44 protein-coding genes and 3 pseudogenes (1 of these 47 running past the window's edge) are annotated in these 52,744 nt (G+C 31.8%); 30 read left to right on the top strand and 17 right to left on the bottom strand.

From position 1 onward, the window contains the following. The 5 genes from ITB9_RS05590 to ITB9_RS05610 all read left to right on the top strand — a co-directional run. Nucleotides 1-1,065, top strand: partial view of a long-chain fatty acid--CoA ligase gene (locus tag ITB9_RS05590; protein WP_054851475.1) — the 3' portion only. 705 nt of this gene lie to the left of the window's left edge; 1,065 of the gene's 1,770 nt are visible here — the last part of the coding sequence; its start codon lies off the left edge, out of view; it ends in the stop codon at nt 1,063-1,065. Nucleotides 1,066-1,247: 182 nt separating this feature from the next. After that, on the top strand, nt 1,248-1,703 hold the full coding sequence (locus ITB9_RS05595) for a MarR family winged helix-turn-helix transcriptional regulator (RefSeq protein ID WP_028291275.1): 456 nt from the start codon (nt 1,248-1,250) through the stop codon (nt 1,701-1,703). Nucleotides 1,704-1,705: 2 nt separating this feature from the next. Further along, nucleotides 1,706-4,114, top strand: coding sequence for a 3-hydroxyacyl-CoA dehydrogenase/enoyl-CoA hydratase family protein (locus ITB9_RS05600; RefSeq protein WP_054851476.1), 2,409 nt, complete (start codon nt 1,706-1,708; stop codon nt 4,112-4,114). A gap of 5 nt (nt 4,115-4,119) precedes the next feature. Then, nucleotides 4,120-5,310 (top strand): acetyl-CoA C-acyltransferase, encoded by a 1,191-nt coding sequence (locus ITB9_RS05605; RefSeq protein WP_054851477.1) that lies wholly within the window; start codon nt 4,120-4,122, stop codon nt 5,308-5,310. A 27-nt stretch (nt 5,311-5,337) separates the two neighbouring features. Then, nucleotides 5,338-7,146, top strand: a complete 1,809-nt coding sequence (locus tag ITB9_RS05610; protein ID WP_054851478.1) for an acyl-CoA dehydrogenase family protein — start codon at nt 5,338-5,340, stop codon at nt 7,144-7,146. A gap of 62 nt (nt 7,147-7,208) precedes the next feature. Here the strand turns inward: ITB9_RS05610 and ITB9_RS05615 are convergent, their stop codons facing one another. Both ITB9_RS05615 and ITB9_RS05620 read right to left on the bottom strand, forming a co-directional pair. After that, the gene (locus ITB9_RS05615) at nt 7,209-8,429 is read right to left on the bottom strand and encodes a M56/M15 family metallopeptidase (protein WP_187294255.1); all 1,221 of its coding nucleotides are present in this window, start codon (nt 8,427-8,429) and stop codon (nt 7,209-7,211) included. A 193-nt stretch (nt 8,430-8,622) separates the two neighbouring features. After that, nucleotides 8,623-9,009 (bottom strand): BlaI/MecI/CopY family transcriptional regulator, encoded by a 387-nt coding sequence (locus ITB9_RS05620; protein ID WP_082396079.1) that lies wholly within the window; start codon nt 9,007-9,009, stop codon nt 8,623-8,625. Nucleotides 9,010-9,168: 159 nt separating this feature from the next. Between ITB9_RS05620 and ITB9_RS05625 the strand changes: the two genes are divergently transcribed. After that, nucleotides 9,169-9,393: a hypothetical protein gene (locus ITB9_RS05625; protein WP_054851480.1), complete on the top strand. Its 225-nt coding sequence runs from the start codon at nt 9,169-9,171 to the stop codon at nt 9,391-9,393. A gap of 80 nt (nt 9,394-9,473) precedes the next feature. After that, nucleotides 9,474-10,805, top strand: coding sequence for a M28 family peptidase (locus tag ITB9_RS05630; protein ID WP_054851481.1), 1,332 nt, complete (start codon nt 9,474-9,476; stop codon nt 10,803-10,805). A gap of 84 nt (nt 10,806-10,889) precedes the next feature. On the opposite strand, the gene ITB9_RS05635 is transcribed toward ITB9_RS05630, so the two are convergent. Next, nucleotides 10,890-12,689 (bottom strand): glycoside hydrolase family 15 protein, encoded by a 1,800-nt coding sequence (locus tag ITB9_RS05635; protein ID WP_054851482.1) that lies wholly within the window; start codon nt 12,687-12,689, stop codon nt 10,890-10,892. A gap of 81 nt (nt 12,690-12,770) precedes the next feature. Here ITB9_RS05635 and ITB9_RS05640 point away from each other — a divergent pair, with 81 nt between their 5' ends. The 5 genes from ITB9_RS05640 (at nt 12,771) to ITB9_RS05660 (ending at nt 19,156) form a co-directional block, all read left to right on the top strand. Continuing rightward, the gene (locus ITB9_RS05640) at nt 12,771-14,969 is read left to right on the top strand and encodes a bifunctional alpha,alpha-trehalose-phosphate synthase (UDP-forming)/trehalose-phosphatase (protein WP_054851483.1); all 2,199 of its coding nucleotides are present in this window, start codon (nt 12,771-12,773) and stop codon (nt 14,967-14,969) included. A 54-nt stretch (nt 14,970-15,023) separates the two neighbouring features. Next, nucleotides 15,024-16,673, top strand: a complete 1,650-nt coding sequence (locus ITB9_RS05645) for a M1 family metallopeptidase (protein ID WP_054851484.1) — start codon at nt 15,024-15,026, stop codon at nt 16,671-16,673. A gap of 1 nt (nt 16,674) precedes the next feature. After that, nucleotides 16,675-17,247, top strand: a complete 573-nt coding sequence (locus ITB9_RS05650) for a YdeI family protein (protein ID WP_054851485.1) — start codon at nt 16,675-16,677, stop codon at nt 17,245-17,247. A 56-nt stretch (nt 17,248-17,303) separates the two neighbouring features. Further along, the gene (locus ITB9_RS05655) at nt 17,304-18,515 is read left to right on the top strand and encodes a bifunctional alpha/beta hydrolase/OsmC family protein (RefSeq protein ID WP_054851486.1); all 1,212 of its coding nucleotides are present in this window, start codon (nt 17,304-17,306) and stop codon (nt 18,513-18,515) included. 89 nt (nt 18,516-18,604) lie between these two features. Continuing rightward, nucleotides 18,605-19,156: a PepSY-associated TM helix domain-containing protein gene (locus ITB9_RS05660; RefSeq protein WP_028606498.1), complete on the top strand. Its 552-nt coding sequence runs from the start codon at nt 18,605-18,607 to the stop codon at nt 19,154-19,156. 24 nt (nt 19,157-19,180) lie between these two features. Here ITB9_RS05660 and ITB9_RS05665 read toward each other — a convergent pair whose 3' ends face one another. The 3 genes and pseudogenes from ITB9_RS05665 to ITB9_RS05675 all read right to left on the bottom strand — a co-directional run bounded on the left by ITB9_RS05665 (nt 19,181) and on the right by ITB9_RS05675 (nt 23,305). Continuing rightward, nucleotides 19,181-20,575: a glycosyl hydrolase family 8 gene (locus ITB9_RS05665; RefSeq protein WP_054851487.1), complete on the bottom strand. Its 1,395-nt coding sequence runs from the start codon at nt 20,573-20,575 to the stop codon at nt 19,181-19,183. A gap of 137 nt (nt 20,576-20,712) precedes the next feature. Next, nucleotides 20,713-22,178, bottom strand: a pseudogene (locus ITB9_RS05670) (magnesium chelatase). Continuing rightward, nucleotides 22,178-23,305 carry a VWA domain-containing protein gene (locus ITB9_RS05675; protein WP_054851488.1) on the bottom strand — a complete coding sequence of 376 codons (1,128 nt, stop codon included), beginning with the start codon at nt 23,303-23,305 and terminating at the stop codon, nt 22,178-22,180. Before ITB9_RS05675 ends, ITB9_RS05670 begins: the two are co-directional and overlap by 1 nt. A 97-nt stretch (nt 23,306-23,402) precedes the next feature. Between ITB9_RS05675 and ITB9_RS05680 the strand changes: the two genes are divergently transcribed. The 4 genes from ITB9_RS05680 to ITB9_RS05695 all read left to right on the top strand — a co-directional run bounded on the left by ITB9_RS05680 (nt 23,403) and on the right by ITB9_RS05695 (nt 28,721). Further along, nucleotides 23,403-26,612, top strand: a complete 3,210-nt coding sequence (locus ITB9_RS05680; RefSeq protein ID WP_054851515.1) for a hypothetical protein — start codon at nt 23,403-23,405, stop codon at nt 26,610-26,612. A 70-nt stretch (nt 26,613-26,682) separates the two neighbouring features. After that, the gene (locus ITB9_RS05685) at nt 26,683-27,315 is read left to right on the top strand and encodes a YceI family protein (RefSeq protein ID WP_054851489.1); all 633 of its coding nucleotides are present in this window, start codon (nt 26,683-26,685) and stop codon (nt 27,313-27,315) included. A 79-nt stretch (nt 27,316-27,394) separates the two neighbouring features. Next, on the top strand, nt 27,395-27,922 hold the full coding sequence (locus ITB9_RS05690; protein WP_028291290.1) for an RNA polymerase sigma factor: 528 nt from the start codon (nt 27,395-27,397) through the stop codon (nt 27,920-27,922). Between the two features lies 1 nt (nt 27,923). Then, entirely contained in the window at nt 27,924-28,721 is a 798-nt protein-coding gene (locus ITB9_RS05695) for an anti-sigma factor domain-containing protein (protein WP_054851490.1), read from the top strand. Between the two features lie 303 nt (nt 28,722-29,024). Here ITB9_RS05695 and ITB9_RS05700 read toward each other — a convergent pair whose 3' ends face one another. The 4 genes and pseudogenes from ITB9_RS05700 to ITB9_RS15835 form a co-directional block, all read right to left on the bottom strand. Further along, nucleotides 29,025-31,253, bottom strand: a complete 2,229-nt coding sequence (locus ITB9_RS05700; protein ID WP_054851491.1) for a TonB-dependent receptor domain-containing protein — start codon at nt 31,251-31,253, stop codon at nt 29,025-29,027. An 11-nt stretch (nt 31,254-31,264) separates the two neighbouring features. Then, a complete protein-coding gene (locus ITB9_RS05705) occupies nt 31,265-32,548 on the bottom strand; it encodes a lipopolysaccharide assembly protein LapB (RefSeq protein WP_054851492.1) in 1,284 nt (427 codons plus the stop codon). Between the two features lie 101 nt (nt 32,549-32,649). After that, nucleotides 32,650-33,579: pseudogene (locus ITB9_RS15830) on the bottom strand (DUF4331 family protein). A 33-nt stretch (nt 33,580-33,612) separates the two neighbouring features. Further along, a pseudogene (locus tag ITB9_RS15835) lies at nt 33,613-33,885 on the bottom strand (DUF4331 family protein); the annotation flags it as partial. A 156-nt stretch (nt 33,886-34,041) separates the two neighbouring features. On the opposite strand from ITB9_RS15835, the gene ITB9_RS05720 reads away from it, so the two are divergent. Next, nucleotides 34,042-35,223 (top strand): LETM1-related biofilm-associated protein, encoded by a 1,182-nt coding sequence (locus ITB9_RS05720; protein WP_054851494.1) that lies wholly within the window; start codon nt 34,042-34,044, stop codon nt 35,221-35,223. Between the two features lie 3 nt (nt 35,224-35,226). On the opposite strand, the gene ITB9_RS05725 is transcribed toward ITB9_RS05720, so the two are convergent. Genes ITB9_RS05725 through ITB9_RS05740 form a run of 4 tightly spaced genes read right to left on the bottom strand, consistent with a single transcriptional unit; the run spans nt 35,227 to nt 38,398 of the window. Then, nucleotides 35,227-35,982: a LytTR family DNA-binding domain-containing protein gene (locus tag ITB9_RS05725; RefSeq protein WP_054851495.1), complete on the bottom strand. Its 756-nt coding sequence runs from the start codon at nt 35,980-35,982 to the stop codon at nt 35,227-35,229. Between the two features lie 59 nt (nt 35,983-36,041). Beyond that, a complete protein-coding gene (locus ITB9_RS05730) occupies nt 36,042-36,389 on the bottom strand; it encodes a 2TM domain-containing protein (RefSeq protein ID WP_054851496.1) in 348 nt (115 codons plus the stop codon). A gap of 11 nt (nt 36,390-36,400) precedes the next feature. Continuing rightward, the gene (locus tag ITB9_RS05735; protein WP_054851497.1) at nt 36,401-37,741 is read right to left on the bottom strand and encodes a 2TM domain-containing protein; all 1,341 of its coding nucleotides are present in this window, start codon (nt 37,739-37,741) and stop codon (nt 36,401-36,403) included. Nucleotides 37,742-37,771: 30 nt separating this feature from the next. Next, nucleotides 37,772-38,398, bottom strand: coding sequence for a hypothetical protein (locus tag ITB9_RS05740; RefSeq protein ID WP_054851498.1), 627 nt, complete (start codon nt 38,396-38,398; stop codon nt 37,772-37,774). A gap of 178 nt (nt 38,399-38,576) precedes the next feature. On the opposite strand from ITB9_RS05740, the gene ITB9_RS05745 reads away from it, so the two are divergent. The 3 genes from ITB9_RS05745 to ITB9_RS05755 all read left to right on the top strand — a co-directional run bounded on the left by ITB9_RS05745 (nt 38,577) and on the right by ITB9_RS05755 (nt 39,927). Continuing rightward, nucleotides 38,577-38,990: a hypothetical protein gene (locus ITB9_RS05745; RefSeq protein WP_028606510.1), complete on the top strand. Its 414-nt coding sequence runs from the start codon at nt 38,577-38,579 to the stop codon at nt 38,988-38,990. 4 nt (nt 38,991-38,994) lie between these two features. Further along, complete coding sequence (locus tag ITB9_RS05750) at nt 38,995-39,429, top strand: hypothetical protein (protein ID WP_028291302.1); 435 nt, start codon at nt 38,995-38,997, stop codon at nt 39,427-39,429. Between the two features lie 207 nt (nt 39,430-39,636). Next, nucleotides 39,637-39,927 carry a GIY-YIG nuclease family protein gene (locus ITB9_RS05755; RefSeq protein WP_054851499.1) on the top strand — a complete coding sequence of 97 codons (291 nt, stop codon included), beginning with the start codon at nt 39,637-39,639 and terminating at the stop codon, nt 39,925-39,927. A 477-nt stretch (nt 39,928-40,404) separates the two neighbouring features. On the opposite strand, the gene ITB9_RS05760 is transcribed toward ITB9_RS05755, so the two are convergent. Further along, complete coding sequence (locus tag ITB9_RS05760) at nt 40,405-42,558, bottom strand: TonB-dependent receptor (protein ID WP_054851500.1); 2,154 nt, start codon at nt 42,556-42,558, stop codon at nt 40,405-40,407. Nucleotides 42,559-42,823: 265 nt separating this feature from the next. Here ITB9_RS05760 and ITB9_RS05765 point away from each other — a divergent pair, with 265 nt between their 5' ends. Together ITB9_RS05765 and ITB9_RS05770 are read left to right on the top strand one after the other, a co-directional pair. Beyond that, entirely contained in the window at nt 42,824-43,318 is a 495-nt protein-coding gene (locus tag ITB9_RS05765) for an RNA polymerase sigma factor (RefSeq protein ID WP_028290700.1), read from the top strand. A 3-nt stretch (nt 43,319-43,321) separates the two neighbouring features. Further along, complete coding sequence (locus ITB9_RS05770; protein WP_054851501.1) at nt 43,322-43,954, top strand: hypothetical protein; 633 nt, start codon at nt 43,322-43,324, stop codon at nt 43,952-43,954. Nucleotides 43,955-44,025: 71 nt separating this feature from the next. Here ITB9_RS05770 and ITB9_RS05775 read toward each other — a convergent pair whose 3' ends face one another. Both ITB9_RS05775 and ITB9_RS05780 read right to left on the bottom strand, forming a co-directional pair. Next, a complete protein-coding gene (locus ITB9_RS05775; RefSeq protein WP_028607836.1) occupies nt 44,026-44,829 on the bottom strand; it encodes a 1-acyl-sn-glycerol-3-phosphate acyltransferase in 804 nt (267 codons plus the stop codon). Between the two features lie 47 nt (nt 44,830-44,876). Continuing rightward, nucleotides 44,877-45,518 (bottom strand): CoA pyrophosphatase, encoded by a 642-nt coding sequence (locus tag ITB9_RS05780; RefSeq protein WP_054851502.1) that lies wholly within the window; start codon nt 45,516-45,518, stop codon nt 44,877-44,879. Nucleotides 45,519-45,525: 7 nt separating this feature from the next. Between ITB9_RS05780 and ITB9_RS05785 the strand changes: the two genes are divergently transcribed. From ITB9_RS05785 to ITB9_RS05815, 8 genes are all read left to right on the top strand, one after another. Next, nucleotides 45,526-46,203, top strand: a complete 678-nt coding sequence (locus tag ITB9_RS05785) for a peptidylprolyl isomerase (protein WP_054851516.1) — start codon at nt 45,526-45,528, stop codon at nt 46,201-46,203. 82 nt (nt 46,204-46,285) lie between these two features. After that, nucleotides 46,286-48,442, top strand: coding sequence for a M3 family metallopeptidase (locus ITB9_RS05790; RefSeq protein ID WP_054851503.1), 2,157 nt, complete (start codon nt 46,286-46,288; stop codon nt 48,440-48,442). Nucleotides 48,443-48,563: 121 nt separating this feature from the next. Beyond that, a complete protein-coding gene (locus tag ITB9_RS05795; protein WP_054851504.1) occupies nt 48,564-49,271 on the top strand; it encodes a VOC family protein in 708 nt (235 codons plus the stop codon). 599 nt (nt 49,272-49,870) lie between these two features. Further along, nucleotides 49,871-50,362, top strand: coding sequence for a hypothetical protein (locus ITB9_RS05800; RefSeq protein ID WP_054851505.1), 492 nt, complete (start codon nt 49,871-49,873; stop codon nt 50,360-50,362). A 23-nt stretch (nt 50,363-50,385) separates the two neighbouring features. Further along, the gene (locus ITB9_RS15590; protein ID WP_187294256.1) at nt 50,386-50,541 is read left to right on the top strand and encodes a hypothetical protein; all 156 of its coding nucleotides are present in this window, start codon (nt 50,386-50,388) and stop codon (nt 50,539-50,541) included. A 151-nt stretch (nt 50,542-50,692) separates the two neighbouring features. Continuing rightward, nucleotides 50,693-51,577, top strand: a complete 885-nt coding sequence (locus ITB9_RS05805) for a hypothetical protein (protein ID WP_054851506.1) — start codon at nt 50,693-50,695, stop codon at nt 51,575-51,577. Between the two features lie 58 nt (nt 51,578-51,635). Continuing rightward, entirely contained in the window at nt 51,636-52,184 is a 549-nt protein-coding gene (locus tag ITB9_RS05810; RefSeq protein ID WP_054851507.1) for a hypothetical protein, read from the top strand. A 1-nt stretch (nt 52,185) separates the two neighbouring features. Further along, complete coding sequence (locus ITB9_RS05815; RefSeq protein ID WP_054851508.1) at nt 52,186-52,524, top strand: hypothetical protein; 339 nt, start codon at nt 52,186-52,188, stop codon at nt 52,522-52,524. Nucleotides 52,525-52,744: the final 220 nt, after the last annotated feature.

Consider the following 52,744-nt stretch of genomic DNA (forward strand, 5'->3'; position numbering starts at 1 on the left):
TACCAATATTGTGGTGCCTCAATACATTATGCACCTATTGATCAAATTAGCGAATATGCTCAAGAGGTAAAACCACAAGTGATGACTGCTGTACCTAGACTTTTGGAAAAAGTTTACGATAAAATTATTGCCAAAGGAACTGATTTAACAGGAATAAAGAAAAAATTATTTTTCTGGGCTGTAGAAGTTGGCTTAGATTATAAACCTTACGGAGAAAATGGCTGGTGGTATACTCAAAAATTAAACTTAGCTAATAAATTAATTTTCAGTAAATGGAAAGCTGCTTTAGGTGGTGAAGTTGCAGTAATGGCATCAGGTAGTGCTGCCTTACAACCTAGACTTGCTCGTGTATTTAACGCAGCAGGATTTGGTGTTATGGAAGGCTACGGACTAACCGAAACCTCTCCTGTTGTATCTGTTAATGATATGCGAGACGGAGGATTTAAAATTGGTACAGTAGGAAAACTACTGGATCGTACTGAAGTTAAGATAGCTGAAGATGGTGAAATTTGTGTAAAAGGCCCACAAGTCATGATGGGATATTACAAAGATGATGCAAAAACCGCAGAAGTAATTAAAGATGGCTTTTTCCATACAGGAGATATAGGTGTTATTGATAATGAAGGTTTCTTAAAAATTACAGATCGTAAAAAAGAAATGTTCAAAACCTCAGGTGGTAAATATGTTGCTCCACAACTTTTAGAAAACAGATGTAAGCAATCTAGATTTATAGATCAAATTATGGTCATTGGTGAAGGCGAAAAAATGCCAGCAGCATTTGTACAACCAGATTTTGATTTTATAAGAGATTGGGCTAAAATACACAACAAAACATTAGGTACTAATGAAGAAATTGTAACTAACCCTGAGGTTGTAGCTCGTTTTCAAGAAGAAATTGATGCTGCAAACGAAAACTTTGCTAAATGGGAAAAGATTAAACAATTTAGATTAACACCAGAAGCATGGACGGTTGAAGGAGGTCACCTTACACCTACTTTAAAATTACGTCGTAAAATTATTAAAGAACGTTATAAAGCATTGTACAATGACATTTATGGTCATTAGTAAAAAATAATCACCAACCAATTAATTGGTTAGCAATATTTTACAATTAAAAACATTGTTATTTTAAAAAAGCTATCTATCTTTAGGTAGCTTTTTTTTGTGCACATTTTTTTGAAATTTATTATGCATGCATAATAAATTTTTATTATCTTTGAAAGTAACAAACTAATTGAGTTTTCAATATGAAAGACAAAACCATTGATTACATGCTAAGAACCACTTGGTTAGCTGTCAACAAAATGTACAATGAAGAGGCTGCTAAATTTGGTACAACAATGGCAACTGGTTTTACTTTATTAAGCATAGATCAAGACGAAGGGACTCCTTCTACATCACTAGGACCAATTATGGGTATGGAAGCAACAAGTCTATCTCGTATACTTAAACGTATGGAAGAGTTAGATTTAATTATGCGTAAACCTAACCCTAACGATGGTCGTGGTGTTTTGATATATTTAACTCCTTACGGAAAAGAAAAAAGAAACGATGCAAGAGAACGCGTTCTTGTTTTTAATGAGGCTATAAAAAGTAAAATACCTCAGGATAAACTGAAACACTTTTTTGAAGTTTCTGAAACTATTAACGAAATGATTTCTAACAAAAAAATTTACAATCAAAAAGAACACACTTTAAAATAATCATGAGCAAACGTAGAATTAAAAAAGTAGCCATTATTGGTTCCGGAATTATGGGAAGCGGTATCGCTTGTCACTTCGCCAACATTGGTGTAGATGTACTATTATTAGACATCGTACCTAGAGAATTAAACGACAAAGAAAAAGCTAAAGGTCTAACTTTAGAAGACAAAGTCGTTAGAAACAGATTAGTAAACGATGCCTTAACTGCATCACTAAAATCTAAACCATCACCTATTTACAGTCAAGCTTTTGCAAGTCGCATTACCACAGGTAATTTAGAAGACGACATTGCTAAAGTAGCAGATGTAGATTGGATTATGGAAGTTGTAGTAGAAAGACTTGATATTAAACAACAAGTTTTTGAAAAACTAGAACAGTACAGAACACCAGGAACTTTAATTACCTCTAATACTTCTGGTATTCCAATTAAATTCATGAACGAAGGACGTAGTGAAGATTTCCAGAAACATTTCTGTGGAACACACTTTTTCAACCCAGCACGTTACTTAAAATTATTCGAAATCATTCCAGGACCAAATACAGATGCTTCTGTATTAGAGTTTTTAAATGAATATGGTGAAAAATTCTTAGGAAAAACTTCTGTTGTTGCTAAAGACACACCTGCTTTCATCGGAAACAGAGTTGGTATTTTCAGCATACAAAGTTTATTCCATGCAGTTAAAGATTTAGATTTAACTATTGAAGAAGTAGATAAATTATCAGGACCAGTAATTGGTCGTCCTAAATCTGCAACCTTCCGTACAGTAGATGTTGTTGGATTAGATACTTTAGTTCACGTGGCTAACGGAATTAGAGAAAACTGTCCTAATGACGAACGTTTAGAGTTATTTGAATTACCTGATTTCATCAACACCATGATGGAAAACAAATGGTTAGGAAGTAAAACTAAACAAGGATTTTATAAAAAGAGTGTTTCTGCTGAGGGCAAAAAAGAAATTTTAGCTTTAGACTTAAACACCTTAGAATATAGACCTTCTAAAAGAGCAAAATTTGCAACTTTAGAACTTACGAAAACGATTGATAAAGTTGTTGACCGTTTTAAAGTATTAGTAAAAGGAAAAGATAAAGCTGGTGAGTTTTATAGAAAAAGCTTCACTGCATTATTTGCTTACGTATCTAATCGTATTCCAGAAATTTCAGACGATGTTTATAAAATTGACGATGCTATGAAAGCTGGTTTTGGTTGGGAACACGGACCATTTCAAATTTGGGATGCTATTGGTGTAGAAAAAGGTATCGAATTAATGAAAGCCGAAGGATTAGAACCAGCTGCTTGGGTTAATGATATGATTGCTTCTGGAAGTACATCTTTTTATACAGTAAAAGAAGGTGCAACATATTTCTATGATATTCCTTCTAAAACACAAACAAAAATTCCTGGTCAAGATAGTTTCATCATCTTAGATAACATCAGAAAAACAAACGAGGTATTTAAAAATTCTGGCGTTGTTGTTGAAGATTTAGGTGACGGAATCCTTAACGTAGAATTCCAATCTAAAATGAATACTATTGGTGGAGACGTTCTTGCAGGTTTAAATAAAGCTATTGATTTAGCCGAAAAAGATTTTGCTGGATTAGTAGTTGGTAACCAAGCTGCAAACTTCTCGGTTGGTGCAAACATCGGAATGATTTTCATGATGGCTGCAGAGCAAGAATATGACGAGCTTAACATGGCTATCAAATATTTCCAAGACACAATGATGCGTATGCGATACTCTTCTATCCCAACTATCTCTGCGCCTCACGGAATGGCTTTAGGTGGTGGATGTGAATTATCACTACATGCAGACAAAGTAGTTGCAGCAGCTGAAACTTACATGGGACTTGTAGAGTTTGGTGTTGGTGTTATTCCTGGTGGTGGTGGTTCTAAAGAAATGGCTTTAAGAGCGCAAGATCTTTTCCAAAAAGGAGACGTACAACTTAACGTGTTACAAGAGCATTTCTTAACTATTGGTATGGCTAAAGTATCGACTTCAGCTTATGAAGCTTTCGATTTAAACCTACTTCAAAAAGGAAAAGATGTGGTGGTTGTAAATAAAGATCGTCAAATAGCAGTTGCAAAACAACACGCGATGTTAATGGCTAATTCTGGTTACACACAACCTGTAAAACGTACTGATGTAAAAGTATTGGGTAAACAAGCTTTAGGTATGTTCTTAGTAGGAACAGACTCTATGCAGGACTCTAACTACATTTCAGAACACGATATGAAAATTGCAAATAAATTAGCTTACGTTATGGCTGGTGGAGATTTATCTGAACCTACTTTAGTTAACGAGCAATATTTATTGGATTTAGAACGTGAAGCATTCCTTTCTCTTTGTACTGAAAGAAAGACATTGGAAAGAATTCAACACATGTTAACAAAAGGTAAACCTTTAAGAAACTAAGAAAAATGAAAACAGCATATATAGTAAAAGCATATAGAACCGCAGTTGGTAAAGCACCAAAAGGCGTGTTCCGTTTTAAAAGAACAGATGAATTGGCAGCAGAAACCATCAAGTATATGATGAAGGAATTGCCAAGTTTAGACCCAAAGCGTATTGACGATGTAATTGTTGGTAATGCAATGCCAGAAGGTTCTCAAGGTTTAAATATGGCACGTTTAATCTCATTAATGGGATTAGATATTGTAGATGTTCCAGGAGTAACTGTTAACCGTTTTTGCTCTTCTGGAGTAGAAACTATTGGTATGGCAACTGCAAAAATACAAGCTGGAATGGCAGATTGTATTATTGCTGGTGGTGCAGAAAGCATGAGTAGCGTACCAATGACTGGTTTTAAACCAGAATTAAACTACGACATTGTAAAATCTGGTCACGAAGATTATTATTGGGGAATGGGAAATACTGCAGAAGCTGTTGCTAAACAGTTTAAAGTATCTCGTGAAGACCAAGATGAATTTGCTTACAATTCACATATGAAAGCTTTAAGAGCACAAGCTGAAAATCGTTTTCAAGATCAAATAGTACCAATTGAAGTAGAACAAACTTACATTGATGCTAACGGAAAAAAAGCAACAAAATCATATACAGTAACTAAAGATGAAGGTCCTAGAAAAGGAACCAGTAAGGAAGCTTTAGCAAAACTTAGAGCAGTATTTGCTGCTGGAGGAAGTGTTACCGCTGGTAACTCGTCTCAAATGAGTGATGGAGCTGCTTTTGTAATGGTTATGAGTGAAGACATGGTTAAAGAACTAGGTTTAGAGCCAATTGCAAGAATGGTAAACTATGCTGCTGCAGGTGTTGAGCCCCGTATTATGGGAATTGGACCAGTTAAAGCAATACCAAAAGCATTAAAACAAGCAGGATTAAAACAAGACGATTTAGCTTTAATTGAGTTAAATGAAGCTTTTGCTTCTCAATCTTTAGCAGTAATCAGAGAATTAAACCTTAATCCAGATATTATTAACGTAAATGGTGGTGCAATTGCATTGGGTCATCCATTAGGATGTACAGGAGCAAAACTATCTGTACAACTTTTTGATGAAATGCGTAAGCAAGACATGAAAGGTAAATATGGAGCAGTTACCATGTGTGTTGGTACAGGTCAAGGTGCTTGTGGAATATTCGAATTTTTAAATTAATCAAAGAACTTAATACAATACTATAAAATGGCAGATTTAGAAAAAGACATCTTAAGAGGTGGTCAATTCTTAGTAAAAGAAACAAATTGTGACGATGTGTTTACTCCTGAAGATTTTTCAGAAGAACAAGCAATGATGAAAGATTCTGTAATGGAATTTAATGACCGTGAAATTATACCACATAAAGCACGTTTTGAAGCTAAAGACTACGCACTAACTGAAGAAGTTATGCGTAAAGCTGGAGAAATGGGCTTTTTAAGTGTTGCTGTTCCTGAGGATTTTGGAGGAATGGGAATGGGATTTGTTTCTACAGTATTAACATGTGATTACATTTCTTCTGGAACTGGATCATTTAGTACTGCTTTTGGTGCACATACAGGTATTGGTACTATGCCAATTACTCTTTATGGTACTGAAGAACAAAAACAAAAATACGTACCAAAATTAGCTTCTGGAGAGTGGTTTGGTGCTTACTGTTTAACAGAGCCTGGAGCTGGATCTGATGCTAATTCTGGTAAAACTACTGCTGAACTTTCTGCAGACGGAAAATCATACAAAATTAACGGACAAAAAATGTGGATCTCAAATGCAGGTTTCTGTAGCGTGATGATCGTTTTTGCTCGTATTGAAGATGATAAAAACATTACTGGATTTATCGTAGAATATGATGGTGAAAATCCTAACGGAATTACTTTAGGTGAAGAAGAACATAAATTAGGTATTCGTGCGTCTTCTACGCGTCAAGTATTTTTTAACGACACTGTTGTTCCTGCTGAAAATATGTTAGCTGGACGTGGTGAAGGTTTCAAAATTGCCATGAATGCACTTAACGTTGGTCGTATTAAATTAGCTGCTGCATGTTTAGATTCTCAAAGAAGAATCTTAACAACAGCTGTAAATTATGCAAACGAGCGTAAACAATTTAAAACACCTATTGCTGAATTTGGTGCTATAAAAACTAAATTAGCTGAAATGGCTGCTAGTGCTTATGCTGGTGAATCTGCTACTTATAGAGCTGCTAAAAATATTGAAGACAGAATCGCGATGCGTGAAGCTGCTGGAAATACACACCAAGAAGCAGAGCTTAAAGGAGTTGAAGAATATGCAATCGAATGTTCTATCTTAAAAGTTGCTGTATCTGAAGATGTACAAAACGCAGCAGATGAAGGTATCCAAATTTTTGGTGGAATGGGATTCTCTGAAGAAACTCCTATGGAATCTGCTTGGAGAGATGCTAGAATTGCACGTATATACGAAGGAACTAATGAAATCAACAGAATGCTAACCGTTGGTATGCTTGTTAAAAAAGCTATGAAAGGTCACGTTGATTTATTAGGTCCTGCATCTAAAGTTCAAGAAGAATTAATGGGAATACCATCTTTTGAAACTCCTGATTATTCTGAATTGTTTTCAGAAGAGAAAGAAATGATTAAAAAGCTTAAAAAAGCATTTTTAATGGTTGCTGGTGGAGCTGTTCAAAAATTTGGTCCTCAATTAGAAGAGCACCAACAATTATTAATTGCAGCTGCAGATATCTTAATTGAGATATACATGGCAGAATCTGCAATTTTAAGAACTGAGAAAAACGTTAAACGTACTAGTGAAGCTGAGCAATCTGCTCAAATTGCAATGGCTAAATTATATTTATATCACGCTGTTGATATCGTTGAAGAAAAAGGAAAAGAAAGCATTATTTCTTTTGCTGAAGGAGACGAACAACGTATGATGTTAATGGGTCTTAAGCGTTTTACAAAATACGCTAACTATCCAGATATCGTAGACTTACGTATCGAGATTGCTGAAAAAGTAAAAGCAGAAAACAAATACTGCTTCTAAAAATTTAGTTTTAATTATCTTAAAAAGGCTACTTTGTAATGAAGTAGCCTTTTTTTTGTTCCTTATTTACTACTTCTAATTTTATTTAAACTTTCAAAAATAGATTTTGCTATATCCTCTCTTTTTGATCTGTCAGTCAATATGGCTTTATCCTCTTTATTAGATAAAAAACCTAATTCTAAATATATTGCTGGACAATTTACATTTTGAAGTAGGTGAAAATTTGCAACCTTAATACCACGAGATTTTGAAAAAACATTAAACTTGTTTTCAATTAGAACCTTACTATATTTATAAGAGGTATCTTTATTTTCATTGTCATCTTTATAATATGCCTCCACTCCATTTACACTATTATCATTATGTGAGTTACAGTGTAAGCTTATCATTAAATCGGCATTTGCTTTATTTACTATTTCCGAACGTTCATTAAGTGAAATAAACTCATCTGATGCCCTAGTCGGTATAATTTGTATTTTTTCATTACTATAACTTGTTAATAAATTAGAGATTTCTAAAATGATTTCTTTTTCTTTTACATCAGTAATATTACCAGAGTCCTTACCTCCATGTCCTGCATCAATAACAACAACAATTGGTTCTTTTAAGTCTTTATATGAGCTGAGCATAATAATACCTGCAAATAGTACAAGTACTATCCCTATTTTTAATGTTTGTTTTAATACAGAAGATTTACTTTTGTGTAACATAATAATTCGATTTTTGATTTGAATGAAATTAAATCCGCTAGTTAGAGGAACGCGGTATTCCTTTTGACCTAAGTTGATAATGCTGTTTGAATAATTTTCAATATCAATACCAGACAAAATAGATTTTTCATCTGCTAAAAATTCGTGATTCTGTAATATTGCTTTCTTATATAACCACATAAATGGATTAAACCATAAAACACAATTCAATAATTCAATAAATAAAATATCTATAGTGTGTAGTTCCTTATAATGGATGGTTTCATGAGTAATAATACTTAAATAATCATTATCAGATAAGACTTGATTTTTTGGAATAAACATAAAATTGAAAAAACTAGATACCAAATCTGAATCAGTAATAGTGATCAATTTCAACTTTCCAACACGTTTACTTTTTTGTTTTGTCAATCTAAAAATCTGGAATAAATTCTTTAAAAATCGAAATAACAAAAAACTAGAAATCATAAAATAAACATAGAAAAAAGGAGGTGTTGATCGTGTTTCTGTTGGTTTTATCTCTCCAAAAGTTATGTCTTCAACATAAGGTTTTTCAACAAGAGGGTCTGTCAATTTCTCAATTTCAATTTCAGTAATTCTAGGAATGGACTTAAATAATTCAATTTCTAGAAATGGTGCTAATAAACATAAAAGGATCGAACATAGAAGAAAAAATCGATTAAACTGAAATGTCTTTTGTTTTCTTAATAGTAAGGCGTAAACTAAATAAGAGCAGCCTAAACTAATAATGGTATATAAAAAATAACTAATCATTGGCTTTTTTTAGGTTCATTTTCTCTTTCAATAATTCTTGAAGCTCTCTAATTTCTTCAACAGACAAATCTGCATTCTTAGTAAAAAATGAAGCAAATTGAGCTTTAGAATCATTAAAAAAATGTTGAATCATACCATTTACTTGTTTTGTAAAATATTCGTTCTTTTTTAAAATAGGGTAATAAACTTTATCTCTTCCTAAGCGTTCAAAACCAATATAATTTTTATCGACCATACGTTTTAATAAGGTAGAAATAGTAGTATAAGCTGGTTTTGGTTCAGGAAATTTTTCGACTACATCCTTCATGAATCCTTTTTCAAGGTTCCATAAATACTTCATAATTTGAAGCTCTGATTTATTCAATTGTTTTATATCCACAACTATAGTTTTAATACTACAAATGTAGTAATAAAACTATACAATCAAATTTATATATTAATTTATTTATATTTTAAAAGACTATAACAAGAACTAAGTAACAAAGTTTCAATACTATTTATATATATTTAAATTCAAAAACCAACTAAATATATAAATATGAAAAAAATTGGAGGTTATATGGCCTTTTTCGGGTTATTCGCTATTGTTTTAAGTTTTATGGGACGTGTTCCTACAATTTTAATGTGGATTTATGAATGGGGAGAAACACCTGCTTGGATCATTAAAATAGGACTTATTGTTATTGGAGGTGCTTTATTTTTTATGGGCAAATCAGAAGAACCAACAATAGAAAATGAAACTAAAAATGAAGTTGTTGAGTAACAAATATTGTTATAAAAGTTTAAAAGCTGTTTCTATTTTGAAACAGCTTTTCTTTTTTCGTATTTTTAGGAAAAAAATAAATGAAAAAATTAATTCTTCCCTTATTACTATTAACAACTGTTATAGCCTCTGCGCAAACTAATCAAAAAATATACGATATTATTGATGCTGTTTCTGCAGAACGTATAGAAAAAGACATTCAAAAATTAGTCGATTTTGGTACTAGAAATACGTTTAGTGATACTATTTCTGAAACAAGAGGCATTGGTGCAGCCAGACGTTGGATAAAATCTGAATTTGAAACTATATCAAAAGACTGTAAAGATTGTTTAGAGGTGTTTTACCAAAAGGATTTTGTAACCAAAGAAGGTAACAGACGTGTACCACACGATGCTTGGGTAGTAAACGTGGTTGCGATTCAGAAAGGTACAAAATATCCAAATCGTTACATTATAATGAGTGGAGATATTGATTCTAGAGGTAGTGATACCATGGAGTTTACTAAAGACGCTCCAGGTGCTAACGACAATGCGTCTGGTATGGCTGGAACAATTGAAGCTGCTAGGGTTTTATCTAAACATCAATTTGAAAACAGTATTGTTTATGTTGGCTTATCTGGTGAGGAACAAGGTCTTTTTGGTGGTGGTGGTTTAGCTAAATATGCTAAGGAACAAAACTGGGATATTATTGGTATACTTAATAATGACATGATTGGAAACATTAAAGGTGTTGATGGTGTTATTGACAACCGTACGTTTAGAATTTTCTCTGAACCTGTTCCTGCTAACGAGACTGAACAACAGCGAAGATTAAGACGTTTTTATGGTGGTGAAGTTGATGGTATTTCACGTCAATTAGCACGATATATCCATAAAACTGTAAAAACGTATATGCCAGAAATGAATCCAATGATGGTTTATCGTTTAGATCGTTTTGGACGTGGTGGACACCACAGACCTTTTAATGACCTTGGTTTTGCAGGAATTAGAATTATGGAAGCACATGAAAACTATACGCAACAACATCAAGATATTAGAGAAGAAAATGGAATTAAATATGGAGATGTTATAGAGCATGTTAATTTTGAGTACGCTAAAAAACTAACAACTGTTAATGCTATAAATATGGCCAATTTGGCTTGGGCTCCTCCTGCTCCAACGACTGTTGCTATTGGTGGTATTGTAGAACCGTCGGTTAAATTTAAATGGGATAAAGTTGAAGGTGCTGTTGGATACAAGATATATTGGAGAGATACCACGTCTCCTACTTGGGATCACAGTCGTTATGTTGGTGATGTTTCAGAGTTTATGTTAGATGGTATTGTCATAGACAACTATTTTTTTGGCATAGCTTCGGTAGGAAAAGATGGTTTTGAAAGTCCTGTTGTGTTTCCTAATAAAATCATGAGATAACCTTACACCTTTTATAAGATAACAAACAAGCCATTTCAGATTGAAATGGCTTGTTTGTTTATTCTATTTTTCATTTTAAAAAAGTTAACTTATAGAGTCTTTTACTTTTTCTTCTGCTGTAACATTGGATAAATTAATAGCAGTTTCAATTAAAGCTAAATGCGAATAAGCTTGTGGGAAATTACCTAGTAATCGTTTTGTTTTAAAATCTATATCTTCACTAAACAAGCCTAAATGATTACTGTAAGACAACAGTTTTTCGAATTGTTCTGTAGCTTTTTGCTCCTCTCCTATTTTATATAAACTATTTATAAACCAAAATGTACAAATAGTAAAAGATGATGAAGGTAAACCAAAATCGTCTTTATTTTTATATCTATACAATAAGCCTTCATAACATAAATCGCGTTCTATGGCTTTAACTGTGCTTACAAATTTTGGGTGTTTTGCATCAATAAATCCATAAGATTCCATTAATAAGACTGAGGCATCTAAATCCTCGGAGTTATAAGCTTGCGTAAAAGCTTGTGCTTTTTCGTTCCAAGCGTTTTGCATGATGTCTTTTCTAATATCTTGTTCTAAAGCTTCCCAACGTGGTAATTTGGATGTTTTACCTAATATTTTGGCTACTTTTAAAGCTTTATCTACTGCAGTCCAACATAATACTTTTGAAAACGTAAAATGCTGATCTCCTTCTCTAAATTCCCAAATACCTTTATCTGGTTCTTGCCAATGACTACTTACTACCCAAACAATACCTTTGGTCATGGTCCACAACTCTTCTCCATTATCGATATCGTTACTAAAATTAAGAAGTAACTGATGTATTACATCCATTAATATACCATATATATCATTTTGCTTTTGCATATAAGCAGCATTACCAACTCTAACTGGACTTGAGTTTTTGTAACCTGAAAGATGGTCTAAAGAGGTTTCTGTTAATTTTTTTTCTCCACTTATACCATACATGATTTGCAGTTTTTCATCCTTATCAGGCATCAAATCTATAATAAACTTCAAGTAACGTCTGGCTATATTTTTATGACCAAGTTGTGACATAACTTTAATGACCATGGATGCATCTCTAATCCAACAAAAACGATAATCCCAGTTTCTGACTTCTCCTATAGTTTCTGGTAAAGATGTGGTCGCTGCTGCTAAAACTGCTCCTGTTTTATCATAACTTAGTAATTTTAAAGTCATGGCACTTCGTGAAATCTGTTTGTTATATTTCTTATATGTAGGTGTACGCTCTAACCAATTTAACCAATAAACTTTAGTACGCTCATATTCTAAACTTGCATATTTCAAGTTTGGTACAAATAGTTTTTCGTTATAACCAACTAAGAAAAAATGGTCAGAATCTAATGTAATAGAATCTCCATTTAAGACCTTTTTTTTATCTAAATCAGTATATAAAAATAATGTATCATAAGTATCTTCATTATTTAAACTGACAATAAAATCATCTTTTACATAGGTTGAAGTTACACCTTTTGCATATTCTAGTTTAGGATCATAAGCCACCTTTATTTTTGGTTGTCCAGAGATGTATTTTATATATCTAATAAACTCTGGAGGAGAATGGTAGCTTCCGTTTGGCTTATGATATCTTGGCATAAAGTCAACAACTTCAAATATATTATCTCCTTCTGTAAATCGTGTTACTAATATTGCTGTATCTTCTAGATAAAATTGTTCTGTAGTATAGCCATCGTCAACAGTAAATCCAAAACTACCTCCTATATTATCATCTAACAACTTAGCGAAAACTGATGCTGAATCAAATTTAGGCAAACAACACCAATCTACTGATGCATCTTTTGATATTAAAGCTGCACTTCTACAATTTCCTATAATTCCGTAATCTAAATTGTTCATTATTTTTCTGTTTAAAGTAGTGGTATAAATACTAATTTCTTTAAATTAACAAAAAACTATAAAACCATCCAAAATATTACTATGAATAAAACAATAATAGTTTCGAATAGGTTACCGCTACAAATTTCAATAGAACAAGACCAGCTTAACGTAACACCTAGTGTTGGTGGATTGGCAACAGGTATGAAATCTGTTCATGCAGATGGTAATGGACTTTGGGTTGGTTGGACTGGTATTACTGATGAAGAACTAGATGCTGACCTAAAAAAAGAGGTTGATGCAAAAGTTAAAGACGTAAAATGTAAAGCTGTTGGACTGACACAAGACGATATTGACCAGTTTTATTTAGGATTTAGTAATCGTACTTTATGGCCTTTATTTCATTATTTTTTAGAATATACTGAGTTTGAAGACAGCCAATGGGAAGCTTATAAACGTGTTAATCAAAAATTTGCTGAAGTCGTTTTAGATACCATTGAAGATGGAGATACGGTTTGGATACACGATTACCAATTATTATTACTACCTCAGCTAATTAAAGATGTTAAACCAGAAGTAACTATTGGTTTCTTTTTACATATACCCTTCCCTTCTTACGAAATATTTAGGACGTTTCCTTGGCGTGAAGAATTACTAACTGGTATGCTTGGTGCAGATCTTATTGGTTTTCATACCTACGATTATGAACGTCATTTTTTAAGTTCTGTTAAAAGAATTTTACGTTTAGACGTTAATTTTAATGAAATTACTTATCATGATAGGATTGTAAAAGTGGACTCTTTCCCAATGGGAATTGATTATAATAAATTTCATGACGCTGCTTTAGAACATGATAACCCTAACACTGAAATTTCTGAACTTCAAAAAAGAATTGACACACATTTAAATGAAGATGGTGATAAAAAATTAATCTTATCCATAGACCGATTAGATTATACCAAAGGAATACCAAATAGAATTAGAGCTTTTGAATATTTCTTGAATAAACATCCAGAATACAAAGAAAAAGTAAGACTAGTAATGCTTGCTGTACCATCTAGATCTGGCGTACCACAATACCAATTATTAAAAAAAGAAACCGATGAATTAGTCGGAAGGATTAATGGAGAGTTTTCTACTGTAAGCTGGACTCCAATCTGGTATTTTTACAGATCATTACCCTTTGAAAATTTAATAGACTTATATACTTCTTCAGACATTGCATTAATTACTCCTGTAAGAGATGGTATGAATTTAGTTGCTAAAGAGTATGTTGCCACTAGAACTAAACAAAATGGTGTCTTAATTTTAAGTGAAATGGCTGGAGCTGCAAAAGAAATGAATGAAGCCTTACTTATTAACCCAAATAGTTTTGAAGATTTTGCTTCTGCACTTAAAAAAGCATTAACAATGCCTTTAGAAGAACAAAATAACAGAATGAAAATCCTTCAAAAACGTTTAAAACGTTATGATGTTGAAAAATGGGCTGATGAGTTTTTTAAAACCTTAGAGTCTACTAACAAATTACAAGACGTAGTCGTGTCTAAAAAAATAAACGAATCTGTACAAAACGATATTGTTGAAGCCTATAAAAAAGCAAAAAAACGATTAGTCCTTCTTGATTATGATGGTACTTTAGTTGGTTTTAAAGACAATCCTCAAGATGCTAAACCAGATGAAGAACTTTACGGTTTATTAGACCAATTTGAAAATCAAAATAATACTAAGTTGTGCTTAATAAGCGGAAGAGACAAAGCCACTTTTGAAAACTGGTATGGTAATAAATCTTATGATTTAATCACAGATCATGGAGTCTGGATGAGAGAACGTAGTCAATGGACACCGTTAGAAATTTTAAAAACCGAATGGATGACAAACATCAAACCCATTCTAGAAACTTTTGTAGACAGGACTCCTGGTACCTTTATAGAAGAAAAAGAATACTCTTTAGCTTGGCATTACAGAACAGCAGATCCAGAACTAGCACAAATACGCACTATGGAGTTAAATACTGTTTTAACCAGTATGGTTGCTAATAACGAGTTGTCTGTTTTACAAGGAAACAAAGTTATCGAGATAAAAAGTAGTAACGTTAACAAAGGTAGAGCTACAACACAATTATTAATGAAAGAAGATTATGATTTTATTTTAATAATGGGAGACGATTGGACAGATGAGTATATGTTTGAAGCTGCTCCTGATTTAGCCACAACCATAAAAATAGGATACGTTAAAACAAAAGCTAAATATCAAATTAAGGATCCAGAAAAAGTAAGAGCACTTTTAAAGCAGTTAGTTTAATTATTTTATTAAAAAAACTAATCTATTTTTGTTCTTTACATTCAATTTAAATACATGAAAAATCTAGTTATATTAATTACTTGTTTTATCGCAACTTATTGTATATCTCAAAATAATGGAGGCTTACTTCAAGAAAAAAACAATTTTACACATCAAGATACACTTCGTGGTAGTATTACTCCAGAGCGTGAATGGTGGGATTTAACGTATTATCACTTAGATATTAAGGTTAATCCTGAAAACAAAACTATTACTGGAAAAAATACAATCACATACAAAGTTTTAAAACCGTATCAAGTTTTACAAATAGACTTACAAGAGCCATTAACTTTAACAAAAGTGACACAAAATGAAAAGGAATTAGAGATAAAGCATGATGGAAATGCGCATTTTGTAACTCTTAAAAAACAACAAAACATAGGCGAAATTAATAGTGTTGTTGCTTATTACGAAGGTAAACCACGTGAAGCTGTTAGAGCACCTTGGGATGGTGGAATTTCTTGGAAAAAAGACAATAACGGAAAACATTTTATAGCCTCCTCATGTCAAGGTTTAGGTGCTAGTGTTTGGTGGCCCAATAAAGACCATATGTATGATGAAGTTGATAGTATGGATATTAGCGTTACAATCCCTAAAAATTTAATGAATGTCTCTAATGGTAGGCTTAAAAGTATTGTAAATAATAAAGACGAAACCATTACAACGCATTGGTATGTCGCTAACCCAATTAATAATTATGGCGTAAATATTAACATTGGTGATTACGCAAATTTCTCTGAAGTATACAAAGGAGAAAAAGGAGATTTGGACATGAATTATTATGTATTAAAAGACAATCTAGAAAAAGCTAAAAAACATTTTAAGGATGCTCCAAAAATGATGAAAGCTTTTGAGCATTGGTTTGGACCTTACCCTTTTTACGAAGATAGTTTTAAACTAGTTGAAGTCCCTTATTTAGGTATGGAACACCAAAGCTCTGTAACCTACGGAAATCGCTACATGAAAGGCTATTTAGGTAGTGATTTATCTGGATCAGGTTGGGGTTTAAAATTCGACTTTATAATTATACATGAAGCTGGACACGAGTGGTTTGCTAACAATATTACAAATGTAGATATTGCAGACATGTGGATTCACGAAAGCTTTACAGCTTATTCTGAAAGTTTATTCTTAGACTATTATTATGGTACAAAAGCTTCAGCAGATTATGTTATTGGAACAAGACGAAACATTCAAAACGATAAACCTTTAATTGGATATTATAATGTTAATAAAGAAGGATCTGGAGACATGTACTATAAAGGTGCAAATATGCTTCACACCATACGTCAACTAGTTAATAACGATGAAAAGTGGAGACAAATACTGCGTACTTTAAACAGTAAATTTTATCATCAAACAGTAACCACACAACAAATAGAAGATTGTATAATTCAAGAATCTGGTTTGGATTTAAAAGGCTTTTTTAATCAGTATTTACGTACTACTAAAATTCCTGAATTACAGTATAGTATTGATGGTAAAAAACTAACGTACAAATGGAATAATACAGTTGAAAACTTTGTAATCCCAATTCAAATTGAAGTCAATGGTGTTTCACAGTGGATTACACCTACTTCAAAAAATAAAACTTTAAAATTAAAAACCAAAAATGCCAAGATTGTTATAGATAGAGATTTCTTTATAGAGACAAAAAACATTTAAAATGAAACAAGAAGAACTCTATTTTAAAACTGATTCTGAATGGAGAGCGTGGCTACACGAAAACCATGATAACGATGAAGGCATTTACCTCATCTTTTACAAAGTAAGTCACAAAAAGCTAAGCATGCGTTGGGAAGAGGCTGTAAAAGTAGCGTTATGTTATGGCTGGATTGATAGTACTGTTAAAAGTTTAGGTGACGGAAAACGTAGACAATATTTTTGCAAACGCAACCCAAAAAGTGTGTGGAGTGCTTTAAACAAAAAACATATTAAAACTTTAATAGCTGAGGATTTAATGCATCCTAAAGGTTTAGAAATAATAGATATTGGTAAGAAAAACGGAAGTTGGACCGCTTTAGATGCTGTTGAAAAAGGTATTATTCCAGACCTGTTACAACTAGCATTTGATAAAAACCCAAAAGCATTTAATAACTACAATAACTTTGCGCCTTCCTACAGAAAAAGCTACTTATATTGGTTAAACCAAGCTAAACGAGAGACGACTAAGCAAAAAAGAGTTACAGAAATTATTAAATTATGCGAAGCAAATATTAAATCTAGAGAGACGTGGTGATGTAATCATTTTGAAAGGCTTCAAATATTTTCCGACTGAATTAAAAACCAATTACAATGAACATTCAAAAAGTAAATTTTATAAATACAGAAGGACAACAACTAGTTGGACGTTTAGAGCTTCCTATAAACCAACATCCTCATAATTTTGTCATTTTCGCGCATTGTTTTACTTGTAATAAAAATTTATCTGCTGTAAAAAATATTTCAAGAGAATTAACAGCCAATGGTTTTGGAGTATTACGCTTTGATTTTACTGGATTAGGAGAAAGCGAGGGTAATTTTGAAAACACAAATTTTTCTGGAAACGTAGAGGACTTAATTAGTGCATCTAATTATCTAGAAGAAAATTATATTGCTCCTTCCCTATTAATTGGACACTCTTTAGGTGGAGCTGCTGTTATTTTTGCTGCCTCAAAAATAAAATCTGTTAAAGCAGTCGCTACTATTGGTGCTCCTTCTAACCCAAAACACGTACAACATTTAATACAAAGTAGCGTCAAAGAAATTAACACTACAGGAAAAGCAAATGTTAATATTGGAGGACGTCCATTTACTATTAAAAAACAATTTTTAGATGATATTGAAACCAAATCGCTACCTGATGTTGCACAAAACTTGCGCAAAGCATTATTAGTAATGCATTCGCCTCAAGACACAACGGTTGGTATTGAAAATGCAGAAGACATTTATGTAGCTGCAAGACATCCAAAAAGTTTTGTAACTTTAGATGGTGCTGATCATTTATTATTAAAAAAAGAAGATTCTGTTTACGCAGGCAGTGTCATTGCTACTTGGGCAAAACGCTATATTTCTATCCCTATTATTGATACCCTAAAAACCACTCATCAAGCGGTTGCTAGTTTAGATAAAGAAGATGGTTTTACAACACAAATGACGGTAGGAAACCACACCATGATGGCAGATGAACCAATTAGTTATGGAGGTAATGATTTTGGTCCTTCTCCTTATGAGTTTGTTTCTGCAGGATTATCTGCTTGCACTGCAATGACAGTTCAAATGTATGTAAAACGAAAAGGTTGGGATCTACAAAATATTGAAGTTCATACTTCACATACTAAAGTTTCAAAACAAGTTATTGAAAATAATGAGTCAAAAGAGATTAAAGTAGATACGTTTAATAGAGTCATTAAACTAACTGGAGCTTTAGACGATAAACAAATACAACGTATACTTCAAATTGCAGATAAATGTCCAGTACACAAAACATTACACAATGATATTGAAGTGGTTACCACTTTAGTCTAAATTTATTAAAAATTAGCAGTCTTAATATTAACTAATTTTTAAGAAGTTAATGTATCAACTTTTGTCAGATTAGTTGTTAATTATAAGCTGTGAAACAAAAAAATAAAAACTTAGCCAAATCAGCACGTTGGTATAGACAAACACATCGCAAGGTAGCTATTGTGTTACTTCTTTTTATTGTAGTAATGAGTGCTACAGGTTTATTATTAGCATGGAAAGATCAGTTAGGTATTAAACCTTCCTCTGTTACTGTACACTCTGATAATAGACCTTTAATTTCTTTAAATGAAATTGAACAACATGCAATACATTATATTGACAGCCTTAATCTTTCAACTGAAATTAACAGAATTGATTACAGACCTAGAAAAGGTATTGCTAAGGTTAGATTTGAAACACATTTTACCGAATTACAGATTGACTGTTATACCGGAAATATTGTTTCAGAAAAAACAAGAACTGCAGATTTAATTGAAATGATTCATGATGGATCAATCGTAGATTATTTATTTCATTTTAAATATTCAAAATTAATCTACTCTACAGTTCTTGGTTTAGGATTATTATTTATTTGTGTTAGTGGTTTTTATTTGTGGTTAAAACCAAAACAAATTAAAAGGAATAAACGATTACTTGATTAAACCTTTAATTAAAAATAGTTATATCTAAGACTTAACTATTTTAAAGCTTTTATTATCTATTTTAAGAAAATAAACACCAGTTTTAAATTGTGATATATCCAATTTTAATACTGATTTTTTTACTTGGTTTTGATAAAGTTGCTGACCATTAATCGAATACACTTCTACAGTTCTAGATTGTGCTGTTTTAAACTGAATATGCAAAGTATCTTTAACTGGGTTTGGATAATATTTAAATGTATCTAAAACATTTTCAGTTGTACTTAGCGTGTTATCTTGAATTGCATTATACATATTTCCTGATAAAGCAAACATATAAATAGCACGTAAAGTCGCTCCAAAATACGCTGTTGTTACTTGATTTTTTAATTCAGAATACCCATTATTTACAAAAGATTGATTGGTTGAAGTCATTGCTGCAGTAGCATAAGCTCCTGTAAAAGTTGGATCTTTGTAAGAGGTGTTAATGGCTACACCAGATTGAGAGTAACCTGGATAAATCTGATTAAAACCACCTTGCGCATTAACAAAATCAATACATAATTGATTGTAATTACTAGCTTCTGTATTACCATACCAGATATAATCGGTAGCAAATCTCCATGGTGTACGTGCTGCATCATAGTAATAAGATTGACCTTGGTTATAAGCCCATGATACTTCTGTTGAGTAGGTTCCATCTGCTTTACACCAATCAGATACTAAATTATAACTCGCATTATTCTGAGCTAAATTGGCATTAATAATAGCATAACTTTTATCTGCAACAGCATTCCAATAAGCACTATCATTAGTATAAGCACCAAAAACTTTAAAATAACCAGGAGCTAGATAAGACGGGTTAGTCGTGTTACTTCCTCCCCAAGCATCACCTGGTTTAAGGACGTTTGACCCAGCTTCAACTTCATGATTTTTAATAATAGTAATTAGTGATATAGCATCACTTTGATAGTCAATTGCACCTAAACTTTGCCAACGTTGGTCAGCAACTATTAATGCATAAGCTGCATCTAGTTCTGCATCAGTAGCTCCATTATTACCAATAACACTATTACAGCCATCAATTTTCCAATTCATAACTCCATTAGCGTTTACAAAATCTTGGTAGTATAACCATAAGCCATCAAACAACTCTTTGTCATTGGCGTAAACAGATAATAACATACCGTAAGCAATTCCTTCTGAAACGGTTTCGGTTGGAGTATCAAATTTTATACGATAGCGACCATTATTACAGGATTCGGCAAAAGTGGTTCTCCAAGACACGTATACATCATAAATGTCATTAGATTGAATGTTATCAGGCTGTGTACCGTGTAGGTAAGTCTGATTTTGAAAACTTACTGCTGAAATCTGTGCATTAAGCGTTGTAAAAAACAGAAAAGCAGTTAAAAAGGTTAAGTTGTAAAAATGTTTCATGGTTGATATATTTTTTTGGGTTTAAATATATACGAACAAACCACCTTTTATGGTTGCTCAAAATATATTTTTTTATAAAAAAAAGTGCCCAAAAAAATTCAGGCACTATTATCTATTGCTGTTTTTATTTCAAGAACTTATAATCCACTTATAAAACTTCCATAAGGGTCTTTAAATTGAATACCTTCTGTAAACCTATATTTGCTTAACAACTTATATTCTACTAAAGCCCAAAGCACGAATTCTTTCACAAAATAGCTTTCTTCTTTTAATAATTTAGGTTGATGCTCTCCAAGTAAATCATCTAATGGCGACACTGCATCTAATAAGCTAATATATTCTTTATCACGTAAATCATCTAACAATTCAAAACCATCAGAATTATTAAAAAACCATGAGACAATAGTGTCGTAAGGACTTTCGTCTTCTTGCTTTTTCAATTTCTCTATCTTAGGGAAGTACTCTGGAAACAAACTTTTTACAGCTTCACCAATTAAATTATAAGCGACTTGCGCTGCACCTTCTTGTTCTCCTTCATAAACCAATTCTACTTTACCTGTAATTGCAGGAATAATCCCTAAAAAGTCTGATAATCGAATAGTTGTCTTTTCGTCTCCAGATTTTAACGATCGTAATTCTGCTGCACTTAATAAGTTTTCAAAAGCAGTAATACTTAAACGTGCACTTACACCACTTTTCTCGTCTATAAAATCACTATCACGAGCTTCAAAAACAATTTGTTCTAACAAATCTTTGGCTAATTCGGGTACATGAATACTCTCTTTTTGTCTTCCATCAGACTTAGCTTCTTGCTGTGTGATGGTTTTAGCGGTTTCAATATCTGTTGGATAATGCGTTAATATTTGCGATCCAATTCTGTCTTTTAATGGTGTTACAATACTTCCTCTATTAGTATAGTCCTCAGGATTTGCAGTAAAAATAAATTGCATATCTAAAGATAAACGCAATTTAAACCCTCTAATTTGAATATCTCCTTCTTGTAAAATATTAAATAAAGCAACCTGAATTCTTGCTTGTAAATCTGGCAACTCATTAATTACAAAAATACAACGATTGGCACGAGGTATCATTCCGTAATGTATCACACGATCGTCTGCATAGCTTAGTTTTAAATTGGCTGCTTTAATAGGATCTACATCTCCAATAATATCTGCAACAGTTACGTCTGGAGTCGCTAATTTTTCTGCAAAACGCTCACTTCTGTGCATCCAAGTAATTGGTGTATTATCACCTTTTTCTGTAATCAACTCTGTAGCAAAACGAGAGATTGGTTGTAAAGGATCGTCATTAATTTCACTACCTTCTACAACAGGAATATATTCGTCTAGCAAATTAAGCATTAAACGTGCTAAACGTGTTTTAGCTTGACCACGTAATCCTAAAAAATTAATATTATGTCGAGATAAAATAGCACGTTCTAACTCTGGTATTACAGTATTTTCATAACCATGAACACCTTCAAAAACGGTTGTTTTATTCTTTATTTTTTCAATTAAATTATCTCTTAATTCGTCTTTAATCGATTTGCTTTGGTATCCAGCTTTTTTAATTCGCCTAAAGTTTTTATTGTTTCTATTTTCATTATCCTTTAATTCTTTTTTTTCTGTTTGTTTCGTAATCTTGAAAAATCATTTCTCCTAAACCTTTTAAACCTGTATAAAAAGCTTTCCCTTGATTAGCATGCGTAAATTCTTCAACAAATTGCATTAAATAAGGATCTTGAGCAATCATAAAAGTTGTAATAGGAATATGCAATTTTCTAGCTTGCTGTGCTTGTGCATAACACTTATTGGTAATGTAAGGATTTAAGCCATTACTATCTTTATAATAGGTTCCATCTGGTAAACGCAGGCAACTAGGTTTACCATCGGTTATCATAAAAATTTGTTTGTTGGTGTTTCGTTTACGTCTTAATAAATCCATTGCTAATTTTAATCCTGCTACAGTATTTGTATGATAAGGACCAACGTTTAAATAGGGTAAATCTTTAATTTTAATTGGCCAAGCATCGTTACCAAAAACTAGAATATCTAATGTATCTTTTGGGTAACGTGTCGTAATCAATTCGGCTAAAGCCATAGCTACTTTTTTTGCAGGCGTAATTCTATCTTCTCCATAAAGAATCATACTGTGGCTAATATCAATCATCAAAACCGTACTCATTTGAGATTTGTGGGTCGTTTCTTCAACCACTAAATCATCTTCGGTTAAGTTAAAATCTCCTATTCCGTTGTTAATTTGGGCATTTCTTAGACTTTCTGTCATGGACACTTTATCCAAGCTGTCTCCAAACTGGTAATTTCTAAAATCGCCAGTATGCTCATCTCCTACTCCTGTACCTTTACTTTTATGGTTACCAGAGCCACTACGTTTTATGTTACCAAAAATTTGGTCTAAAGCAGATTGCCTGATTGCGCGTTCGGTTTTGGCAGTAATAGCATTTCCTTTTTTTCCATCGGGTTTAATCTCTTCACGAATAAAACCTTTAGCTTTCAAATCTTCAATAAAGTCATCAATGGTATACTCTGGAGTGGTTAACTTATATTCTTTATCTAATTCACGAAGCCAATCTATAGCTTCTTCAAAATCTCCTGAAGTATGTGTAATCAACTCTTTAAATATGTCAAAAAGCTTCTCGAAAGGTGATAGTGAAGGTGCTTCGTAGGGTTTAAATACGAAACCTTTTTTGTGTATATTTTTTTCTTTCATTGCAGTATAAAAATACAACAAATTAACATCTAAATAAATGTGTTAACAGCTTTTTAAGAATATGTTGCTTAACTTTATGCAAACTAATTTACCAAATATGAAAAAATTACCCTTTTTACTTTTATTACTCTTCTATGTCACAGCTTTTTCGCAAGAATTCTCGATGGACTTAGTTAAAAACATGACACCAAGAAACATTGGTCCAGGTGGTATGTCTGGTCGTGTAACTGCAATTGACGTAGTGCATAGCAATCCAGATATCATGTACGTAGGTACTGCTTCTGGAGGTTTATGGAAGTCTACTTCTGGTGGTATTAAATGGGATCCATTATTTGACAAAGAGGTAACAGCATCTGTTGGATCTGTTGCTATACAGCAATCTAATCCAAGTGTTATTTGGGTAGGAACAGGTGAAGGTAACCCAAGAAACAGTTTAAATGGTGGTTACGGTATTTACAAGTCTTTAGATGCAGGAAAAACTTGGACGTCTATGGGATTAGAAAAAACCAGACACATACATCGTGTGGTAATAGATCCAACAAATCCAGACATAGTTTATGCTGCTGCAATTGGTAGTCCTTGGGGAGAACATCCTGAACGTGGTGTTTTTAAAACCACAGATGGTGGATTAACCTGGAAAAAAATACTGTTTGCTAACAATAAAACAGGAGCAGCAGATTTAGTTATGGATCCTACTAATCCTAATAAATTAATTGCAACTTTATGGGAGCACAAGCGTGATCCATGGTTTTTTAAATCTGGTGGAGCAGGTTCGGGTTTACACATTACACATGATGGAGGAAAAAACTGGACTAAAGTAACAGAAAAAGAAGGTTTCCCTAAAGGGGAATTAGGACGTATTGGAGTTGCTATTGCTAGAAACAAACCCAATATTGTTTATGCTTTAGTTGAAGCTAAAAAAAATGCGTTATACAAAAGTGAAGATGGTGGTTTTAAATGGAAAAAAGTTAACGATAAAAGTGATATTGGCAACAGACCATTTTACTACTCTGAAATATATGTAGATCCTCAAAACGAAAATAGAGTATACTCTGTTTTTACTTACATAAATGTTAGTGAAGATGGTGGAAAAAACTTTTCGCAATTAATGCCAGCTTATGGTGCAGATAATGGTGTACATCCAGATCATCATGCTTGGTGGATCCATCCTACTAACGGAAACTTTATGATAGATGGAAATGATGGTGGACTAAACATAACCAAAGATGGTGGAAAAAATTGGCGTTTTATTGGTAACATGCCTGTTGCACAATTTTATCATATTAATGTAGATAATGAGTATCCATACAATGTGTATGGAGGAATGCAAGATAATGGATCTTGGAGAGGACCTGCTTATGTTTGGCGTGCTCAAGGTATACGCAATAGCTATTGGCAAGAGATTAGTTTTGGTGACGGTTTTGATGTTATACCAGATAAAGACAATTCGCGTTACGGTTGGACTATGAGTCAACAAGGTTATGTTAGTTATTACGATTGGCAAACTGGTAATAATTTTGGAGTACAACCAACACATCCTGATAAGGATGTTAAACTACGTTTTAACTGGAATGCTGCTATAAATGTGGATCCTTTTGATAATAATACAGTCTATTTTGGTAGTCAGTTTGTACATAAATCTACAGACAAAGGATTAACTTGGGAAGTAATATCTGAAGATTTATCTACTAATGATCCTGACAAATTAAAACAACATGAAAGTGGTGGATTAACTTTAGATGCAACAGGTGCTGAAAACCACTGTACTATTTTAGTTATTGAACCTTCTACTGTTGAAAAGGATGTATTTTGGGTTGGTACTGACGATGGACGTGTACATATCACACAAAATGGAGGTCAAACTTATAGTGATGTTTCTAGTAATATTAAAGGCTTACCTAAAGGAAGCTGGATTGCACAAATTAAAGCTAGTAACAAAAATAAAGGTGAAGCATTACTTATAGCTAATGATTACAGACGCTTTAACTACACACCCTATGCGTACAGAACCAAAAACTACGGAAAAACTTGGGAAAGAATTGTAGACCAAAACGATGTTAAAAGTTATGCGTTGTCCATTGTTGAAGATTTAGTTGAACCAAACCTTATGTTTTTAGGTACTGATGATGGTTTATATGTATCTGTTGATGCAGGAAACAAATGGACAAAATGGACCGAAGGTTTTCCTACGGTTTCAGTAAAAGATTTAGTGATCCATCCAAGAGAACATGATTTAGTTATTGGTACATTTGGTCGTGCTGCATGGGTTTTAGACGATATTAGACCGTTAAGAGCTATAGCTAAAAACAAACAAATTATAAACAATAAAATTCAACTATTTTCTCCTCCTACTGCTTACCAAGCTGCTTACCAACAACCAACAGGAAGTCGTTTTGGTGCAGATGCTATGTTTCATGGTCAAAATAAAGGTCGTGGTGCACAGTTTACATACTATGTAACACCAGAAAAACCTTCAAAAGAAACTAAAAAAGAAGATGATAAAGAGGACAAAAAAGAAGACTCTGAAACCAAAGAAAATGAAATTAAATGGGATTCTATGTCACTTAAAATCTATAACAACGATAAGTTAATTAGAACTTTAAAACGAAAAGTTCCTGAAGAAAAAGGATTACATAAATGGACCTGGTACATGGATGAAAAAGGAAGTAGTAGACCTTCAAGAACAATTAGAAAACAAAAAAGAGAACCAGGTGGAGTTGATGTCAAACCAGGAACTTACAAAGCGGTTTTAGAATATGGTGATCAAACTTCTGAAACTATGATTACTGTCGCTTCTGACCCTAGATTAGAGGTGTCTTCTAAAAACACAGATGAAGTTTATGCTGCTTTAAAAGAAATTGAAAAATTACGTCAAATTGCTACTGACGCGACAAAACAATTAGCTGAAAATAAAAAACTAGCTGAAAAATATAAAAAAGAATTAACCGATTTAGATAAGTCAAAATACAAAGAAGAGATAAAAGCGTCTAAAGACATTATTAAGGAAATTGATACACTGTTAGACATTTACATAGGAAAACAAGACAAACGACAAGGTATAACCAGAACACTAGATATTAGCGTTAATAGCAGATTAGGTACAGCGTCTTGGTATACAGCGACTAGACAAAATGGTCTAACAAAAACCGAAACAACGTTGATAGAGCATGCTAAAACCGATTTAAAAGCTGCATTAGAAAAAACAAACACCTTTTTTAATGACAGTTTCAAACCTTATTACCAGTCTATCATTAAAATTAATATGACTAAACCTATCGAGGGAATAAAGACCTTTAGCTTAGATTAAGGTACAGTAATTTGGATAAGCACATTTATCTGCTTAACTTTATAATTATTAAAGAAAACAACTATTTAAAATGAAAAAAATAACACAATTAGTATTAGCTTTTACACTTATTTTAGTGGTAAGTTGTAAAGATGAAGCTAAAACAAATGATGCTGAAAAAGAGACGACTAAAACAGATGTTAAAACTGAAAAATTTGTAGTTAAACCTGAAGCAACAACAGTAAAGTTTACAGCTTATAAAACCACTGAAAAAGTACCAGTTGGAGGACAATTTAATGTATTAAAATTTGACCAAAAAACAGGAAGCACACCTCAAGAAGCACTTAATGACTTAAGTTTTTCTATTCCAATTACTGGATTATTTACAGATAACGAAGCCAGAGATTTAAAATTAAAGACTTCATTTTTTGGAGAAATGCTTAATCCTGAGTTTATTAAAGGAACCATTAAATACGTTAACAACAAGTATGTTGCTTCTATCACAATGAATAATGTTACTAAAGATTTACCATTAGATGTAAAAATTACTGACAAAAGACGTGTGGCTATGACAGCAACTATGCAATTAAAAGATTGGGATGCTTTAGGTGCTTTAAGTGCTTTAAATAAAGTTTGTTTTGATCTACACAAAGGTGCAGATGGAGTTAGTAAAACTTGGGAAGAAGTTGCAATTAATGTGAACACCTTTTTAAGAGAAAATTAATTATAATTTATTATCTTTATACCAAACAAAGCAGCTAAATATTAGCTGCTTTTTTTAGCCTTAACCATTAATTCAATTTATGCAATTAGAACTTTTAGTTTCAAAATTTAAACAAAAAGACGAAAAAGCGTTTGAAAAATTATACAACATGTATAAAGACAGCATGCATGGTGTAATTTATAATATTGTTAGAGATAATGATATTGCAGAAGAAATCATGCAAGATGTATTTATCAAAGCTTGGCATAAATCAGATAGTTATGATGCTACCAAAGGTCGTTTTTTTACCTGGCTAATTAATATTGCAAGAAATGCTGCGATAGATAAAACCAGATCAAAGGCTTACAAAAATGCTAGTAAAAACCTTAACTCGGATTTTTTCGTAGATATTATAGAGTCGCAAGATAATTTAGATAATAGTACAGATGCTATTGGAATAAAAAAGTTTGTAGACAAACTAGCTAAAAAATGTATTCAGGTAATCGAGCTATTATATTTTAAAGGTTTCACACAAAAAGAAGCCTCAGAAGCTTTAGATATGCCAATTGGAACTATCAAAACTAGAAACAGAAATTGTATTAAAGAATTAAGAGAATCCGTATTATAACATGAACATTAACGACTACATAAACTCAGGTATACTAGAACTATACGTTGCTGGTCAGCTTTCTGAAAAAGAAAGCAAAGAGGTGTATGACCTAATGTTAAAACACCCTGAAGTTTTAAAAGAAGTTTTAGAAATTGAAGCTGCTTTAGTAAAACTAACCGCAAGTGTTGCACCTAAAAAAGACATTGATTTTAATACTATTAAAGGACGTTTAAATACAAATAGCGAGACTAAAGTTGTTAGTTTAAATAGACCAAAAACTAAGTGGTTTAACTATACTGGTTGGGCTGCAGCTGTAATATTAGCTGGTGGACTTATTTGGACAATTAATCAAAAATCTAATTTAGAAGACCAGATACAAACAGTAAATACTGAAAAAGACTTTTTAGAAATCCAAATGGAAACTTCTAAAACGGATCTAGCCGAAACTAAAAATCTACTAAACATCATTAGAGACAAAAGTATTATTAATATCCCTTTAGAAGGTCAAGCAGCAGCACCTGGAGCTTATGCAAATGTATATTGGGATAAAAATGATGATACTGTATATCTAGATTTACAAGGTTTACCAGAACCTCCAGAGGGTAAAGTTTATCAAGTTTGGTCCTTAACATTAAACCCGTTAACACCTACTAGTTTAGGTACTATTGACGACTTTATACAAGATGACAATAAGATTTTTAAGCTTAAAAATGCAAATCAATCGCAAGCATTTGGTATCACTTTAGAACCAGCTGGAGGAAGCAAATCGCCTACATTAGAGCAATTATATACGTTAGGAGCTTTAGCTTCAATATAACAAATTACTATTTTAATAGTACTAAAAAAGACACCATGTGGTGTCTTTTTTAGTTTTAAAAACTTCTACAATTTTATCTGTATAACACTTATACAGGTCTATTGATTTTAATTAATAGCAACATTATTACATAAAGAAAGTGTTTGATAAACATTGTTATCAAACACTTTCAAAACAAACTAACAAAAAACAACCTCACTTTTTCATAGTCTTCACGTATTGTTAGTTATGCAATTAACTGTTTCCCTTAAATCGATTGCATTATACTTACGTAAATTAAACTAGTAAGGTTTTATTGTTTTTTTAAAACGAATAACTTAATGTTGTTTTAAAATAAAAAGGGGTTCCTGGTGTAAAATGAATTTCTTCAACAGAGGCTGCTTCATTTTGCAATCTTGACTCTGTTAAAAACTGAGTTTCTTTCCAGTCTGTATCAAATAAATTTTCGATACTAACACCTAATTTCCAATGATTATCAAACGCATAATTAAGATTTAAATCGGTTACAAAATAACCTTCTGCTTGTACCGAATTATCCTCGTTTGCAGGTCTATCATCAACATATCTATAATTGATTCCTCCTGAAAAATTATTAATATCTTTAAAAGACAATCCTCCTACTACAGTAAAATCTGGTGCTAATGGTATGTAATCATTACCATTGTCTTCTTCTAAACTTCTTGCTCTAGTATAGGTCGCATCAGTATTAAAATAAATGTTATCTGACACTTGATACCTTACACCAAAATCAACGCCATAACGTTCAGATTTTCCGCTAGGTTCTATAATTCCTGCATCACCAACGTAAACAAATTCTTCTTCAGAAAACAAATACCATAATGCAGAGTTTAGCACTAATTTATCTGTTGGTTTCCAGATGTTACCTAAATCTACACCATACGCTTTAGGCAAAGCATTATCTATATTTTGATTTAACACAACTCTAGAATCGTTAGAATGAAATCCAATTCCTGATTTTAAAAACCATTGTACATTATTATTTTGATTGTACTGTATGCTAAGCTTTGGTAACAATGCGACTTCACTATCTGTTAGGTTACTATAAGTATCACTTAATTGGTCTTGGTATTGAAACTTGATGTACTCTAAACGTAAAGCTGGAGTAATAGTTACTTTTCCTAGGTCAATTTCTGCATTAAAAAACCCATATAAATTACGTTGATTAACATTTCCTAATTGTATGTTTTCTAGTGTTTCTTTTCGGTTTAATGTGTGTGATAACTCGATATCATTAACATCGTCAAAACGCAATCCAACACCTGAAGTATAATTAACATCAAATGAATTATAGTTTTTATTTTTTTTGAATTGTGTGTTAAAACCAAAGATATTTCTGTCTTCTTTTTGTTTAATTTGATCACCATTTACTGGATCGTCTAAAAAGAAAGTAAAGTTAGAATATAACAAAAAATCATAATTTGAATAAAATGCATTAGTTTGCATTTCGACATCATTATCTAAAATGGTGCTATACTGAATATTAAAGTTGGTACGACTAGTTTCTCCTCCTTCAGTATCATCTACTGCTCCAAAATTTGAGATTGTACCATCATCTACTAAACGTTGTGGAATTTGACCTGAGGCATCCCATTGACTTGTAAAATGACTTAGGGTTACTCCAATTTTTGAATTGTTATTTAAATAAGCATTGTATTTAGCCATTAGGTTTAATCTGTCAAAATTTTGAGGAGACTCAAAAGGTCCATCTGTTTCAATATACTCAACTGCGACATAGGCATTTTGGGCATTTTTATTATCTAGTAAATTAAACATCCCTAAGGTTCTTAAGGAATTAAATTGTCCAGCCGAAAAACTTATTAGATTATCATCTAACTTATCTTTGGTTTTAAAATCTACAAAACCAGCAGTATTAAAATCACCATGATTTGCATAATATGGACCTTTACCAAAATTTATATTATTAATAGTTTCTGGAATTAAAAAGTGTAAATCACTATAGCCTTGACCATGTGCATGAGAGACCATATTTACTGGCATTCCGTCTACTGATAATGCAACATCAGTACCATGATCTACGTCAAAACCTCTTAAAAATATTTGTTCGGCTTTACCACCTCCTGCGTGTTGACCAATAATTAATCCAGGAACTTTACGTAAAATTTCTTGAGAAGAATTTATTGGATCTGTAGCCAAATCTATCTTAACCATACTATTAATAACATTAACAGGTTCGGTTAGCACTAATTCATCTAACAAAAATGCTTTAGTTTTTAAGTTTATAACTAAAGGTTGTTGCAAAAGCGCTTCTGTTAATAACACACTTTGTTTTTGGTATCCTAATAAACCAATAACTAAGCTGTCTCCAACCTTAGTGTCATTAATTATAAATTGTCCTAATTGATTAGTATGTGAATGCTGTTTTGAGTTTTGATTATACACATAAGCATTTTCTAAAGGCTGATTGTTATCTGTAACAAACCCTTTAACTGTCTGAGCGTTAACAGTAAGCGTAAAGCCTACTAAAACTAGTAGTATTAAAATATTTTTCATGGTTACAAAGATTATAATTTGTTTACAATTTTTGAAGTTAATGGACCTAATTCGTAACTACTTTCTTGTAATTCTTTTTTAATTAAAGCCATTTCTTTTAATTTACCGTTGGCTTTATATATTTGAGCAATATGGTATTGTGCTTCAGGCTCAAAAGTTTGTCCTACAACGTGCTTTTCTACAATGTTTAAAGCCTCAGTAATATTTCCATTACTAAAATAACTCCAAGCTAATAAATCATAAGATAAAGGTGTTGGCCTATTTTGGACTTCAATTTTAGCTAAAGCTATCGCTTTTTTGTTTTTGGAATCTGCTAATATTTTTGAAGAATACACATTATACATGTTGCCATAACTGGTGTCTTTAATGGCTTCAAAGTAAGTGTTTAAATACTTGTTTTTTTCAGTATCATTGTTTTCATATTCTGCAATTTCTGCTTTAAACAATAAATAATCAGGTGCATGGTGTAATTGGGTTAATGCATCTAAAATACGATTAGCTTCGGTCGTGTTTTTCTCGTAAGAATACACTATCCAAGCAATTCCTTTTTTAGCGTAGGCATCATCAGGATTTAAAGCTAATGCTTTTAAATAATGCTTGTAGGATTGTTCTATTTGTCCATCATGACCGTAAAAATCTGCTAAATTAGTATAAGACCACTCCATTAAATGATCTAATTTTGAAGATTCAGCTTTAGCTGTTGCTTTTTCTAAATACTTAATTGCTGCATCTAAATCGCCTTGATAATCACTCCATTTTGATAATCTGATTAAATATCCAAAATCGTTTAAATCTTTGGTTTGTTCTAAATAGTTTTTTGCTACAGTAAAGTTACCCAACTCCATGTGTACATCAAATAGCATTTTTTTTGTTCCGTCTAAATTTTGTCCATTAGCTTCTGCTTTTTTAAGCATCTCTAATGCCTCTTTAAATTTATGTTGTGAAATATAATTACGAGCTAAGCTTCTTAAATGTCCAGCCCAATTATAATGTGTACGTGTATTTAAAGTTAATAAAGATTTTTCGGCATGTTTTAAATATTTAATATAACCAGTAGATTTAAACAATCTAGTTTCTGCACTTGCTATTTGTGATAAGTAAGATAATTGATTTGGAGCAGCTTCTATTTTTTTGTTCCAAAAATTATAATCTGCAGTGGCTTCTAAGGTCTCGTTACTGGGTTGTTTAACTAGGTATTTATTATAGTCTTCTGGATTAGTAATTGCTTGGTTTTTGTCTGAACAACTAGTTGCTATAATAATAACAAGTAGTAGCATGTATAGTTTTGTGTTCATGATATTTTTGTTTTGTTGTTTGTTTGTTTTATGTGGGAAATATTATGGGTTTTGAAATAATCCAGAGTGGTTGTTTAAAACACTCTGGATTAAAATACCGTCTACCAAGGAGACGCTAAATAAGGGAAAGAGGCTAAAAATGGTTTATCATTTTCGCTTACATTGTCATTAGAAAGTGTTGGGTTTTCAGAGAAATCTTCACCTCCAAAAATTAATAATAACTCAACTGTTATTACGTCATCTGCTAAGTTACGACCAGTTAAAACATTTGTTCCGTCATAAAAAGTAGTGGTTCCGTCTAAAGACACATTAAGTACATCTGTAGCTAATAATCCTGTAAAAGCAGCAGCATCTTGACCTAATGCATTAGCATCACCTGGATTAGCAAATGCAGGACTTAAAGCTGTTAAATTAGCTTCAAACATAGACTGGAATCCAGCATTTTGGTCTGTAGGTATAGTGGTGTTAAAAGTATCCTTTGATCCTGAAGACACAAATACTGTGTTTACAGCAGGTCTACCCATTTGATCTTGTTGCGTGTATGTCCCAGAAAAATCAGTTCCTGTTGGTGTTACAACCATAGTTGCATCATCGTCATCAGAACAATTAAAGGCAACCAAAGTTATTAGTAATACTGTAAATATATTTTTTAAATTTTTCATAATTTATATGTTTTTGAAAGTTTGTAATTATTTAGACTTAGATTCTACCCAAGTATTGATTGTTCCTGTACCACCAATCATAGATTTTGGCACCTCAACTACTATTGACATTACATTTGTACCTGCAAAAGTGTCTGTTCCTGGATCGTTAAATGCTGTTGCATCACCTGCTATAATTGCAGAATACTGGTTAAAATCAAAGAAAAACGGATCATCTCTTGGTCCTGCAAAAGCAGTAATACCATTGCTAGTTTCTGTCATTGCAGACTCACCATAAGCAGTAATGTCTACAACAGTTTGTGTTGCATCTGTCATTACTGTACTGCTTAAACCTGTTGTTCCTGGAGCAACTGGTCCAAAAAAGTACATTTTACCATCTCTTGGTATAGCTTGGATCACTAGATCTTCAACATTGTCTCCTGTATTATCAATGTTAAACTCGATCATCACGTTTTCGTCAAAACTTGCACTAGCACTTGCTGTTGGACTTAATAGACCTTGTACATTAGCAACAAATACTAAATTGTTTGTGTCTTCACCCTGAAAAGCGTAAAAATCTGTAATATCACTTGTACCACCTTGTACAGCAGGAGCATCAATATGATCTGCTGATAAGAAGAAGAAACTTGCTGCTGCAAATACACCTACTCCTAAAATAAATTTGAAATTTTTCATAATGTTTTTGAGATTTTTTGTTAATTAATATTTTTGGTTCTCGCATACACTTACGCAACTTTTATAAAAGCGGTTTTATTAAAGTTTAGTTTAAATGAAAAAATGTGAAAAATAATTTTAAAAAAGTATCTTTAACCTTTCTAATAAAAATGTTGAATGAACCCTTCTGCTTCAGGCTGGATTAAAAAATTACTTAAAGAGCTTAAACCACATGATCTGTTTAAAGACAATGACTTGGAGGTGTATTACAGACACTTTAGAGATTGTGGTTTTATATACGGAAGTAATGTAACAGTTGTAAATAATTGGGTAAAAGACAACGATTTTGAAGCAGACGAAATTTGTAAAATAAATTTAGTCATTGCACTGCATATTGCCTACACAAATCATAATACCACAGAAGATTTTTATACCGAAGTAGTTAATTTTTATAATACTATTAACAAAGGAAAAGTTACATTTTTACAATCTATAATTAGGTCTAAAGATATTAAAGATCAAACCGAAAAGATTATAAATAAGCGTATTCAAATTGATGATAATTTAATTGACAAAAGCTTTAATTACTTTATCACCAATGCCTTATTATTTGTTGATGTATTAGCTTTTAGAAATTATTTAAAAACTGGAGTTGCTAATGATGAAACCATAAAAGAATATGAATCTATAATAGAAAGCATTGTTTTAAACACTTTAAATAGTAAAAAACAAAAATCTGATTACGATAATAGTTTAATTGAACTTTTTGAACAATCATTAAGATACCAAAGAGATAGTGTTTTATTGTTTAATGAAGCTATTGCCTCTGTTGACACTAATTTATTTGCTAGATACTGTTTAGACCTAGCTGCTATGGCAACATGGACTGATGCAAAATTAGATAATGAAGAGGTTTTATTTTTAAACAACTTAGGCGAACAACTAAATCTAACACAACACCAAACCAATGAGGCGTCTAAAACTATTGCCCAATTTTATAAAACTTATAGAAGTAAAGTCCCTTTATTAGGCTCTAAAAACATTGTAAAAACGTTTTATGACAACTCTACCAACATGGTGTTAAAGTTAATAAAACGCAATAGCAAACGTCTAACGCAAGAGCTTTTAGAAAGTAAAGAACTATTAATACTTTTAACCCAATCTACAGTTAGAGATTTAAGCAAAGACGAACAAAAAAAAGTACAAGACCAGCTATTAGATGTGTTTAAATCCATACCTAGTCTTGCTATTTTTATTTTACCAGGAGGTGCTTTGTTATTACCATTGGTTGTAAAATTTATTCCTAAATTATTACCTAGTGCGTTTGATGATAATAGAATTGAAGATGAAGAAGAGTAACACCTACTCCAACCACTGTTTAAAGTCCTTTACACGCTCTCTAGCCACAATAACCTGATCATTATTATAGTTATTCAACTTGATTTGTAAACGTGAATTTGTATAGCTAATAATGTCTTTAATAGCATTGATGTTTACAAAAAACTTACGGTTAATTCTGTAAAACATTTCTGGTTGCAACTCGTTTTCAAGCGCTTCTAAAGTGGTGTCTAAAAGGTAGTTTCTACCTTCTGTGGTATGTAAGTAAGTCCCTTTATTTTCGCTATAAAAGCATTCAACCTCATCAATATTTACTAATTTTATATGTTGTCCAACTTTAACAGAAAAACGTTTTTTGTAGACTCTGTCAATTGGATTAACCAATAGTTTTTTAATATCCTCAAAGTCCAAAGCAATATTTGTTTTCTGCGGAAGCCTAGCCTTATATTTTGTTACAGCAGCTTCTAAATCTTCATCATCAATAGGTTTAAGTAAATAATCAATACTATTTAATTTGAATGCTTGCAATGCATATTCATCATAAGCAGTTGTAAAAATAATAGCTGACTTGACTTCTACTTGATCAAAAATTTCAAAAGACAAACCATCACTAAGCTGAATATCTAAAAATATTAAATCTGGATGTGTATTATTATTAAACCAATCTATAGATTCTTCAACCGAATGCAACATGGTGTCTGCTTCCACATTAATTGCTTTAAGCATACGTTGTAAGCGTCTTGCAGATGGTTTTTCGTCTTCTATAATTATTACTTTCATGGTTTTAATATTTGTTTTTTGTATTTATTTAGTTTGGTTTAGATTTATTAAACAACTGCTTATTCCCAACGTTTATTATCTTTTTCTTTATTCATGTATTTTTCAATTTTACGTTCTTCCCAGTTTTTACCAAATAAAAAATCTGTCCCAAAAACACCTAAAAAATGAAATCCTATACCTATTCCCCAAAATAAAGGTGTCGACCAAACAGCAAAGCTCCAAAAGGGTTCTCCTGATTTAAAATAAATCATTATCATTAAAAAAATATTAACTACAATGTAAATTGCAAAATGCCAATAAAAGCCAACAATTTTCTCTACTTTTTTCTTAGCTCTAATATAAGCTTCTTCTTTTTCAAAGTTATTTTGATGATTATTTTCTATATAATTATCTATATCGCTTTTCATAATATTAAATTTTAGTTCCAACGTTTTTGATTGTCTTCTTCCATAAACTTTTTAATCTTCTTTTCTTCCCAAGATTTTCCTAGCATTCCGTCGTTTACAAACACTTTGTATGCGTGAAATGATATGCCGACTGCCCAACCAAACATTGGAAAGAAAAACCATTTGTAATCCCAACTTGTCTTATAATTTATAAAAATTAAAAAAGGAATAACGATACAATATGAAATCAGGTTATAATAAAATTCTTTTAATTCTTCTACATGCTTACGTGCTCTTACATATGAGTCGTCTAATTGTTGTTTTGGTATTTGTTTCATAATTACTATTTCTTTTGTTAGTATAGGAATTGCAACCATAAAATCGTTTTGACTTTGGTTAATTACTACACGTTTATTGGTTAATAATTGGTAACGTTGTTTGATGTTTTCAAGACCAACTCCACTACTCTTTTTTACTATTTCTTTGGTTTGTAAATTGTTTTCAACCACTAGACTACCGTTAGTTTCATAAATTTTAATATGCAACGGTTTACTACTGGTAACAATATTGTGCTTTACTGCGTTTTCTAATAACAATTGTAATGATAAAGGCACGACTTTACTTTCTGGATTTGTGGCTTGTTTTGGTATGTCAAAAATAATACTGTCTTCAAATCTCATTTTTAATAAAGACATATAGGTTTTAGCAAACTTAAGCTCCTCATCTACAGTTACTAAATCTTTATTTTTTTGTTCTAAAACATAACGATATACTTTTGATAAACTGGTTGTAAACTTTTGTGCGTTATCTGGATTTTCTTCAATTAAACTGGTTAATACATTTAAACTATTGAATAAAAAATGAGGATCTAATTGGTTTTTTAAAGCATCAAATTTAGCACTTGCTGTTCCTGCAATTACTTTTTGTTCTTTCAGCTTATTTTTTTGATATCTGTTGTAAAAATAAACCACATGAAAGATAGATACAATGGTTAATGTTATCCATAATCCAAATGAATAGCCTTTCCAAGTTTCATTTGATATAAAAAACGAAAACGAATTACCAAAATACACTACAGAGGTAAATGCCCTTAATAAAAACAGACCTAAAAGTGTAATTAGTGTAGATCCTAAAATGCCTAAAAGCACACGTTTAACATACTGTCCTGACATCCATTTACGACGTTCCATATATGAGAAAAACGTCATGTTTGAAAACCCTAAAACAAAAGCATATAATTGATAAAATATAAAATATTCTATAAATTGTGATGTAGTGTCATACTTAAACCCATTGGATAAATATTGCCCTATAACAAAGACTACACAGCCTATAGCAAAAGTTAATATTATATTTTTAAATACTTTGTTCATAATGTTTTGTTATTAAAACAGTTGCAATAATTAAGCTTTACATTGTGCTGTTAATTGCTCTGCACGCTCTTTTCCCCAATTGGGATCAAAAGTAGTTTCTGGTTTAAAGTTAGCAAAAAGTTGCAGAGATTTTTCTATTTGCTCACAAAATGGCTTTGTGTCCTGTCCAAAATATTTAGCACTTCCCATATCCCATTCTGCTTTACACAACATTACACGAGGGTTATTTGGTGCTAATTGTGCTGCTTTAGCATATAATGCATTAATTTTTGGAGATAATGACATACCGTAACTTGCACCATCACTAGCGACATAAGCGGTATGTAGCATGGCTTGTAAAACCATATTTTCAGGATTATCCTTTGATCTAGAAACTGCATCATCTAAAAAAGTTTGTGCTTTTTTTAATTGTGCTTCTAAAGCGTGTTTATCTTTTAGTTTTGTAAAACTGTCTAAAATCAAAACTTGAGCTGCATAATAGGATGGTAACCAGTTATCGCTTTCTGCTGTTGCTATACGCTCAAATAAATTAGAAGCTTCAGCAGGTTGTCCTGATTTCCAAAGCTCGAAGGCTTTATTCATACCAGTTTCATAAGTGCTTTGTGCAGATAAAATCTGACTGAACATTAAGGTAATAATAATTGCTATTTTGTACATGATTAATGATTTATATATTAACACTACAAATATCCAACACTACTATAGTTTTTAAAAAAACAGATGACCCAACTGTAACTTTTTTAGTCTGAATTGTAATAGTTTTATCATTTGCCTTCATTTAGCATTGTTTTTACAACACAAAACAACTAACTTTAAGTCTTTAAACTCGCTATTCATGTCCATAACAACTGTTGAAATTATTGTATTTAGTACCATTGGCTTATTAATTTTATTAAACACGATTTTAAATATTAACTACTATAAAAATGATACTATTAATGTTGTAATTAAAAATTGGAGCTATAACAAGTACTTTTTTATACCTTTTCTTTGGGGAGTTTTTGGTGGTCACTTTTTTTTAGGAAGTAAAAAACCTGTACTTGATATTTTTATTACCCATTGGGAAATTCCTCCAATTGTGTTAGCTGTAATAGTCATTATTATGATTATATATGGTAGAAAATTGCCTAAGGATTATATAATTAAGACCAAGTATCAAATTATCTTATTGGTTAGCGGTTTACTATTCGGTCATTTTATATGGTCACAACGTCATGAAGAATTTATCCAATTTACATTAAATAACTAATAGTATGCGACCTTTAAATCAATTATTAGACAATGATGCTTTTGTAAAAAAAGTACAATACCTAATTATTATTTTATTTATACTACTAATTGGGTTTGACATCTATTTGGCTGTAGATAATACAACTGATAACGATACCATCAGCCGAATTATAAAAACATACACAGATAATGGCTTATACGTATTAACCTTTTTTTGGGGAGCTTTGGCTGCCAATTTCTTTTTTACAACAAAACACGTTTTACTAGTCAGTGGTACTGTAGGTAGTATCATTTTGGTTGTTTTTGCTATTTTTATTTACTGGTTTAGCTTAGGTACTAAAGTTGAAACTCTTATTGGACCAACCGAAAACGACATACGCATTGCACATGGTATTTACATGGCTTTTGGGTTTATAATGGCTTTTATTTTTTGGAGACAAAGTAGTAAGAAGCACTGATTTTTATTGATTAAATCATTGCTAGTAGTTCTCGATACACTTCTCCTACGTCGAAGCACTCGAACTGACGTTATGTGATGACTCAAAACTATTACTTGCGCTAACTTTATTGGTACTAATTACTCAATTCGTCACTTCGAGTGATTTGTGAGGCACGAACAAATTGTATCGAGAAGTTTAACAACTATAAAATTTATATATTTAAGAATGAAATTATCCTATGTTTATATCTTAAAATGTTCAGACAATACTTATTACACTGGTGTAACTTCTAATTTAAATAACCGCTTATTAGAACACAAACTAGGAAAACATTATGAAAGCTACACGTATTCAAGAAGACCGATACTATTAATGTTTTATACTGATTTTACAGATATTAATATTGCTATTTCAACTGAAAAACAAATAAAAAAATGGTCTAAATCAAAAAAAGAAGCTTTAATTAACAACGAGTATGATAAGCTTCCTAATTTGGCAAAGAAAAAATTTAATTAATGCGTCAACACAATAGTTCTCGATACACTTCTCCTACGTCGAAGCACTCGAACTGACGTTATGTGATGCCTCAAAACTATTAATTCTGTTAGCTTTATTGGTATTACTACTTACTTAATTCGTCACTTCAAGTGATTTGGGAGGTACAAACAAATTGTATCGAGAAGTTTAACTATTAATAGTCCTCGATACACCACTACTACATCAAAGTACTAAAACTGACGCTATGTAATGACTTACAACCCAATAAACTCAAGTTTTATATCCATATTCGTCACTTCGAGTGATTTGGGAGGCACGAACAAATTGTATCGAGAAGTTTAACTATTAATAGTCCTCGACACACTACTCCTACGTAAAAGTACTCAAACTGACGCTATGTAATAACTTACAAACTAATAAACTCAAGTTTTATATCCATATTCATCACTTCGAGTGATTTGTGAGGCACGAACAAATTGTATCGAGAAGCTATAATTATAAATTATCCAATTGATTGTCAGTACCTTTTTCACTTATGGTCCAAAAGAAACCTACAAAGAAAAACTGATCTGCTGCAGGACGCAACGCACGACTATTAAACTGTCCATTTAAATCTGGTGTATTAGCGTATTGGTAACCGTTTATATTATTAAATCCTAAGGCATTATTTACCGAAAAATATAAGATTTTTTGAGGACTTAAAAGGTAAGCCCAATTTAAACTTAAACTATTATAGCTTTTTGTTTTCTGATTTAAAAATCCTTCTTGATTTGGGTCTGTATAACTACGTCCTGAAGCAAAATTATAACTTAATCCCACTTGACTTTTTAAGTTATCAATCCAATATTTACCTACGACTGATAAATTATGGGTATTAGCAAAATTAGGTTGGGCTGCATTTGCATAATTTTCATAATCACGTTGCGTATCTAATAACGAATAGCTTACCCAGTAATCTATATTCTTAATGCTTTTATTATCACGAAAAAACAAATCGATGCCTTTTGCAAATCCATCTCCTGAATTATTGAAATCAGTATCAAAACTTGTGAAATCTGAATCGTATTTTACTAAATCACTGTATTGTTTGTAATAGGTTTCTGCTCTAAAAATCTTTCCATCTGCATTATATTGATAGTTTAATATATAATGTTGCGCTTGTTGTGCTTGCAAATCTTGATTAAATTTTAAGATATCACTATTGGGTTGCTGAAAAAAACGCCCATAAGCTAATGACAACTGACTTTTAGATCCTGTTTTATAAGCTAAAGACAATCGTGGTGACACATTAACAGCATCAAACAAAGCACTATATTCTGCACGAAAACCAGCTTTTAAAGCTATCTTTTTCGAGAAAAACACATCTGCTTCCGTAAATGCAGCAGATAGGTTATTATTATAACCATAATTAACATTAGTGATAGTTTCGTCATTATAGTTTTCTGTAAATTGTGTGGTAAATTGCTCTACTCCAAAGTTTAATTTAAATCGATTATTAAAACGATATTTTAATTTTACTTTAGCATGAACCGAGTTTTGTGTGCTTTTAATTTTACTTTCAAAAACCTCTGTTTTAGCGTTTGCAAAAGTATAACTAATACCTCCTGAAATAGTCCAATTATTATTTAATGCTTCTTTATAAGAACCATTAAAATATAGGTTGTTATTATTTAGACCAAACGGAATACCATTACTGTAATTTATATCGTCTTGGACTAAGCTAAAATCTGTGGTATCAAAAGCTGAGTATAATTTTAATAATCCATTGTTAGTTTTATGTCTAAATACGGCTTCTCCAGAAAGGGTTTCAAAAGGTTTTTTCCAGTCGTTTCTATCTTCAAAAAGCTCTAAATATGGCGCTAAATTAATATAAGATGCATTGACGCTTAAACTATTTTTACCCCAAATTTGAGTATTACCTAGATTTGCTCCTACACTCATGATACCTATATCTGTTTTTTCTTGATCTGGCTGATGTATTGTATTCAACTCTAAAACACTTGACAAAGCTTGTCCATATTCTGCGCTATAACCTCCTGTTGAAAAGGTGATTCCGTCAAATAAAAATGGAGAATATCGTCCACGTGTTGGTACATTATTTGTAGTTGGCGAGTAAGGTGTAAACACACGTATTCCGTCAATAAATATTTGCGTTTCTTCGGCTTCTCCACCACGTACAAATAAACGTCCATCTTCAGCAACTGTTGTGGTTCCTGGAAGGGTTTGTAATGCTCCAACAAAGTCTCCTAAAGCACTAGCTGTTGTCACGACGTCTAATGGTTTTAAAACTGAAACTTTACTATTATCTCCTGCTGCAAATGTACCAGCTGATATGACTACTGCATCTAATGTGTTAACATCTTCACGTAATGTAATTTTTAAATCCTTAAACTGGTTTATATTATTAACTAAGGTTTTAGTCTCGTAGGATAAAAACGAGATTATTAAGGTTTGTGTTCCTGTTGCTGTACTTGTAAAACTAAAACGACCATTGTCTAAGGTACTGGCTCCATCGTAGGTTCCTTTTAGGTAGACATTGGCTCCTAAAACGGGTTGTTTGTTTTGATCTATTACTGTACCAGATATTGTGGTTTGCGCTTGTAGCGTTAGGGTTAAAAGTAATAGTAGACATGATAATAAAGATTTCATAACAGTGTTTGTTTTTTGATTGTTTGATGGTACAAAGATGTACTGAACCTCTAGGATTTGGAATTTTAAATTTCTGAATTGTTGTTTTTGGCGGATGAGTTGCGTTAGCGGTTGCAGTGGTATCCTTTTTTTGCTGCCACATATGGCAAAAAAAGATTTTAACGTAAAAGGCGACCCTTGTGGTAACGCCAAAAAAAATATTTTTATTTTTGTGTAACATCTTTATATTAATTGCTACTAATAGTTAAACTAACTAATCAAACCATTGAGTAAACCACTAGAACAAAATTTTGTTGAATTGTTGGAACAGCACCAAAATATTGTGCATAAAGTTTGTAGACTTTATACCAATAATTATGATGCGCACAACGATTTATTTCAGGAAATAACGATCCAACTATGGAAAGCTTTCCCGAAGTTTAGAGGTGATAGTAAGTTTAGTACTTGGATGTATCGTGTGGGATTAAATACCGCAATTACACTTTACAGAAAGTCTAAACGTACTATTAATACTCAGCAATTTGATACTGTACAATTTAAAATTAGTGCGGAAGAGTACGATAGTACTGAAGAGGAACAATTAAAATTGTTATACAAGGCTGTCCACCAATTAAATGATATTGAAAAGGCTTTGGTGTTTTTATATCTGGAGGACAAAAATTATAGAGAAATAAGTGAAACAATGGGTATTACTGAAGTTAATGCTAGAGTGAAAATGAATAGAGTGAAAACTAAATTAAGAACCATTTTAAATCCGTAACCTATGGATGAATTAGAATTATTAAAGAAAGACTGGGTTAAGAGCGACGATAAATTTGAAAAAAAATCGGCTTCCCAAATATATCCAATGCTATTAAAAAAATCGTCTAGCATTGTAAAGACGTTATTTTATATAAGTATTGCTGAGTTGGTGTTTATATTATTCTGTAATTTTATTCCGTTTTTTGTGTCTGAGGATTATAAAAATCAGTTTAATGAAACGTACAACAATGGTACTTTTCATTATATAATATTGGGTTTATCCTATGTGGTTATTGTAATTTTTATCTATTTGCTGTACAAGTCGTACAAAACAATTTCGGTTGTGGATAGTACCAAACAGCTAATGAAAAACATTTTAAAAACCAGAAAAATTATTAAATACTATGTGGTTTATAATTTGTTTATGATAGTAGTAATGGCACCTTACTACACCTATTTATCATTAAAAACTAAACGTACTGAGTTTGATGTTTCTGCACTATCTACCATTGAATTGTCAAAATTTATTGGTGTAGTTACCTTACTTACTTTAATTACTGTTGGTATTGTTTATGCGTTTTACAGCTTGATTTATGGTATATTACTTAAGCGATTAAACAGAAATTATAAAGAACTTAAAAAGATAGAAATCTAAGTTTAAACACAAACTAAAAAAGCATCAAAATAAATATATTTTGATGCTTTTTTTATGTTGTAATATTTAGCTTAACTTAAAAACTCACGTTGTTTATTAAGTTCTTCCTGTGCTAATAATTCTTTTTCTGGTATTACTTTTAAAAACGAAGGATGTTGCTCGATTGCATATTCTATTTGCTCTACAATATCTGCAATACTATCGTTTTCGTAATCAATTTTTAAAGGCGCTTTAATTTCAAAAGATTGGTATACATTTTTCTTTTTAACGCGTAATCCTTTTTTATCAAAACTACGTCTAAAACCATCAATAACTATTGGTACTACTACTGGTTTGTAATGTTTTATTATATGTGCTGTACCTTTACGGATGGGTTTAAACGGTGTTGTTGTCCCTTGCGGAAAAGTCACTACCCAACCATCATCTAATGCTGTTTTAATAGCAGATATGTCAGACATTTTTACTTGTCGTTTAACATCTTTACCTTGGCTACGCCATGTACGCTCTATACTTATAGAGCCTGTGTAAGCAAATATTTTAGGAATTAATCCAGACTTCATAGTCTCTTTGGCTGCAACGTAATAAAAGTTAAGCTTAGGATTCCATAAATACCCAACATTTTTGATAGTATCTTGACGATTACTTAAAGCTGCATTAAAAACATGAAACATGGCTATTACATCTGCAAAATAAGTTTGGTGATTTGATATAAATAATACGTTAGTATCTGGTAAGTCTCTAATAATATCAGACCCTTCAATCTGCAATTCGTTAAAACCTCTGTAACGTCTGTGTGTTAAGACACCTAAGATCCTAATCAACCATTTTTTTACAAAAAGGATGTGCCCAAAAGGATTTTTTTTAAATAAACCCATAGTTTAATTTTACATTTAGTAAATACAAATATAGCAAAACCTTTAGGTTAAAGGGTTTGTTTTAACAAGTCTTTGACTTCGCTAAGCATCATTGCAGTTGCTCCCCAAACTAAATGATTGTTTAAATTAAATGCAGGCACCTGTACATCAGCACCATAACTAGTAGTCACTATTTTTTGTGTTAAATTACTTTCGCTTAACAAATCGGATAAGTAAACTTCTAATAAATCCTCTACCTCACTATCTTGTTTGGTGAAAATTGGTGTACTATCTGCCACTCCAATAAAAGGTTGTACATAAAAATTACTTGGTGGAATGTAAACTTGAGTAAGTTTTTTATAAACCGTAACTAACTCTGGAGAGACACCAATCTCTTCGTGGGTTTCTCTTAAAGCAGTATGTTTTAAGTCATGATCTTCTAATTCTACTTTTCCACCAGGAAAACCAACTTGCCCAGAATGGACTCCTTTGTAGGTTTTTCTTAATATTAAAATTAACTTTGTTTGGGCTTCTAAATCTGGGTAAAACAAAGCTAACACAGCACTTTGCCTTGCATTTTTAATAGTATCACCTTGTTGTTTTACCAACTCTTGTCTATAAGGTGGTACCATTTTAAGCTGTGATGCTTCGGCTGGCAAAGGGATATTTTTTATTTTTGGTAACGCTATGATAAATTCATTAAAATTCATTTTAAAAATGCGCGTATTATTATTGGTTAGTTTGTGTTTAGTTTTATTTAATTGTGAAGATAAACAATCCAAAGCTAAAACAAAAGACATTAAAACTGAAGTCGCTACTAAAAAAGACACAACGCCTAAACGTCAATATCCTTACTTAGATAAGGATAATGTAATGGACTTTTTTTTAGAGTTTGAGCCACTTCATAAAGAAAACAAAGTCCGTATTGTAACTTCTGTTGGAGATATTGATATACAATTGTATGACAAAACTAAATTCCATCGTGCTAATTTTATTTTTTTAGCCAAACAAAAAGCTTTTGACAATACCCAATTTCATCGTGTGGTTAAAAATTTTATTATCCAAGGTGGTAATACAGACAATGTAAATGTGGCTGCAAAACGACGTAAAATTGGCCATTATTTATTACCAACAGACACAAACCGTGGGTTTACTCACAAACGTGGAGTTATATCTATGCCAAGCAGTGATATAGAAAATCCGCATAAATTAGCCTCGCCTTATGAGTTTTTTATCACGCAACAAGATGCGTTTCATTTAGATGGTGACTATACCGTTTTTGGCGAAGTCATTAAAGGTATGGACATTGTAGACAACATTAATAGTGTAGATGTTGATGAAGCCGATTGGCCTTTACAAAACATATACATTGAAACGGTAAAAATTTTAGACTAAACAATACGATTTCATTTTAACAAGCTACATTTTTTAGCAGTACACAAAATACTTATCTTTAAGCTTCAATTAAAAACTAAACATGAAAACAAACTCAATTTATTCCTTTATAACCTGTACAGTGCTACTGTTTTCTACAAGTTGTAAAGACGAAACAACTAAGACCGAACATACTAAAACCGAAACAGCCATGAGTGACAATATTCTTTTACAAGATTACACTGGACCTTATGGTGGTGTACCTGCTTTTGATAAAATGAAAGTGGACCAAATCCAACCTGCAGTTATTGAGGGTATGTCTCAAGGTTTAAAAGACATTGAAGCTATTGCAAACAATACAGAAGTGCCTACTTTTGAAAATACCATAGAAGCTATGGAACGTGCTGGACACGGTTTAGACAACGTATTTACTTACTACGGGATTTTTAGTAGTAATATGAGTAGTCCAGAATTTAGAGAAGTGCAAAGTCAATTAGCACCTAAACTGTCTGACTATCGTTCTAAAATCAATCAAAACGAAGCGTTATTTAAACGCGTCAAAGCGGTTTATGATGCCTCACAAACCAATCCACTTCCTGCAGACCAACAACGTGTGACACAGTTGGTTTACAAAGGTTTTGAAATGAATGGAGCCGAACTGGATGCTGAAAAGAAAAAACGCTATGCCGAAATCAATAAAGAGTTATCGTCCCTTTACAACAAGTTTGGTGACAATGTACTACACGATGAAGAAAACTATATTACCTATTTAACCAAAGACCAATTGGATGGTTTAAGTGATGGTTTTATAAAATCGGCAGCAAAAATAGCTACAGATAACGGTAAAGATGGACAATACGCTATTACCAATACTAGATCATCAATGGATCCATTTTTGACTTACAGTACAGAGCGCGAATTACGTAAACAAGTTTGGACCAATTATTACTCTAGAGGAGATAATGGTGACCAATATGATAATAATACGCTTATCGCGGAAATTTTAAAACTTCGTAGAGAGCGTGTAAAATTATTAGGATATAGTAATTATGCCGAATGGCGTTTGCAAGACCGAATGGCTAAAACACCAGCCAATGCTATGGGATTAATGGAAGCAGTATGGCCAGCAGCAATAGCACGTGTTAAAGAAGAAGTTGTAGACATGCAAGACGTTGCAGGTGATGATTTAAAAATACAACCTTGGGATTACCGTTTTTATGCAGAAAAAGTTAGACAAAAAAAATATAATTTAGACAGTGACGAGGTTAAACAATACTTACAATTAGACAAATTAACACAAGCCTTATTTTATACAGCCGGACGATTATTTAACTATAAATTCACTCCTGTTAAAGAAGGTAAAGTCCCTGTTTTTCATGAAGATGTAAAAGTTTGGGAAGTAACAGATAAAGACAGTGGTAAAGCCATAGGTTTATGGTATTTAGATCCATTTGCAAGACCAGGAAAACGCTCTGGTGCTTGGGCGACAACCTACAGAAGCCACACGACATTTGATGGCCCAAAAACAGTATTAGCATCCAACAACTCAAACTTTGTAAAACCTGCTCCTGGAGAAGCTGTATTAGTATCTTGGGATGATGCCGAAACATTTTTTCACGAATTTGGACATGCTTTACACTTTTTCTCTTCTAACGTAAAATACCCAACACTAAATGGTGGTGTTAGAGATTATACCGAGTTTCAGAGTCAGTTATTAGAGCGTTGGTTATCTACAGACGAAGTTATTAATCAATTTTTAGTACACAACAAAACTGGCAAACCTATACCAGATAGTTTAGTACAAAAAATTAAAAAAGCATCTACCTTTAATCAAGGGTTTGCTACAACCGAATATTTAGCATCTGCCTTAATGGATATGAAACTACATTTAGCAGATCCAGAAAATATTGATATTGATGCTTTTGAACGCGAAACTTTAGCAGAATTAAACATGCCAAGCGAGTTACCAATGCGTCACAGAACACCACACTTTGGACACGTATTTTCAGGAGAAGGCTACGCAACAGCCTATTATGGATACATGTGGGCAGATGTTTTAACAAGTGATGCCTCAGAAGCATTTAAAAATGCACCAGATGGTTTTTATGACAAAGCAGTAGCAGATAAGTTAGTTAAATACTTATTTGCACCAAGAAATAGTATTGATCCAGCTGAAGCTTTTAGATTATTTAGAGGTCGAGATGCTAAAATCGAAGCCTTATTACGCGACAGAGGTTTTCCTGTACCAACAAATAACTAAACCAAAATAATCACCAAAAGGTAATGATATCCCGTAATAATTACGGGATATCATTACCTTTAATTATTATATAACTAGTTGGCTGTAAATTAAGCTAATCGTAAATCAAAAAACAATTTTAATGAAATTCATAGAATTAGAACTGTATACAAACAAATTTGAGTCTGAATTAAAATTCTATTCAAAAACATTAGGTTTTAAACTTTTAAAACAAAGTGATATTTCATTTACAGTACAAATCGGTTGGAGTAAATTAACTTTTAAAAAATCCAAAAAAGAATACAAATACCATTATTGTTTTTTAATCCCAGCAAACCATCTAAACAAAGCATTAGATTGGATGGAAAAAAGAACAAAAGTAATAGATATTGAAAACGGCAGAAAAACTCAAAACTTTGAATCTTGGAATGCAGACTCTTTCTATTTCTATGATGCTAGCGGAAATATAGCTGAATTCATTGTCCGTTATGACCTGAAAAATGACGATAAAACTGATTTTGATATCTCAAAAGTATTAGGAGTAAATGAAATGGGAATGCCTACAAATGACGTGAGAAAAATAAATATACAATTAGAAAACGAATTGGGTACTAAATTTTGGAAAGGAGATTTCAAAAGATTTGGAACTAACGGAAATCAAGAAGGAATTTTATTGTTACCTAACTATAAAGTAAAAGAAATTTGGTTTCCAACAACTTTAAAGATAAAACCACAATCTTTTAACGCTATTATTAAAAATAATAAACAAGAATATAAAATAGAATACATAGAAGAACAATTAAAAATAAAAGCTATTGCCAGCACCATTAACCGTTGCACAAGCCAATAAATTATAAAAAACAGACTTCTATAATTGCATTTTAAGGCGTTTTCTTTTTTAAGTCCACTTTACAATTAGCTATTTTAAGATTGCTTAAAAACAACTTCAAAAGCTTGTTTACACTATTTTATGCTAAAAATAATAAAACAAGCTAAAAATTTACGCTTTCTTTAAAGCAAATTTTCAACAAACATATTTATTAGACATAACACTACACATAATTTATAACTCCTTTAACCTATTCACAAAAACACTCCCAGATTTTCTATTCGGTTTGTATCTACTAACCTAATTACACAAGCACACAACAACCTCATAAACAAACATATTCAACACAATGCGCCAAAGCAAATTTTCTGCAATACATTAACAAAAACCAAACAATTAAATACAGGAACCTATCTAAACACAAAACAAACACTGACTTAAAATACGTAGTTATACGTATTGTACTTCCTAGCTCATTATTGTAGTTTAGCTATTAATAAACAGTAATAATAAAAAGACAATTATTTGATATAAGTCACAAAAAGTTGTCATAACGGGAAATATAACCCCAAAAACAACTATATTAGTTGTCATATAACCAGTTAGCTACAACCTGAAAAATGAGATACGTAAAACTAATTTCGATATTTATTATAATTCTGACTTTCGCAGGATGTTCAGTTAAGGAATATTATTTCCCAATATCTGAATTGACTAATGGAAAAGTTTATAAATACGAATGTAAATCTGAACCAAGTAAAACTCAATATTGGAAACTAACTTCTGATTTAAAAAACCAAATTCTGACAACAGAAGCGTATGAAAGTGATTTTAGACAATATGAATTATTTAAAGAAAAAATAACTGACAAAGGAACAGAAGTAATCGAATTTACAAGCTATCTGAAAAATCAGAAAGGTCTTTTACTTCCAGTTTATAACATTCCGAAAGATGTTGATGTTTTCAAATGGAATAAAAAAGAACCCTATAAATATTCAGCGGAAACAGATTATGATGGAAAGTATAAAACAATATTTTCAAAAGAAAGAGAATACGTTGGAGAATATCTAAAATCAATATTTTCGGAAAAGAACACGAAGCAATTAAACTAAAAGGGAATTACAAAACTGTAGTAGTGAATTCAACAGAAAAGTTTGAATATACTCAATACAGTTATTACATAAAAGGAATTGGATTAGCGAAAATGGAAAAAGAATATTCAGACGGAAAAAAGGAAACTCTTGAGTTAACTGAAATTATGACCATTGACGAATGGAATAAAAGGCAGTAGCTAACAACGTGTATAATTAATTGCTTGGTTCTAGCCTGCTTACGAAAATTCCGCTGGAATTTTCTATCTGTGATTTGTTTGTTAACTTAGTTGCTTAACCACGCAACTAATCATACACACACACGTTGGCAGTAATAAAAAACAGAACGAATTGTCCATAATCATTGCAAAAATACAGAACAAGGAATGTTTCTTTTTTTCAGACACAAAAGTATCTATCGAAAGTGACGATTCTACAGTTTTTGGAGAGCAAAAATTAAGACTAGCACCTGAAGAAGGTAGTTTGAAAGTTCATATTTTACAGAGAAGAATGTCTATCGCATTTGCAGGAACTGTTGCTATTTGTGAGGAAATAATTCAAAGCCTTTTTAAGAAACAACCTAATAAAATACCTGAATACCTTCAAGAAGAATTAATTAGAAAAAATGATGATTCTGAATTCATCCTTGCTCTAGTTGATAAAGATTTTAATCCAAGATTATTCAAAATAGACCAGAAAAAATGTGAAGAAGGAAAATCATTCTGGATTGGAAACCAAAATGCATTCTCGGAATTTCAAAGTTTTTTTGTAGAGTCTGACATTAGTGATTTAAAGGAAAAAACTAGTAGGGCTTTTCAACAAATGCTAGAAAACACTAAAATCCCTACCATTGGAGACTTTGTTATTGGATGCCTTTTTACAGAGAAATATTCTTCTTTTATTTATGAAGATTCAATTTCATTTGCAGGAAGTTTAAAAACAATAACAATATCAGCAAACGAATGGACACAAATTGGAAATGAAACAAATGAAGATGGAGCTTTTATAGTATCAAATTTAATCTCTGATCAAGTACAGAAACCTGCAGTATGCCTATTTTTTGAATATGGAAATGTTGCTTTTTTATACTTTCCAATAACCGAAAACCATAGAGAAACAAGACCAATAGTTATAAAAACACAAAGTCGAAATCAACTACAAAATTATGTCTTAAAAAATTTTGGATTGAATTTAATTGGATTTACATTTAAAGAAGGAAAAATAAACTATAGATAAATACTACTGCCAACACCGTATAAAAAAAATTGCTAAATTAGTGCTCAAACAAAGGCAGTTGCATTTTTGCCAACTTCTGAATTTCCTTCGGAAATTCCTCGCTGACAAAACCGCAACTTTTCTTATACAACAACGTTGCCACACATATAAAGAAACCATCGAGAAAGAAGAAAAATACGGAAAAATAAAATTAATCGACAAGCAAACTGTTGAAATTGTTGGCGGAATAAATCCGTTGAAAATAAACGTTTTTGACATAAAGGCAATTGGCGAATTTACAACTGCGGACGGACCTTTTATTGACGATTGGTTTCTGACTTTTATCACTCAAACGGATTGGATTGAAATTCCAATGTACACGGACGGAATGACTGAATTTTTAACCGATTTAGGAAATTTGTTGAATTCGAATTTAAGTGCTAAACTAACAAACACAACGGATTGGAAAACTAGAGTAATGTATCCCATTTATTTTAAAGAAAAGGAACTTTACGAATTAGAAAATATTGAACCGAAAACATTTTGGGAAAGAGTTAAAAAAAGGATTGGAATACAAGATACCGTTCGTGTACTTTCAACAGAATTAAAACAATTACATAAAAGCTAAAATGGTTTCAATAAAAAATATAAAAACTGATTATAAAAGAATTGCAATTGCTTCAATTTTACTTATTGCAGTTACTTTGTTATTGTATCTAATTGAAATTTTTGGGTTTTGGGGAATTTATGGAGAAGGTGCAACGGCAAGTCGAATATCTGAATTATGGTATGTTGACTTAATTTTAAATTTCTCACCAATATTTTTAGTTGGCGGTTTTCTGATATATAAAATTTGGTCAAGCTATAAGCAAGAAGAATATGTGAAGTACAAGGCATATTTAATAACTGTATTGATTTTGATAATCGTTTACGCACTTAAAGGACAGATAATGAAAATAGTGTTCTGAAAAAATACGTGTGGCAACAACGTGTATAAAACATAGCTATTAAAGGCTTACCGAGAGGTTTGTGCTTATTTGTAAAGACCGCCAAATTTTTAATTTGGTTTTTAAAAATTGATAAGTTAAAAACAAAATATAAAAATTCGGCTCTGTGTTAATCCGAAAAGTCAGCGTCTTTTTACACGCTACGTTTCATACACAAGACCGTTGTATGCAATATAGACCA

The organism is Olleya sp. ITB9 (assembly GCF_001315805.1).
GTDB lineage: Bacteria > Bacteroidota > Bacteroidia > Flavobacteriales > Flavobacteriaceae > Olleya > Olleya sediminilitoris.

What these genes read in the sequence shown, in the direction of transcription:
- ITB9_RS05595 (WP_028291275.1), top strand. Translation starts at nt 1,248, where the DNA reads ATGAAAGACAAAACCATTGATTACATGCTAAGAACCACTTGGTTAGCT.
- ITB9_RS05600 (WP_054851476.1), top strand. Translation starts at nt 1,706, where the DNA reads ATGAGCAAACGTAGAATTAAAAAAGTAGCCATTATTGGTTCCGGAATT.
- ITB9_RS05605 (WP_054851477.1), top strand. Translation starts at nt 4,120, where the DNA reads ATGAAAACAGCATATATAGTAAAAGCATATAGAACCGCAGTTGGTAAA.
- ITB9_RS05610 (WP_054851478.1), top strand. Translation starts at nt 5,338, where the DNA reads ATGGCAGATTTAGAAAAAGACATCTTAAGAGGTGGTCAATTCTTAGTA.
- ITB9_RS05625 (WP_054851480.1), top strand. Translation starts at nt 9,169, where the DNA reads ATGAAAAAAATTGGAGGTTATATGGCCTTTTTCGGGTTATTCGCTATT.
- ITB9_RS05630 (WP_054851481.1), top strand. Translation starts at nt 9,474, where the DNA reads ATGAAAAAATTAATTCTTCCCTTATTACTATTAACAACTGTTATAGCC.
- ITB9_RS05635 (WP_054851482.1), bottom strand. Translation starts at nt 12,689, where the DNA reads ATGAACAATTTAGATTACGGAATTATAGGAAATTGTAGAAGTGCAGCT.
- ITB9_RS05640 (WP_054851483.1), top strand. Translation starts at nt 12,771, where the DNA reads ATGAATAAAACAATAATAGTTTCGAATAGGTTACCGCTACAAATTTCA.
- ITB9_RS05645 (WP_054851484.1), top strand. Translation starts at nt 15,024, where the DNA reads ATGAAAAATCTAGTTATATTAATTACTTGTTTTATCGCAACTTATTGT.
- ITB9_RS05650 (WP_054851485.1), top strand. Translation starts at nt 16,675, where the DNA reads ATGAAACAAGAAGAACTCTATTTTAAAACTGATTCTGAATGGAGAGCG.
- ITB9_RS05655 (WP_054851486.1), top strand. Translation starts at nt 17,304, where the DNA reads ATGAACATTCAAAAAGTAAATTTTATAAATACAGAAGGACAACAACTA.
- ITB9_RS05665 (WP_054851487.1), bottom strand. Translation starts at nt 20,575, where the DNA reads ATGAAACATTTTTACAACTTAACCTTTTTAACTGCTTTTCTGTTTTTT.
- ITB9_RS05675 (WP_054851488.1), bottom strand. Translation starts at nt 23,305, where the DNA reads ATGAAAGAAAAAAATATACACAAAAAAGGTTTCGTATTTAAACCCTAC.
- ITB9_RS05680 (WP_054851515.1), top strand. Translation starts at nt 23,403, where the DNA reads ATGAAAAAATTACCCTTTTTACTTTTATTACTCTTCTATGTCACAGCT.
- ITB9_RS05685 (WP_054851489.1), top strand. Translation starts at nt 26,683, where the DNA reads ATGAAAAAAATAACACAATTAGTATTAGCTTTTACACTTATTTTAGTG.
- ITB9_RS05690 (WP_028291290.1), top strand. Translation starts at nt 27,395, where the DNA reads ATGCAATTAGAACTTTTAGTTTCAAAATTTAAACAAAAAGACGAAAAA.
- ITB9_RS05695 (WP_054851490.1), top strand. Translation starts at nt 27,924, where the DNA reads ATGAACATTAACGACTACATAAACTCAGGTATACTAGAACTATACGTT.
- ITB9_RS05700 (WP_054851491.1), bottom strand. Translation starts at nt 31,253, where the DNA reads ATGAAAAATATTTTAATACTACTAGTTTTAGTAGGCTTTACGCTTACT.
- ITB9_RS05705 (WP_054851492.1), bottom strand. Translation starts at nt 32,548, where the DNA reads ATGAACACAAAACTATACATGCTACTACTTGTTATTATTATAGCAACT.
- ITB9_RS05720 (WP_054851494.1), top strand. Translation starts at nt 34,042, where the DNA reads ATGAACCCTTCTGCTTCAGGCTGGATTAAAAAATTACTTAAAGAGCTT.
- ITB9_RS05725 (WP_054851495.1), bottom strand. Translation starts at nt 35,982, where the DNA reads ATGAAAGTAATAATTATAGAAGACGAAAAACCATCTGCAAGACGCTTA.
- ITB9_RS05730 (WP_054851496.1), bottom strand. Translation starts at nt 36,389, where the DNA reads ATGAAAAGCGATATAGATAATTATATAGAAAATAATCATCAAAATAAC.
- ITB9_RS05735 (WP_054851497.1), bottom strand. Translation starts at nt 37,741, where the DNA reads ATGAACAAAGTATTTAAAAATATAATATTAACTTTTGCTATAGGCTGT.
- ITB9_RS05740 (WP_054851498.1), bottom strand. Translation starts at nt 38,398, where the DNA reads ATGTACAAAATAGCAATTATTATTACCTTAATGTTCAGTCAGATTTTA.
- ITB9_RS05745 (WP_028606510.1), top strand. Translation starts at nt 38,577, where the DNA reads ATGTCCATAACAACTGTTGAAATTATTGTATTTAGTACCATTGGCTTA.
- ITB9_RS05750 (WP_028291302.1), top strand. Translation starts at nt 38,995, where the DNA reads ATGCGACCTTTAAATCAATTATTAGACAATGATGCTTTTGTAAAAAAA.
- ITB9_RS05755 (WP_054851499.1), top strand. Translation starts at nt 39,637, where the DNA reads ATGAAATTATCCTATGTTTATATCTTAAAATGTTCAGACAATACTTAT.
- ITB9_RS05760 (WP_054851500.1), bottom strand. Translation starts at nt 42,558, where the DNA reads ATGAAATCTTTATTATCATGTCTACTATTACTTTTAACCCTAACGCTA.
- ITB9_RS05770 (WP_054851501.1), top strand. Translation starts at nt 43,322, where the DNA reads ATGGATGAATTAGAATTATTAAAGAAAGACTGGGTTAAGAGCGACGAT.
- ITB9_RS05775 (WP_028607836.1), bottom strand. Translation starts at nt 44,829, where the DNA reads ATGGGTTTATTTAAAAAAAATCCTTTTGGGCACATCCTTTTTGTAAAA.
- ITB9_RS05780 (WP_054851502.1), bottom strand. Translation starts at nt 45,518, where the DNA reads ATGAATTTTAATGAATTTATCATAGCGTTACCAAAAATAAAAAATATC.
- ITB9_RS05785 (WP_054851516.1), top strand. Translation starts at nt 45,526, where the DNA reads ATGCGCGTATTATTATTGGTTAGTTTGTGTTTAGTTTTATTTAATTGT.
- ITB9_RS05790 (WP_054851503.1), top strand. Translation starts at nt 46,286, where the DNA reads ATGAAAACAAACTCAATTTATTCCTTTATAACCTGTACAGTGCTACTG.
- ITB9_RS05795 (WP_054851504.1), top strand. Translation starts at nt 48,564, where the DNA reads ATGAAATTCATAGAATTAGAACTGTATACAAACAAATTTGAGTCTGAA.
- ITB9_RS05800 (WP_054851505.1), top strand. Translation starts at nt 49,871, where the DNA reads ATGAGATACGTAAAACTAATTTCGATATTTATTATAATTCTGACTTTC.
- ITB9_RS05815 (WP_054851508.1), top strand. Translation starts at nt 52,186, where the DNA reads ATGGTTTCAATAAAAAATATAAAAACTGATTATAAAAGAATTGCAATT.